The organism is Tumebacillus sp. BK434 (genome assembly GCF_004340785.1).
GTDB lineage: Bacteria > Bacillota > Bacilli > Tumebacillales > Tumebacillaceae > Tumebacillus_A.
The window spans coordinates 57,672-113,325 of the sequence record NZ_SLXS01000009.1; the positions used below are offsets into that span (position 1 = coordinate 57,672).

General features: G+C 54.9%; 59 protein-coding genes, 1 pseudogene and 1 riboswitch (2 of these 61 only partly in view). Of the genes and pseudogenes, 41 read left to right on the forward strand and 19 right to left on the reverse strand.

Annotated elements, in window-relative coordinates:
- Positions 1-358, reverse strand: partial view of a TrmB family transcriptional regulator gene (locus EV586_RS17930; protein ID WP_132946463.1) — the start only. It extends 452 nt beyond the left edge of the window; 358 of the gene's 810 nt are visible here — the first part of the coding sequence; its start codon is at positions 356-358; its stop codon lies beyond the left edge, outside the window.
- A gap of 148 nt (positions 359-506) precedes the next feature.
- Between EV586_RS17930 and EV586_RS17935 the strand changes: the two genes are divergently transcribed.
- The 3 genes from EV586_RS17935 (at position 507) to EV586_RS17945 (ending at position 2,170) form a co-directional block, all read left to right on the forward strand.
- Positions 507-1,022, forward strand: coding sequence for a GrpB family protein (locus EV586_RS17935; RefSeq protein ID WP_132946464.1), 516 nt, complete (start codon positions 507-509; stop codon positions 1,020-1,022).
- 302 nt (positions 1,023-1,324) lie between these two features.
- Positions 1,325-1,654 carry an ArsR/SmtB family transcription factor gene (locus EV586_RS17940; RefSeq protein ID WP_132946465.1) on the forward strand — a complete coding sequence of 110 codons (330 nt, stop codon included), beginning with the start codon at positions 1,325-1,327 and terminating at the stop codon, positions 1,652-1,654.
- A gap of 54 nt (positions 1,655-1,708) precedes the next feature.
- Positions 1,709-2,170 (forward strand): phage tail protein, encoded by a 462-nt coding sequence (locus EV586_RS17945; RefSeq protein ID WP_132946514.1) that lies wholly within the window; start codon positions 1,709-1,711, stop codon positions 2,168-2,170.
- A 71-nt stretch (positions 2,171-2,241) separates the two neighbouring features.
- Here the strand turns inward: EV586_RS17945 and EV586_RS17950 are convergent, their stop codons facing one another.
- Entirely contained in the window at positions 2,242-2,706 is a 465-nt protein-coding gene (locus tag EV586_RS17950) for an exosporium protein C (protein ID WP_132946466.1), read from the reverse strand.
- A gap of 134 nt (positions 2,707-2,840) precedes the next feature.
- Between EV586_RS17950 and EV586_RS17955 the strand changes: the two genes are divergently transcribed.
- The 3 genes from EV586_RS17955 to EV586_RS17965 all read left to right on the forward strand — a co-directional run bounded on the left by EV586_RS17955 (position 2,841) and on the right by EV586_RS17965 (position 4,895).
- Positions 2,841-3,443 carry a class I SAM-dependent methyltransferase gene (locus tag EV586_RS17955; RefSeq protein WP_132946467.1) on the forward strand — a complete coding sequence of 201 codons (603 nt, stop codon included), beginning with the start codon at positions 2,841-2,843 and terminating at the stop codon, positions 3,441-3,443.
- Positions 3,444-3,483: 40 nt separating this feature from the next.
- A complete protein-coding gene (locus EV586_RS17960; RefSeq protein ID WP_481937771.1) occupies positions 3,484-3,885 on the forward strand; it encodes a DUF6157 family protein in 402 nt (133 codons plus the stop codon).
- A gap of 155 nt (positions 3,886-4,040) precedes the next feature.
- Positions 4,041-4,895, forward strand: coding sequence for an AraC family transcriptional regulator (locus EV586_RS17965; protein ID WP_132946469.1), 855 nt, complete (start codon positions 4,041-4,043; stop codon positions 4,893-4,895).
- A gap of 149 nt (positions 4,896-5,044) precedes the next feature.
- Here EV586_RS17965 and EV586_RS17970 read toward each other — a convergent pair whose 3' ends face one another.
- Positions 5,045-5,767 carry a LytR/AlgR family response regulator transcription factor gene (locus EV586_RS17970; RefSeq protein WP_132946470.1) on the reverse strand — a complete coding sequence of 241 codons (723 nt, stop codon included), beginning with the start codon at positions 5,765-5,767 and terminating at the stop codon, positions 5,045-5,047.
- Positions 5,768-5,779: 12 nt separating this feature from the next.
- Positions 5,780-7,090: a sensor histidine kinase gene (locus tag EV586_RS17975; protein ID WP_132946471.1), complete on the reverse strand. Its 1,311-nt coding sequence runs from the start codon at positions 7,088-7,090 to the stop codon at positions 5,780-5,782.
- A gap of 387 nt (positions 7,091-7,477) precedes the next feature.
- Between EV586_RS17975 and EV586_RS17980 the strand changes: the two genes are divergently transcribed.
- The 6 genes from EV586_RS17980 (at position 7,478) to EV586_RS18000 (ending at position 12,651) form a co-directional block, all read left to right on the forward strand.
- Positions 7,478-7,963 carry a hypothetical protein gene (locus EV586_RS17980; protein WP_132946472.1) on the forward strand — a complete coding sequence of 162 codons (486 nt, stop codon included), beginning with the start codon at positions 7,478-7,480 and terminating at the stop codon, positions 7,961-7,963.
- Positions 7,964-8,159: 196 nt separating this feature from the next.
- The gene (locus EV586_RS17985; RefSeq protein WP_207893938.1) at positions 8,160-8,825 is read left to right on the forward strand and encodes a GNAT family N-acetyltransferase; all 666 of its coding nucleotides are present in this window, start codon (positions 8,160-8,162) and stop codon (positions 8,823-8,825) included.
- Positions 8,826-9,082: 257 nt separating this feature from the next.
- The gene (locus EV586_RS21670; RefSeq protein WP_279388308.1) at positions 9,083-9,214 is read left to right on the forward strand and encodes a hypothetical protein; all 132 of its coding nucleotides are present in this window, start codon (positions 9,083-9,085) and stop codon (positions 9,212-9,214) included.
- 680 nt (positions 9,215-9,894) lie between these two features.
- Positions 9,895-11,097 carry a macrolide family glycosyltransferase gene (locus EV586_RS17990; RefSeq protein ID WP_132946473.1) on the forward strand — a complete coding sequence of 401 codons (1,203 nt, stop codon included), beginning with the start codon at positions 9,895-9,897 and terminating at the stop codon, positions 11,095-11,097.
- A gap of 317 nt (positions 11,098-11,414) precedes the next feature.
- Positions 11,415-12,149, forward strand: coding sequence for an SDR family NAD(P)-dependent oxidoreductase (locus EV586_RS17995; RefSeq protein WP_132946474.1), 735 nt, complete (start codon positions 11,415-11,417; stop codon positions 12,147-12,149).
- 67 nt (positions 12,150-12,216) lie between these two features.
- On the forward strand, positions 12,217-12,651 hold the full coding sequence (locus EV586_RS18000) for a MarR family winged helix-turn-helix transcriptional regulator (RefSeq protein ID WP_132946475.1): 435 nt from the start codon (positions 12,217-12,219) through the stop codon (positions 12,649-12,651).
- A gap of 45 nt (positions 12,652-12,696) precedes the next feature.
- Here EV586_RS18000 and EV586_RS18005 read toward each other — a convergent pair whose 3' ends face one another.
- Complete coding sequence (locus EV586_RS18005) at positions 12,697-13,578, reverse strand: LysR family transcriptional regulator (RefSeq protein WP_132946476.1); 882 nt, start codon at positions 13,576-13,578, stop codon at positions 12,697-12,699.
- A gap of 172 nt (positions 13,579-13,750) precedes the next feature.
- Between EV586_RS18005 and EV586_RS18010 the strand changes: the two genes are divergently transcribed.
- The 4 genes from EV586_RS18010 (at position 13,751) to EV586_RS18025 (ending at position 20,180) form a co-directional block, all read left to right on the forward strand.
- Complete coding sequence (locus tag EV586_RS18010) at positions 13,751-14,071, forward strand: ankyrin repeat domain-containing protein (RefSeq protein WP_132946477.1); 321 nt, start codon at positions 13,751-13,753, stop codon at positions 14,069-14,071.
- Positions 14,068-15,363, forward strand: coding sequence for a purine/pyrimidine permease (locus tag EV586_RS18015; protein ID WP_132946478.1), 1,296 nt, complete (start codon positions 14,068-14,070; stop codon positions 15,361-15,363). The genes EV586_RS18010 and EV586_RS18015 overlap by 4 nt, the downstream gene beginning before the upstream one ends.
- A 184-nt stretch (positions 15,364-15,547) precedes the next feature.
- Positions 15,548-16,153, forward strand: a complete 606-nt coding sequence (locus tag EV586_RS18020) for an SRPBCC family protein (RefSeq protein ID WP_243653078.1) — start codon at positions 15,548-15,550, stop codon at positions 16,151-16,153.
- Positions 16,154-16,220: 67 nt separating this feature from the next.
- Complete coding sequence (locus tag EV586_RS18025) at positions 16,221-20,180, forward strand: hypothetical protein (RefSeq protein ID WP_132946479.1); 3,960 nt, start codon at positions 16,221-16,223, stop codon at positions 20,178-20,180.
- A 70-nt stretch (positions 20,181-20,250) separates the two neighbouring features.
- On the opposite strand, the gene EV586_RS18030 is transcribed toward EV586_RS18025, so the two are convergent.
- Complete coding sequence (locus EV586_RS18030; RefSeq protein ID WP_132946480.1) at positions 20,251-20,679, reverse strand: MarR family winged helix-turn-helix transcriptional regulator; 429 nt, start codon at positions 20,677-20,679, stop codon at positions 20,251-20,253.
- Between the two features lie 121 nt (positions 20,680-20,800).
- On the opposite strand from EV586_RS18030, the gene EV586_RS18035 reads away from it, so the two are divergent.
- Positions 20,801-21,388, forward strand: a complete 588-nt coding sequence (locus EV586_RS18035; protein WP_132946481.1) for an NAD(P)H-dependent oxidoreductase — start codon at positions 20,801-20,803, stop codon at positions 21,386-21,388.
- Positions 21,389-21,420: 32 nt separating this feature from the next.
- Here EV586_RS18035 and EV586_RS18040 read toward each other — a convergent pair whose 3' ends face one another.
- On the reverse strand, positions 21,421-21,858 hold the full coding sequence (locus tag EV586_RS18040) for a YybH family protein (protein ID WP_165898690.1): 438 nt from the start codon (positions 21,856-21,858) through the stop codon (positions 21,421-21,423).
- 106 nt (positions 21,859-21,964) lie between these two features.
- On the opposite strand from EV586_RS18040, the gene EV586_RS21905 reads away from it, so the two are divergent.
- The 6 genes from EV586_RS21905 (at position 21,965) to EV586_RS18070 (ending at position 30,921) form a co-directional block, all read left to right on the forward strand.
- A complete protein-coding gene (locus EV586_RS21905; RefSeq protein ID WP_243653079.1) occupies positions 21,965-23,077 on the forward strand; it encodes an ATP-binding response regulator in 1,113 nt (370 codons plus the stop codon).
- Between the two features lie 30 nt (positions 23,078-23,107).
- Complete coding sequence (locus tag EV586_RS18050) at positions 23,108-24,559, forward strand: serine hydrolase domain-containing protein (RefSeq protein ID WP_243653080.1); 1,452 nt, start codon at positions 23,108-23,110, stop codon at positions 24,557-24,559.
- A 223-nt stretch (positions 24,560-24,782) separates the two neighbouring features.
- Positions 24,783-26,309: a malate:quinone oxidoreductase gene (locus tag EV586_RS18055; RefSeq protein ID WP_347812681.1), complete on the forward strand. Its 1,527-nt coding sequence runs from the start codon at positions 24,783-24,785 to the stop codon at positions 26,307-26,309.
- A 330-nt stretch (positions 26,310-26,639) separates the two neighbouring features.
- Positions 26,640-27,971 carry an enhanced serine sensitivity protein SseB C-terminal domain-containing protein gene (locus EV586_RS18060; protein ID WP_243653081.1) on the forward strand — a complete coding sequence of 444 codons (1,332 nt, stop codon included), beginning with the start codon at positions 26,640-26,642 and terminating at the stop codon, positions 27,969-27,971.
- Between the two features lie 87 nt (positions 27,972-28,058).
- Positions 28,059-30,299, forward strand: a complete 2,241-nt coding sequence (locus tag EV586_RS18065; protein ID WP_132946484.1) for an ATP-binding cassette domain-containing protein — start codon at positions 28,059-28,061, stop codon at positions 30,297-30,299.
- 247 nt (positions 30,300-30,546) lie between these two features.
- Positions 30,547-30,921: a YciI family protein gene (locus EV586_RS18070; RefSeq protein WP_132946485.1), complete on the forward strand. Its 375-nt coding sequence runs from the start codon at positions 30,547-30,549 to the stop codon at positions 30,919-30,921.
- 104 nt (positions 30,922-31,025) lie between these two features.
- Here EV586_RS18070 and EV586_RS18075 read toward each other — a convergent pair whose 3' ends face one another.
- Complete coding sequence (locus EV586_RS18075; RefSeq protein ID WP_132946486.1) at positions 31,026-31,898, reverse strand: AraC family transcriptional regulator; 873 nt, start codon at positions 31,896-31,898, stop codon at positions 31,026-31,028.
- Positions 31,899-32,123: 225 nt separating this feature from the next.
- On the opposite strand from EV586_RS18075, the gene EV586_RS18080 reads away from it, so the two are divergent.
- The 9 genes from EV586_RS18080 to EV586_RS18120 all read left to right on the forward strand — a co-directional run bounded on the left by EV586_RS18080 (position 32,124) and on the right by EV586_RS18120 (position 39,693).
- A complete protein-coding gene (locus EV586_RS18080; RefSeq protein ID WP_132946487.1) occupies positions 32,124-32,657 on the forward strand; it encodes a hypothetical protein in 534 nt (177 codons plus the stop codon).
- Positions 32,658-32,680: 23 nt separating this feature from the next.
- The gene (locus EV586_RS18085; protein WP_132946488.1) at positions 32,681-33,028 is read left to right on the forward strand and encodes a DUF4064 domain-containing protein; all 348 of its coding nucleotides are present in this window, start codon (positions 32,681-32,683) and stop codon (positions 33,026-33,028) included.
- Positions 33,029-33,151: 123 nt separating this feature from the next.
- Positions 33,152-33,493 carry a zinc ribbon domain-containing protein YjdM gene (locus EV586_RS18090; RefSeq protein ID WP_132946489.1) on the forward strand — a complete coding sequence of 114 codons (342 nt, stop codon included), beginning with the start codon at positions 33,152-33,154 and terminating at the stop codon, positions 33,491-33,493.
- 85 nt (positions 33,494-33,578) lie between these two features.
- Positions 33,579-33,956 (forward strand): DUF4180 domain-containing protein, encoded by a 378-nt coding sequence (locus tag EV586_RS18095; RefSeq protein WP_132946490.1) that lies wholly within the window; start codon positions 33,579-33,581, stop codon positions 33,954-33,956.
- A 167-nt stretch (positions 33,957-34,123) separates the two neighbouring features.
- The gene (locus EV586_RS18100; protein WP_132946491.1) at positions 34,124-35,980 is read left to right on the forward strand and encodes a PAS domain-containing sensor histidine kinase; all 1,857 of its coding nucleotides are present in this window, start codon (positions 34,124-34,126) and stop codon (positions 35,978-35,980) included.
- Between the two features lie 126 nt (positions 35,981-36,106).
- Complete coding sequence (locus tag EV586_RS18105; RefSeq protein ID WP_132946518.1) at positions 36,107-36,424, forward strand: metal-sensitive transcriptional regulator; 318 nt, start codon at positions 36,107-36,109, stop codon at positions 36,422-36,424.
- A 113-nt stretch (positions 36,425-36,537) separates the two neighbouring features.
- Positions 36,538-37,902: a DJ-1/PfpI family protein gene (locus EV586_RS18110; protein ID WP_132946492.1), complete on the forward strand. Its 1,365-nt coding sequence runs from the start codon at positions 36,538-36,540 to the stop codon at positions 37,900-37,902.
- Between the two features lie 36 nt (positions 37,903-37,938).
- Positions 37,939-39,030 (forward strand): threonine aldolase family protein, encoded by a 1,092-nt coding sequence (locus EV586_RS18115; protein WP_243653082.1) that lies wholly within the window; start codon positions 37,939-37,941, stop codon positions 39,028-39,030.
- Positions 39,031-39,096: 66 nt separating this feature from the next.
- A complete protein-coding gene (locus EV586_RS18120; protein ID WP_132946494.1) occupies positions 39,097-39,693 on the forward strand; it encodes an HD domain-containing protein in 597 nt (198 codons plus the stop codon).
- Between the two features lie 55 nt (positions 39,694-39,748).
- On the opposite strand, the gene EV586_RS18125 is transcribed toward EV586_RS18120, so the two are convergent.
- Positions 39,749-40,543, reverse strand: coding sequence for a helix-turn-helix domain-containing protein (locus tag EV586_RS18125; protein ID WP_132946495.1), 795 nt, complete (start codon positions 40,541-40,543; stop codon positions 39,749-39,751).
- A gap of 93 nt (positions 40,544-40,636) precedes the next feature.
- Between EV586_RS18125 and EV586_RS18130 the strand changes: the two genes are divergently transcribed.
- The 7 genes and pseudogenes from EV586_RS18130 to EV586_RS21530 form a co-directional block, all read left to right on the forward strand.
- Positions 40,637-41,086 carry an SRPBCC family protein gene (locus EV586_RS18130; protein WP_132946496.1) on the forward strand — a complete coding sequence of 150 codons (450 nt, stop codon included), beginning with the start codon at positions 40,637-40,639 and terminating at the stop codon, positions 41,084-41,086.
- On the forward strand, positions 41,080-42,081 hold the full coding sequence (locus tag EV586_RS18135) for a DNA-3-methyladenine glycosylase family protein (RefSeq protein WP_132946497.1): 1,002 nt from the start codon (positions 41,080-41,082) through the stop codon (positions 42,079-42,081). Before EV586_RS18130 ends, EV586_RS18135 begins: the two co-directional genes overlap by 7 nt.
- A gap of 24 nt (positions 42,082-42,105) precedes the next feature.
- Positions 42,106-43,191: an MBL fold metallo-hydrolase gene (locus tag EV586_RS18140; protein ID WP_132946498.1), complete on the forward strand. Its 1,086-nt coding sequence runs from the start codon at positions 42,106-42,108 to the stop codon at positions 43,189-43,191.
- Positions 43,192-43,302: 111 nt separating this feature from the next.
- Complete coding sequence (locus EV586_RS18145; RefSeq protein ID WP_132946499.1) at positions 43,303-44,307, forward strand: LLM class flavin-dependent oxidoreductase; 1,005 nt, start codon at positions 43,303-43,305, stop codon at positions 44,305-44,307.
- Positions 44,308-44,373: 66 nt separating this feature from the next.
- The gene (locus EV586_RS18150) at positions 44,374-45,834 is read left to right on the forward strand and encodes a nicotinate phosphoribosyltransferase (protein WP_132946500.1); all 1,461 of its coding nucleotides are present in this window, start codon (positions 44,374-44,376) and stop codon (positions 45,832-45,834) included.
- Positions 45,835-45,893: 59 nt separating this feature from the next.
- On the forward strand, positions 45,894-46,358 hold the full coding sequence (locus EV586_RS18155) for an SRPBCC family protein (RefSeq protein WP_132946501.1): 465 nt from the start codon (positions 45,894-45,896) through the stop codon (positions 46,356-46,358).
- Between the two features lie 373 nt (positions 46,359-46,731).
- A pseudogene (locus tag EV586_RS21530) lies at positions 46,732-46,995 on the forward strand (ABC transporter substrate-binding protein); the annotation flags it as partial.
- 41 nt (positions 46,996-47,036) lie between these two features.
- Here EV586_RS21530 and EV586_RS18165 read toward each other — a convergent pair.
- The 6 genes from EV586_RS18165 to EV586_RS18190 all read right to left on the reverse strand — a co-directional run bounded on the left by EV586_RS18165 (position 47,037) and on the right by EV586_RS18190 (position 51,639).
- Positions 47,037-47,867, reverse strand: coding sequence for an energy-coupling factor ABC transporter ATP-binding protein (locus EV586_RS18165; protein WP_132946503.1), 831 nt, complete (start codon positions 47,865-47,867; stop codon positions 47,037-47,039).
- A complete protein-coding gene (gene cbiQ, locus EV586_RS18170) occupies positions 47,864-48,661 on the reverse strand; it encodes a cobalt ECF transporter T component CbiQ (RefSeq protein ID WP_132946504.1) in 798 nt (265 codons plus the stop codon). The genes EV586_RS18165 and cbiQ overlap by 4 nt, the downstream gene beginning before the upstream one ends.
- Entirely contained in the window at positions 48,658-48,942 is a 285-nt protein-coding gene (locus tag EV586_RS18175; RefSeq protein WP_132946505.1) for an energy-coupling factor ABC transporter substrate-binding protein, read from the reverse strand. The genes cbiQ and EV586_RS18175 overlap by 4 nt, the downstream gene beginning before the upstream one ends.
- Entirely contained in the window at positions 48,942-49,703 is a 762-nt protein-coding gene (locus EV586_RS18180) for an energy-coupling factor ABC transporter permease (RefSeq protein ID WP_132946506.1), read from the reverse strand. Before EV586_RS18180 ends, EV586_RS18175 begins: the two co-directional genes overlap by 1 nt.
- Before the next feature lie 144 nt (positions 49,704-49,847).
- Positions 49,848-50,035, reverse strand: a riboswitch (cobalamin riboswitch).
- A gap of 45 nt (positions 50,036-50,080) precedes the next feature.
- Complete coding sequence (locus tag EV586_RS18185; protein WP_132946507.1) at positions 50,081-50,869, reverse strand: lipase family protein; 789 nt, start codon at positions 50,867-50,869, stop codon at positions 50,081-50,083.
- 38 nt (positions 50,870-50,907) lie between these two features.
- Positions 50,908-51,639: an MBL fold metallo-hydrolase gene (locus EV586_RS18190; protein WP_243653084.1), complete on the reverse strand. Its 732-nt coding sequence runs from the start codon at positions 51,637-51,639 to the stop codon at positions 50,908-50,910.
- Positions 51,640-51,757: 118 nt separating this feature from the next.
- Between EV586_RS18190 and EV586_RS18195 the strand changes: the two genes are divergently transcribed.
- Complete coding sequence (locus EV586_RS18195; RefSeq protein WP_132946508.1) at positions 51,758-52,858, forward strand: hypothetical protein; 1,101 nt, start codon at positions 51,758-51,760, stop codon at positions 52,856-52,858.
- A gap of 76 nt (positions 52,859-52,934) precedes the next feature.
- On the opposite strand, the gene EV586_RS18200 is transcribed toward EV586_RS18195, so the two are convergent.
- The 4 genes from EV586_RS18200 to EV586_RS18215 are packed head-to-tail and all read right to left on the reverse strand — an operon-like array spanning position 52,935 to position 55,039.
- Positions 52,935-53,471, reverse strand: coding sequence for a phage tail protein (locus EV586_RS18200; RefSeq protein ID WP_132946509.1), 537 nt, complete (start codon positions 53,469-53,471; stop codon positions 52,935-52,937).
- Positions 53,472-53,488: 17 nt separating this feature from the next.
- Positions 53,489-53,986 carry a phage tail protein gene (locus tag EV586_RS18205; RefSeq protein WP_132946510.1) on the reverse strand — a complete coding sequence of 166 codons (498 nt, stop codon included), beginning with the start codon at positions 53,984-53,986 and terminating at the stop codon, positions 53,489-53,491.
- A 35-nt stretch (positions 53,987-54,021) separates the two neighbouring features.
- A complete protein-coding gene (locus EV586_RS18210) occupies positions 54,022-54,528 on the reverse strand; it encodes a phage tail protein (protein ID WP_132946511.1) in 507 nt (168 codons plus the stop codon).
- A gap of 13 nt (positions 54,529-54,541) precedes the next feature.
- A complete protein-coding gene (locus tag EV586_RS18215; RefSeq protein ID WP_243653085.1) occupies positions 54,542-55,039 on the reverse strand; it encodes a GNAT family N-acetyltransferase in 498 nt (165 codons plus the stop codon).
- A gap of 225 nt (positions 55,040-55,264) precedes the next feature.
- Here EV586_RS18215 and EV586_RS18220 point away from each other — a divergent pair.
- Positions 55,265-55,654, forward strand: part of the annotated coding region (locus EV586_RS18220; RefSeq protein WP_207893940.1) for a cadherin-like beta sandwich domain-containing protein (this coding region is incomplete at its 3' end). Its footprint extends 1,622 nt past the window's final position; 390 of its 2,012 annotated nt are in view.

Below are 55,654 nucleotides of genomic sequence, written 5' to 3' on the forward strand. Positions count from 1 at the left end.
CCATGAGGACGTGCTCGTCGCTGCTGATTCGTCTGATGAGGTCTACTTCTTGTTCGCTTTCCAGTGCGGAGAGGTTTTTTTCCAAGTAATCAAAGGATTGTTCAAAGTTGTTGCGCAGTCTCCCGATCAAGTCCTTGGCTGGCAGCGGTGCGTACGTGACCGGCTCTGAAGGTACGGTATAGATCGCCCCTTTGTCGAGCAGCTTGCCGATCACTTCATAAATCATGGAGCGCGGTACGCCTGAGCGCTTGCTGATTTCGTAGCCTGTGATTGGAGAGATCTTCAACAAACTGATGTAGGCTTTGCATTCGTATTGGGAAAAGCCAAGCTTTTGCAACTCTTTAAAGATTTCTTCCATAAGAACCCACCTAGTAGTTGTTATACTTACTACGCTCACTATATAGTGCTGTGATCTTGATGTCAATCGGGTGTCGATAAAAGCATGACGGGAACAATATGGTTGTTTAGAATGTATATAATAGTTCATGTTTGAGGAGGCTGGTCAGATGAATGTTGTGGTGAAGGAATACAACGATCATTGGAGACAAATGTTCAGCGAGGAAGCTCAAAAAATTAAAGATGTTTTTGGCGATGAGTTACTTGAGATTCATCATATTGGAAGCACCTCTGTTCCAGGATTACACGCCAAGCCCATTATCGATATCATGCCCGTCGTAACAGATATTGAAAGGGTCGATTTGTATAACGAACAAATGAATGGCCTTGGTTACGAGTGTATGGGCGAGTTGGGCATGAAGGGCAGAAGGTACTTCAGAAAAGGCGGAGATGATCGAACACATCATGTCCATATCTTTCAGATCGATAACAAGGAAGATATTTATCGCCATTTGGCTGTAAGAGACTACCTCCGTGCGCATGTCGAAGAGGCAGTGAAGTACGGGAATTTGAAAGCAAATCTTGCAATAAAATTCCCTAAGAATATCGAAGCTTATATGGATGGTAAAGACGAATTTGTCAAAGAGTTAGAAAGAAAAGCGCTGGATTGGTATATGAATCGTTAAGCAACTAACACTCTGGCGCTGTTAGATGGCAAGACTCAGGCATGCCAGGCTTGTCCTTGATACGGCATAGGTGAACCGTACCGCAAGTAGGGAAACCGTTTCATGAGCCGCGAATAAACAAGTGGAGAAGTCCGATCCCCTCGGTGAGATTTTACTCTAGACAAGACACCAAATGGTGTCATATAATCAAAGCGTCACCAAATGGTGTCCAATCAGTTTGGTACCATGATGTGAAGGAACACAGCCCCGAGGAAAAATAATTGCTGAGTGGCCGCAGACTTTTGGGGTGGTGAGTGGGTGTTGTGAGTGAGAACAAACAATTGCGGGATGTGTTTGATGCGATTGCAGATCCAACGAGGCGCCAACTGATCCGTCTGTTGGCAGAGTCGGAGGAGGTACCGCTGCATGAATTAACGGCACAGTTTGCAATGGGCCGTACAGCGGTATCTAAGCATTTGACGATCCTGAAAGAGGCCGGACTGGTACTTGACCGAAAAGTCGGCAGAGAAACCCGATATCGGCTCAACGCCTCTCCGCTCAGAGAAATTCAAGATTGGGTGGCTTTCTACAACCAGTTCTGGACTACGAATATGTTGCGCTTGCACAGACTGTTGGAGGACGAGGAAGAATGATTGCAAGCGAACCGTTTGCAGCTTAGGAAAAAAGAGATAAGAGGAGCGATACAAATGTCCTATATCGTTGATTTCAAAAACGTGTCTACGGTTGGCTTAGAATCATCACCTGTAGCAGAAGCGCTGGCTGGTTTGCGTGCGAATGAAGCCCGGTACCACATGAACAAATACAAGCATGAATTTACGGTTGTACCGGCTAGCGAAAGTCAGGAAGCACTGGATTATGTGAACCGAATTTTGAAAGAACGTGACATTGAGTTTTCGGCCAAACCTTTAGAAACATCGAGTTTTCAAGTGGAAAATATCAAAATGACCTACGTCTTTTATGAGGATGGCCTTGGGCTCAACGTCATGTATACGGTTGATGACGGTAAGAAGCGGGCCGTTGGTTTTAAGCTTTCTGAGGGGATGGAAGTACCCAAGGAGTTAGAAGGAAAGTTTAAGTTTGCCAGACAGAAGTCGAAACTTGCTGGAACCATTCGGGGCTCGTTCTTTGTGATCAAAGGAGAATATTGAAGGATCATCTTGCTCCTTATTTGTACAAGGAAGAAAGACAAGCTATGAATAGCTTGTCTTTCCCTGCATAGTTATGCAGTTGTTGTTGTTGTTGTTGTGCTGCGCTCGATGACTTTGCCACTGAGGTTGATCGGCCCGACAACTTGTGCTGTCGAATTCGCAGTCGCGTTTTCGACGGTCAAGGTGTAGGAATGAGTGCCGGCGCGCGGGTTCAAGTCGATTGCTTGGAGAGCAACCGTGTAGAACTGTTCGGACCCGGTCGACTCCACGCCTTGTTGCGTGCGGAAGATCTCCACATTGTCCCGCAATACGCGAAACACCAGTTGCGCGATGTTACGAACGCCTTTTACGCCGACGGTTGCCAACAGCTCCACCGTGTTACGGCGTCCGGTCGTCGTTCCGCTTGGTACGGTCAGACGAATCGTGGCCAGACGCAGCCGACGCGGAGCACGCGGAATCGCAGTTGCAGTTCCGGTATTCGTACGGCTCCGCGGCTGGACAGCTTGGTAATCGCGAATTTGAACTTTTCTTGCCATGGTAAACTTCACCTCCTGCAAACAGGGTATGAGGAGGGGCGAGTTTCGGTGTGGACAAGTATCGAACGTGATTCGTCTATTTTATTGGTTTGATGGTTTTTGATTTCGATTCCGACAGCTGGGGAGTGGCACGAATGGGAAACACCGACATCTTTGAAATGATGGCGAAGCGGTATGACACTTCTGAACGAGTCCACATTGCGAAGGTAGCATCAGATGCCATTCGTGAATATGTAGTGGATGCAAAAGACAAGAACGCGATAGATTTTGGGTGCGGAACGGGTCTTGTTGGAGTGAACTTATTAGATGACTTCAACTCGATTCTTTTTCTGGATACCTCACAAAATATGATCAATGAAATGAACCAAAAAATCACCGAATTTGAGATCCGGAATGCAGAGACGTTATGCTTTGATTTCGAAAAAGAGGGTCGATCTGATTTACATGCTGACTACATTTTCATGGCTCAGGTTCTCCTCCATATTGATCATATTGAAGTCGTGCTGTCGAGGCTGTATGAGGTTCTAAACGCAGGAGGGCATTTGCTGATCGTAGATTTTAATAAAAACGAAAACGTAGCCTCCGACAAGGTCCATAACGGATTTGATCAAGAAAACCTGATCGAACTGATGAGTAAGATCGGTTATCGAGAAATACAATCCAAAACGATCTATTCGGGAAGTAAAATATTCATGAACCACGACGCATCTTTGTTTGTCCTTGATGCTCGAAAATAGAGCAAGAGGGTGTAAGGAGGATACTTCTAGCGTGAAAGACATGAACAACTACAACACTTTTATCGAAGTGGCTGCAGACTGCCCGGTTGGAGTGGCTCAGATCCCAGTGACAAAGGGTGAGACGAAGACCATTCCCGTATTACAATACGAGTTGATTGCGAACCATCCTTACAAATACACACAAGAGGATGTACTATTTGAAGTATATGCTCTGCGCAATCAGATACCAGATGAACAAAGGCAAGCAGCGCGCGAGAAGTTTTTCTCCAAAGGGCAGCCTTGTCTTCGTACCTCGTCTTTATGTAAGCGCTACGGGTGGGGGATTCATCATGATGCACAGGGCAAAGTGGCCCTGTACGCTGTCGAGTCTGATGAGTACAAGGAGTTCGTGAACGACAACGGGATAAAAAACGTCAAAGCAATGCGCTCTAGCCGCGCATAACGAGATCTCCTTCGGCCATGTGCAAAGGAGGTCTTTTTCAATTTGAAAGGGTTTCGTAGAAGGAAGGCCGCACCAACCTGACAGTTTGGTGCAGGAGATGCACGGCTCACTTCTGAAGAATGCAATATAGTGAAGACGAGAGGGTGATCGTGAGGATGGATTGGGTAGCGCGAATGAATGAGGCGATTCGTTATATCGAAGAGCGGATCACGGAGGAAATCGAGTACGCCGAAGCAGCCAAAATCGCATGCTGCTCCACGTATCATTTCCAACGGATGTTTTCCTTTCTTACAGAAGTTTCGCTGTCCGAGTACATTCGCAGACGGCGGCTCACGTTAGCGGCTTTTGAACTGCAGAGCAGCGATGTCAAGGTGATCGATCTGGCGCTCAAGTATGGCTATGACTCCCCCGAGGCCTTTACCCGTGCGTTTCAAAAAGTACATGGCACCACGCCGACGGCCGCCCGCAGCGCGGGGACGAAACTCAAAGCCTACCCGCGAATGTCCTTTCAACTCTCAATCAAAGGAGTTGCGGAAATGGATTACAGAATCGAAGCATGCGGTCCGTTCTCAATTGTCGGCATCAAGAATCGTGTCAACACGGAACAGGCTTTTGACGAGGTCCCCAAGATCTGGGCAAGTGCAGGGGAGAGGGGGATTTTCGGGCAGCTCTGGGAGGTCCGCAATGCTGACCACATGATGCGGGGCATTTTGGGTGTCTGTGCGAATGGGGAATTTGGAAAGAATGAAGAATTTGACTACATCATGGCGATCGCTTCTGAACAAGCACCACCGGAAGGGATGGTCAGAATGGAGTTTCCGGAAGCGACTTGGGCGGTTTTTGAAGCGCCTGGATCTCCAGATCAACTTCAAGACATCTGGAAACGTCTGTACACGGAGTGGGTGCCCGTCTCCGCCTATGAGCTTGCTTACTTGCCGGCCATCGAATGCTACCTGCCCATCGAGGAAAATAAGAACGAGTTATGGGTGCCGGTCGTAAAAAAACGGTGAGCGTCGAAGCTCTGACATTCATGAGGTGTGAAGATTGTCACAAGCAACGCACACGCTAAATTACCCGGCAAGGGTGTCGGCTCATAACTGTTGCGAAATAGATCGCCGGAGTTAGCAACTCGTAGGGCGATCTATTTCATTTCAGTTGATTAGAAATTGATTCGCTTATAGAATTGCGTAATCATGTTGCGGCTCACATAGGCAACTTCCGGCAAGCCGTCAAATGTCACCATGTAGGTTTGACCTGATGGCGAGATCGTTTTGACATGATTTAAGTTGATCAAAAAACTTCGATGAGAGCGGAAGAAGATCGAGCGATTCACGCGTTCTTCCAACGTTTTCAACGTTTCAAATACTTGAATCTGTTTCCTTGGACCCTCTTTCAGATAAATCGTCGACGCTTTGGAGTCTGCCGCAATGAACCCGATCTGATTTTGATCGATTAACTCGATTCCCCGGTTGGTCTTGATCCCCAATCGGCTTGTCTCCGCTTGTTGCATGGAATCTTTCATCCGTGTCTGTTCGATTTTCCGTAGACATTTATAAAGCCTTTCCTCACGAAAGGGTTTGATCAGATAGTCTGTCGCATCCACATCATACGCTTGTGAGCCATAGTCTGTAGAAACGGTGATAAATACGATGCAAAGTTCGGGGAATACATGGCGCAACTGTTTGGAAGCGGTAAGGCCGTCCCCGTCGGGCATGTCAATGTCGAGAAACAATACATCTGGTCGAAGCGATTGAACACGTTCTTTTGCTTGCTTGCCGGTTGCTGCTTCAGCTACGACATCCATCAGATTTTCGTTCAAAAATGCTGCCAGTTCGCTGCGGACTTTTGGATCGTCATCGGCTACTACCACTTTTAGAGACATCAGGCACCTCCATTACGTGATGATCGGCAAGAACAGGTAAATCGTTGTGCCTTCGTTTCGCGCACTTTCTACTTCGATCTGACCTTCATATTTTACTGACAGCCGCTTTACGATCGATAAGCCAATTCCAGTATGATCTTCTTTCGAGGTATGTCCCTCAAGAAATATCGCATCTCTGTCCTGCTCAGAGAGAAACGAATTTGCGTTATAGACCTTAAAAACCACCATGCTCTGTAACAGACGCTCCACAGAAAGTTTTATATATCGCTTCTCCACCTCCGCTTTTCTCTCTTCCTCGATCGCATTGTCCACTAAGTTCCCAATGACCTGAATTAACTCATACGATCTCATCTGCATCTGAGGGATTGTCGTCTGCACATCGAATTCGAGCTGAATCCGGGATTGATTGGCAAGCTCAGCTTTTGCTAACAACAAGCAAGCTAAGGGTAGGTGGCCAATATTTACTAGATTTTGTGCAAGGCGAACTTCTACGGAATATTCTCTCAGGTACTCAATCGCTTCTTCAAACTTTTGCTCTTGCAAGAGATTGGAGACGACATAGATCTGATTGACATGATCATGTCGATGGGAACGGATGATATCCATCAGGTTTTTCATATTCTCTACATAGACGTTTTCCACCGATGATACGCTCTGTTTCTCAATCATCTTTGCAAAGGAGACGAGCATGAAGATGCCGATAAACAAAATGATAAAAACAACGTAGGTAACCGTTTTATACAAACCCAAGTTCAAAAAAGTGCCTAAAAACTCTGTGCTTGTCGATAAGATGAGTAAAAACAATACCAGAAACAGGATACAGATATTCTCCGATAATCTTCTAAATTCGTCGTTTTGATGATAGATCCACCGCGAAAGGGAGATCTCGAAATAGGAAAGGAAAAGGCCGGTAAGTAAGGAGAGAACGTTTAGTACGAAACTCAAGATCACGAATTGATCTTCGTGGTCCAATCGATTCAAAACGCTCTCGATCGGAAAGATCGAGACAGAGTCCAAGAGGTATAAAAAAAGCGTTTCCTTTGCCAAGCTCAAGACGAGATAGAATAAGGCAATGATCAGGCTTACTCGATTGGAATACCGGAAGCAGGCTTTGATCATGAGAAAAAATAAGAAAATATTTGCACATGACCGAAGTGGCAAGGTAGGCAGGAAAGCATAAGTCGCATAGGCGGCCAGGCTAAACAAAAGACAGACAACAAGATGTCTTGCTGCACGCGTACGCCAGCTCAATCCAACAATCGTTAAGAAGAGGTACCAGTTCACAATCGCTTCTGGTAAGGAACCCAGAATGTAGATGTACATAGTGACCCCCTAAAATTTATATTTTTACGAAATTATTTCCTGAGATCAATAATATCAAGTAAAAGGAAATATGTACATGTAAAAAATCATTCCATTCATTCCTTTTATGATTCATTCGCGCGAGAATTCCACCCTCTCGTTTCGAATTTCTTTAACTCGCGCTCGTTCCGATCTATATTTTAATCAACCAAAAGGTGTCAGATTTCCAGCGGCCACGCAACCGAAACGACAGGTTCATACCTGGACTGCTCAAAGGGAAGAGCGGGAAAACGGATCTGGAAATGGCAGCCTTCTTGCTGGAAGGTGAACACGTTTGGTGGACAGTCGGGGGATAGGGAAGCCAGGAATCGCACTCGTTTTCAATTCAAAACCAAAGGAGATGTTGACATGAAAAAATCTTTGCTCTGCGCAACCGCTCTTGCAGCAGCCATGACCCTGATCACCGCCCCGGCCTCGGCGGCTACTTCCTACTGGGAGTATGAAGATAACTCCGTATACGGCTCGAACACCAACAACACCTTTACCTCCCCGCAGGTGATCTACATGAACCTTGGCGACACCGGCAGCGGTTATATCAAGCGCAGCGGCGACGTTGACGTATGGAAGTTCCAACCGAAGATGGGCAGTACTACCTACGTTGGTCGCAACGCGAAAATCAACCTGTCCGTTCCGCCGAATCTGAACGGAGTGCTCGAGATCTGGAGCCCGGATGGTTTGACCCTGATCCAAAAAGTGGATGCCAATGGCGCGGGCGGCGCTGAATCATACACCATGACGATGAGCCAGAACGTTTGGTACAACATCAAGGTGTACGGCAATGGCACCTCGTATGACCCGAATTTCAACTACACCTTATCGGTGACCCTCCTATAATTACGAAAAAAGGGACACTTTTTCACAAGCGTCCTTTCAGTTCGCAGACAAACGCCCTCGTTGTTCAAACAACACGAGGGCGTTTGTTATTTGTATATGCCAGATGGAGAGAATGCCCCTCAGAAAAGGGGTCTTTGTACTTGGTCACGAATAGGAACTTGGAATTTTAAAACATGACGTGTGGAGGAAGCGGCAGATGTCCACGAAAGAATCCGAAAGGCAATTTCCGAAGTCAAAAGGGGTCGTTATGACGACGACAGGCGGCAGCATCTCTGTTGTGCCCGCGAACGAGGCGTCATGGGAAGACCTTGAGGCTGTACTAGGCGCTGCCAGGTGCCACTCAGGCCGGTGCTATTGTCAGCGGTACAAGATCCCGGTCTCGAAGTGGAACCAGATTGACGACGACGAACGCGCCTTCCTGCTGCGCGCCGAGACCAACTGCGGGAACCCGGAGGCGGGCACAACCAGCGGACTTCTCGCATATCTCGACGATGAGCCAGTCGGGTGGTGCGCGATTGAGCCCCGGATTGCCTACAAAAAGCTGTCCAGCAGCCGAGTCCCGTGGGCGGGACGGAACGAGGATAAGCAAGATGAAGGCGTTTGGGCCATCACCTGTTTCTTGATTCGCAACGGGTATCGCCGGCGCGGGATCACCTATGAGCTCACGCGCGCTGCCGTCGAATTCGCTCGGAAGCGGGGCGCTCGCGCTGTTGAGGGCTACCCGATGATCACCGTACCTGATAAGGAAATCACTTGGGGGGAACTCCACGTTGGTAGTCGCAACGCGTTCGCCGCAGCCGGATTCCGTGAGGTGACCAGACCCACTGAGCGTCGAGTTGTGATGCGCCTCGATCTGGAGTAGATCGCCGCGTTGGAAATCTGGCGCTTACAGTCAGCGCGGTGTGCCGTGTCAGAATCACACCTTTTTTGTGCGGTTTCGAAAATAAGGAGCCCGTAGATCGAGAGAAGTCGGTCTACGGGCTCGTTTTGTTTTCCACGTGAACTTGACCGATACCCATGACACGAGAACATTTTCATGCTGATAAGGACAAATACCGTTGCTCGTATTGCTTGTTGCACATATGTTGCAGTGTAAGTTAATCGAGGGGAGTGAAACAAATGGACGGTTATGGTGGTGTTTTCGGCGGTTATACCCGCTGGGCTGTTGTGTTCCTGATCATCTTCGTTCTGTTTATCCTTGTTGTTCCTACTTGCTATCCGGTTCAAACGACGACCATGCAATGCCATTAATCAGGCAAGGATTCCCCTGAAAAGGGGAATGAGATGTCCGGAAGTTTGAGAACACCAGCAAGACGATGAATGGGTCAACCAGTCGTAGTGCGCCAAAACGACGGGAAGCAACACCGAGGAATTTTGCGGTCAATCAATGATCGAGGCATTTACTTGAGCCCTATGGGCGGGGCGAGATTGCTTCCGTTATGAAGGAGAAAGCTGGCATAGAAATTGCGGAACAGGCGGCAGCTACTGCAGAGGTACTGGATGCGGAACCTGTATTTGGGGCTCGGTTTCTGCTTCTCTTCGCTTTGATCGCGGGTCTTTGGTGCTGGGGCTATGGTCGTGGTGGTTTCAGGCTTTGACGAACTCCTTGTTTGTCACTGGATGTTGAGAAAGTCGAATAAGGTCTGAAAGGGGGTGGAATTATGTACGGTACTTTCGGCGGTTACACTCGTTGGGCAGTTGTATTCCTGATCATCTTCGTTCTGTTCTTCCTGCTCGTTCCGGGTTACGGCGGTGGCGCAGGCTACTAATTCAAATTTGCTACCTCTGAGTTCTTAAGAGGTCAAAGGCGGAATGCGATGAGCATTCCGCCTTTTACGTTTGGATCGGTTTCGAGATGCGGTATGATGGAGGGGAAAGAAGGCGAAAGACGTCTGCAAGACGAGATCACAAACTCATGAAGGGTGATGAAGATGTCACGCGTTTTATGCATCAATGGAGGTTCGGAAGGACATATCAATCCAACGCTCGGCGTGGTACAAGAACTGATCCGTCGTGGCGAAGAGGTGGTTTACGTTGCTGCGGAACAATATCGTGACCGCATCGAACCAACGGGAGCAAAGGTGATCACCTTCGATGGCGGCAAATTTGTGGAGGCGTTCCTTGCAGGTGGAAGAAATCCTTGGGGGCGAGTGGGTGGCCTGCTGCGCACGGCCGACATCGTCATCCCGAGCGTCCTGGAGCAAACACAAGGAGAACGGTTTGACTACATCCTGCATGACTCGATGTTCGGATGTGGGCGGTTGCTTGCACAAATACTCGGTCTTCCGGCAATTAACTCGTGCTCGAGTTTTGCGATTCGACAAGACAGCTTTGAGCAGCAGCAAGTACAAGCTTTGCGCCAGTTTCCCGCAGATGTGCATGAACGTGGGCAACAGGAGTTTCATCAGCTGGTCGGTCAGATCCAAGCGAAATATGATGTGCAAATTAACTCTGCATACGAAGTTTTCTGCAATCCCGCGCCTTTGAACATCGTGTATACATCGAAACGCTTCCAGCCTGATGGAGAAAGCTTTGACGAGTCGTACAAATTTGTCGGGCCGTCTGTCGTGCCCCGCGCACAGGGCCAATTTGATTGCTCGAATGTGGACACGGACAACCTGATCTACATATCACTCGGCACCGTTCTCAATCAGGCGGTGGATTTTTATAAGCTCTGTATGGCGGCTTTCGCAGAGACGAAGTTCACGGTGCTGCTATCTGTCGGCACGCAAACTCAGATTGCGGACTTGGGAGATATTCCGGCGAATTTTATCGTTCGCAACTACGTACCGCAACTTGAAGTGCTGCAACACGCCAAATTGTTTATCACACACGGCGGAATGAACAGCGCCAGTGAAGGTCTGTATTACGGTGTGCCGCTGCTCGTATTTCCTCAGAGCGCCGATCAACCGATGGTGGCACGTCAAGTGGAGGAGATCGGGGCCGGCATTCGCTTGACTCAAGAAGGATTAACCGCGGAAGTTTTAAGAGCGACGGCAGCAAGCGTGATCCAGAATGAGTCGATCCGCAAGGCATGCGTTGAGATTGGCGATTCCTTCCGAGCTGCCGGTGGGTATCGTCAAGCCGTCGAGGAGATCTTCGCGTATAAACGAAGTCTGAGCCTGACCGAGTAGCAGGGAAGCGACCACCGCCTGAAGGGGGAGCACCCGCGCAGGCTTGAGCAATTGGGCGACCCGATGGGTTGCCTTTTTCTTTACATTTTAGCTGGGAGGTATGAGCTCTATGTCAAAAAAGCAGCGCATGGAGTATCCAAGTTCATCCGTTGTACTGGAATCAAGATTGTGCTAATATCTAGATGTCTAATAGTTAGATGTCTAATGATTAGATGGAAAAGTAATTTGCGAGTAATTTTTTCTGGACTGCAGATGCTGTTCGGGTGGCCTACGGTTCATACTAGCGGTGCAACCTCATGACGTAAGGAGTGTTTAGAATGGGAAGATTAGATCATAAAGTAGCGATCATTACCGGCGGGGCTTCGGGTATCGGCGAGAGCATGGGTGAGCTGTTTGCACAAGAAGGTGCGATCGTTATTGCTGCCGACATTAACGAGGCAGCGCTTGAGCAAGTCAGTCAGAAGCAGAATATGCACGGCATGAAATTGAATGTTGCTTCCGATGAGGATTGGCAGGCGCTGGCAAAGGAAGTCAATGATCGTTTCGGGAAGATCGATATTCTGGTCAACAACGCAGGCATCTCTTCTGAAAAACCATTCGAACAGATCAATCTTGAGGATTGGCAGAAAATGCTCTCCATTAATGGTTTTGGCCCCTTCGCCGGAATCAAGCATGTCGCACCCTATATGGCGGCCCAAAAGAAAGGCTCGATCATCAACATCTCTTCGTACACCGCGATGATCGGCCAAGGCTTTAATCACTACTCCGCATCGAAAGGCGCGGTGCGCGCCTTGTCGAAAGCGGCTGCTACAGCTTTTGGCCGTCAAGGCATCCGGGTAAATGCGCTCTTCCCGGGGATCATTGAGACGCCAATGACGCAAGCTTTAAGCGCCTCGAAGGACCTGCTGGGGCACTTGATCCAGGCAACACCTTTGCAGCGTTTAGGCCAACCGATCGATATCGCCCAAGCGGCGCTCTTCCTGGCTTCTGATGAATCTTCGTACATCACAGGTTCAGAAATCGTCATCGATGGTGGCTTCTCAGCCCAATAACGGATAAGATGATGACAGCTCTTTTTGTGAAGAAAGAGCTGTCGTTACTTTTACCTAGGAGGCGTTTATGGAAGAGCAGAACCTTTTCGAACTCGTACATAATATGGATAAGTTTACGAAACAATTGATTATGCAGTGGAATCGAACTTTCAATGAGGATCTCGGGATCTCTCATGTGCTTGTGCTCAGCCATCTTGAGCAAAACGGAAACAGCCGGCCTTCGGACCTTGCGAAAGTTTTAGGATTTACGCCTCCTACGCTCAGTTATCTGTCAGAAAAACTTGTCGAGAAGGAATTGGCCGTCAGAAGAGTGGATGAGTCTGATCGTCGCATTAGTTATTTAGACATTACCGACAAAGGGATTCAGGTGCTCAAGCAAGCCACTCTGGTGGGGCAGAAGCTGCGCGCCAATTTATTCGAAAAGTTAACGGAAGAGGAGCGGACGCAGCTGGCAAGCCTCTATAAAAAGTTGAATCGCATGCAAAACCCCGAGGTCGAGTGAAGTCGGCCTCGGGGCTTGTTCGATTCGAAGGTCGGCACCACTTTCTCACTCCTGCTCCGAACAAAGCGCGATGAAGTTGCGGGCAGCTTTGGACAAAAAGTGATCGTTCAGCCAGATCAGCGCCGAAGAGGTTGCAAGTTGGGCGTCGGCGATCTCGTACGCTCGCACGGGGTGGCCTTTGTGGAGTTTCAGGACGGATTCCGGAACGATCGTGGCGCCGAATCCTGCGGCGACAAGCTCGAAAAGCGTGGGGATATCTGAGCATTCACCGACCAGCTGCGGAGTATGGCCGATGCGCGAAAAAGCATCCAAGATCATCCGGTACACCCCCAGCCCCTCGGTGCTGGGCAAGAGGAGCGGCAATTCGCGAAGGTCGTCAACTGTGACGCTTGTCCGCCCTATGAACGAGGTATCGGTTCGGGAGGTGACGAAACAGTACGGCTCGCTCTGCAACGGAAGGACATCATATCCAAGGGTGTCGATCGGCAGGCGGACGATCGCCAGTTCGATCGCACGTTCCCGGATCAGTTTGCACAACTGGGCAGATTCGTTTTGGCGAATCACATAGGTGATGTTCGGGAAGCGCTGGCGAAACAGATTCAACAACTGCGGAAGCCGGTCATCCGATAGCGTGTTCACACCGACTGTCAGCTTGCCCATTTGCCCGTGGCCCGTTTCTTTCACTTCGTCAAGCGTCTCCTCCAACAACTTTACGATGGCGGTCGCCCGATGATACAGCACGTGACCGGCCTCGGTCAGCTCCAGATATTTTCCGGTGCGCCAGACGAGGGGGATGCCAAGCTCTTGCTCCATCAGCTTGAGCTGCTGACTGAGCGGCGGCTGCGCCATGTGCAGTCTTCGGGCCGCCGCGGTGATCTTCTTTTCTTCTGCGATGGCGATGAAATAACGAAGCTGTCGGATATCCATTTCCTCATCCTTCCCTTCTATATGATCTTCATATGAATATCCTATGAAATAGATATTTTTCATATACAACTCTGCATGATAGCATGAACGTGACCTTCTAGGGAAGGGAACGGTGTTCCAGACGTACGGCAGCCTTGACAGGGTCAAGTCTGGGAGAAAGGATGCAGGTACTATGCAGATCAATGCGAATGAACAATTGCTCTTGGCGGCTGCGAAAGGCGATACGGCAGCCGTAATGGGTTGGCTTGAACAAGGAGCTGACATCAATACAACAGACAGTTTCGGGAGAACCCCGATCTTGTCCGCTACTCATCACAACGAGGTGGAAACGGTGCAGGCGCTCATCGCAGCGGGCGCCGATCTCAATCTGCGCGATCACGGCGCGGACGTGAATCTTCCGGATCGGGACGACGTCTCTCCGCTGCAGAACGCGCGAGTCCGGGGCTTCGACGAGATCGCAGAGATTCTCGTGGTAGCCGGAGCGATCAGATGAAGCTGAAACAGTACTTGAGCACCGTCCAGTGGTTCATGTTTCTGGTCGCCAATTCGATTGCGATTCCAGTTGTGGTCGGCACGTTGTTTCATCTGCCGGTGGACGACATCGCCTCGCTGATTCAGCGCACGTGCCTGGTCGTCGGGTTGAGCTCGTTCCTGCAAGGCTGGCTCGGCCACCGCCTGCCGATCGCGGACGGACCGGCCGGCTCGTGGGTCAGCGTGTTCGTCGTTCTCGCCGACCTCGCCAGCCGGCAAGGGCAAAGCGTGCAGGAAACTCTGCAGCTGCTGTCTGGCGCTGTGCTGCTGGCCGGCGTGTTGCTGGCCGTGCTTGGCCTTTGCAAAGCCATTCACCGGCTGGCGTTTTTGTTCACGCCGCTGGTGACGGGGACGTTTTTGCTGATGCTGGCGCTGCAACTCTGCGGTGTTTTTATGAAAGGAATGTTCGGTCTCACCGGAGGAGCGGCAGAGCCCGATTACGCCGTGACCGCTTTAGCCATGGGCATTTTTCTCCTCGTCCTCGTGCTTTCGCTGCTGGCCAAAGGGTGGGTCAAACAATATGCGGTCTTGATCGGCCTGCTCGCCGGATGGCTGCTGTATGAAGTGCTGGGCATGCGACCCGGCGGGATCGCCAGCGCGACAGGCGGCGCTTGGCTGCAGCCGCCCGACGTGTTTGCGTGGGGGCTGCCCCTGGTGAACGTCAGCATCGTCATCACGGTCGTGCTGTTTACGTTCCTGTTGATCTCGAATACGGTCGCGGCGATCTCTGCCGTGGAGGATGCGACCGGAGCTTCCCCGGACGGGCGGTCACAGCGGCTGAACCGGGCCGGGATCATGGGCGGTGTGTCGCACATGCTCGCCTCCGTATTCTCGACGATCGGCGTCGTTCCGCTGCCCGTGTCTGCCGGTTTCATCCGCATGACGGAGCAGCGCAGCGTCAGACCGTTCCTTGCGGCCGGCCTGCTGTTCACGGCGGTCTCGTTCCTGCCCGCCGCCGTGCATGGGCTGGCGCTGCTGCCAGGACCGATCGCCAGCGCCGCGCTGTTGACGACGTTCGTGCAGATGATCGGCATCGCGATGCGCAGCATCACAAGTGTTCCGCTCGATGAGCGCCGGATGAGCATCCTCGGCATCTCGCTGGCCTGCGGGATGGGGCTCATGGCCTTGCCGGGCGTTGCCATCCAAGGGTTGCCCGTGCCGCTCCAATACATCTTGGGCAACGGACTGCTGTTCGGCACGATGACCGTCATCGTCTTGGAGCGAGTGTGGAAGCCTCGTTCGATACGTCTGTAACAAGCAGCAACCCTGAATAAGACCTCCCGGCTCAGCGAGCTGCGGAGGTCTTTGTTTTGGGGAGGCACTCGCAGTTCCGTCTCGGTCATAAAAAGTGTTCGACTTGTTGTTCGCTGCAGGTTACATTACTTGTAAAACATCCGATTTTTGACAACTACCCCAACGCGACGGGAGGACGAACAAGTTGGCACATTCAGAGCTGAAGCAAGCGCTGCAAGCAGAAACCGGGAAGAGCCACGAGGAATGGATCATGCTGTTGGATCAGGAAGCGGAGACGTCGTGGTCCCATGAGGAGATTGTCGGCCACCTGCAAGAAGTCTGTGCGGTACATCCGAAGTGGAGTGAGCTGATCGCAAGTTCGTTTGAACAAAAAATCGGGCGAAAACCGGTCGGCCAAACGGCAGAAGTAGGGTTTCAGATCGGCGTCAGACGCAGCCTGCCGATCTCCCAAGAGCAGGCGTGGCGCATGCTCACGTCGCCCGACATCCTCAAATTGTGGCTGGGCAGCGTATCCGATCTCACGCTGGAGAAGGGGCACGTCTTCCGCACGGAGGAAGGGGTATCCGGTGAACTGCGCGTGGTGAAGCCGATGGAGCAGCTCAGGCTGACTTGGCAAAAACCAGACTGGAGCCAATCCTCCACGCTGCAGATTCGCTTGCTGTCCAAGCAGCAAAATCGGACAACGGTGAGCTTCCATCAGGAAAAACTGGCGGACCTGTTCGTACGGGAAGAGATGAAAGAAAAATGGGAAGACGTATTGGCGAAAATGAAGGAAAAGTCACTCGATTAGATTCCTGATTTTCGTTGTTGCACTTATTAAACCGTGTTAACATGGCTGTATGAGGGGGTTTTCCATCATGCAGCTTTTTCGTTCTGCACCGTCGAATCAAAAGCAAGACCCGCAAGCCTCGACTTCCAAACAGACGCCGCTGCAGCAGCCTGCGACGCTCTCTTCGCGAATCATGCAGATGCAACGCAATCTGGGCAACCAAGCTGTTCAGCGCTGGATCGCCAAGCAGCAGACGGCGAGTCAGGCGGTGCTGCAAGGCAAGTTTCCGGCTAACATTGACAATCACGAACGGGACCTCGACACCATCGATATAGAAACGCTGCTCACTTGGGAACAAGAAAAGAAATTGCCAGAGAATCAGGATACGAAAGACTACCTCTTCTACCGCATCCGAAAAGACTACTACCAAGGCCTGCACCTCGTCTATGACCTTGACGAAACGCTGATCGCACGGGTCAGAGGCACCTACACACCGGATGAACACGAGTCTGACGTTCCCAGCCGGTTGGGCGGCACGGTCAGAGCCGAATCCGACCCCTTTCACGAACATCTGGACGTGCATGGAGTGGTCGAGTCGGAGAAACGTTCCGACGACTACCGGGCCGTGTACACGCCTTCCACCTCGACTACACAACAGCCTCCAAAGATGAAAGACTACCGCTCAGGAGAAGGCGGCGGCGTCGGTTGGCGCCTGAACTTCCAAGAGCAATCGGAACGGGAGAAGCAAGAGACGACCGGCGAGCATGACAGCCTCGGCAACAAGCTCGAAAGCGTTGTTGATTCTCTTCCTTCCAGCTCCCAAGAGAGCGAAGCATACCGACCATTGCCTTCCAACCAAGACAAGCAAAAAGTCAAAATCCTCTCCGTCCGCCCCGGTGCGGTCGAAGCGTTGCACCGCTACCGCCAATACGGGATCAAGCAATCGGTCTGGACGGCAAACAATGACCACCACGCCCACCGCTTGCTGGAAACGCTGGGTCAGCAGGGCTTCACAGAGGACAACTTCAGCAAAGTCCTCTCCGGGGGCAAAGAGCACGGCCAGCAAGGGGAAGGCCCCAACAAGCCGTTGCATGAGCGCTTCGCTGATGAATCCGGCCACGTCGTCCTGATCGACGACATGCCACAAAAAAACAACGCGCTTGGCGGGCTGACCTCTTTGCAAGACGAGCAGTTCGGATCTTCCGTTCTCAAGTACGACCAGCCGCAATATGATCAAAAATTTGCCGAGGTCAGGATCCCCAGCTATGGCCGGCCGAACACGCCGGAAGACCCCAAGAACCACAACTTGCAAGATCTGCTCGGGGAGCCGCTGCTGATCAAACTGGCGCTGGTCCAGCAAAGTCAATCCAAACAAGCGGAGCGTTATTTGCTGGCACTCCGGACGTACTTTAAGGTGGAGAGTGTGAACCCTGAAGACTTGCTGGCAGCAGTCAAAGAGCAGATGCTCAATCAGGAAGCACAGAAAAAACTGGACGCGAGCTTTCAAAAGTTCGCCGTTGCCGATCCCAAGCCATCGTCGCCCGCCGCAGAAGACAAGAGCGGCCTGTACGCGTTCGCTCCGTCGCTCGGAGCCAGCGGCTTTAATGATAAAAACACATTTTTCGAGCACTACTTGCTCAATCGCGGCCTGATCGAAACGGAGAAATCGGAGGAAGGGGAGCTGTTTGTCCGGGTCTATCAAGTCGAAGTCGAGCCGATCATTCCGGACAACTCGGATGACGAGTATACGAAAAAACATCGGGCTAAAAACAAAGATGTGCACCAAGCGCCCGACGGCACCATCATGATCATCAAAAACGACAAAGCGATCTGCTTTAGCATCGGGACCCCGCTGCGCGCCTTGAAATGGGTCGAAAAGTACCAGGCCGAACACGATGGCAAATTCAATTCTACCGTCCGGTCGTTCCGGATGACGCTGGACAAATACAAGGAATTCACGGAGCAAACGGCCGTGCAGAACCAGAAGAGCTCCAGCCGCTATCAAGACGGGCAGCAAAAAAACAAGCTGCTCGCCACCAACGTCGACTCGCGGGGGGAAACGGACCAATACGAATTGATCAGCGGCGACAAAGCGAACGAAAACGACTACGGTCTGAAATTCTTCCGCGAAAACGCCGTCAAAGGGTCGCTGAAGACGTGGGCGCTGGACACAGGCAAATTGCCCCTCGGCGATCACCACGGCGAGGTACAACCTGTGCACGAGCTGTACGGCCGGTTGGGCATCCCGCGCTTTACCGATGCCATGCTGCCGGCGTATGATCCCTGGATCGATAAAAAGCAGCATCGCGACGCCAACCTCGGCGAGATCGCCAGCAAGTTAGGGCAGCACTACGCCGCCTATCTGGAACAGCAAGAGGGAATATCCAAGACTGCGCTCATGACCCCCTCCTTAGACCCGAAGAAAAAAGGGCAGCCGAACAGCACGCCGGAGCAGCGGCAACTCGACCTGCAAGCCTTTCGCGACGAGCACTTCAAGAAGCCGCAAGACCCCGTGGCAGAAAAGGCCTACGAGAAACGAATGAAACGCATTCAAGAAGAACACGAGCATTACAAACAACTGCAGGAAAAGCAGGGGAAGACCGTGCCGAATTGGTCGGATGAGGAATTTTTCATGCGCGTCCTCGTCCCGAACGCCGCCACGCAAGCGATGGTCACCCAGTCAATCCAAGACAATTTTGAAGAAGACCAGCAGCTGCTCAGTGAAAAATATCCCAACTACAGCCGAACGGAACAGGAACTGGGGGAACCGGGTCTGGAGTCCGTTTCGGAGACGCCGCTGCGCATGTGGGATTATCAGGCGCTGAAGGAGAAAAATGAAAAGGTGAAAGCGGTCGGGAACACGATCAGCGAGCTCGTCGCTAAAAATGCCAGTGCGGCCGAGATCATCGACACGTTCTGTGAGCAGCTCCCGGAACTGGGGGAGAAGTTTGACGATGTCTCCAACCCGACGGAAGGCTACAAGTTCTATCACCATGCGCAGATGGTCATCGGGCAGTACTTGCGCTACTTCGGCCAGAAAGAGCATCCCTTGTTCTCAAAAGCTGCGATGGTCAAGATGATCCTCTTCCACGATATGGACAAGCGCCGGGGCCGGGAGTACTTCGACACGCTCAAAAAATACAAAGCTGTGCGCGGCACAGCTGACAGCAAGCGCACCCGCCAAGAAGAGCTGGCCGTCTATACGGGCGATAACCAGCAGTTCATGCAGGAAAGCGATGCAAAACTGGCAAAAGCTGAAGCGGAAATCCGCAAGCACTTGCCGCATCTCACACCGGCAGACATCCAGACGATGCTCTCCGAATCAACCGGGAAGAGCGGAAAAGGGACGAAGGAAAAAGACGCGGAGCACGTCTTGCCGTACCACATGATGAAGAAATACGCCCACCTCTGGGAGAGTCCGCGCGAGGCGAAGATCGCGATCGAAATGATGAACGGTGACCCGATCGGGAACTTGATGAAGAAAGCAGGAAACGAGCAGACATCCAACCCCGAAGCGGAGTGGAAAGCGACAACGTGGGAGTCGGAGCGCAAAAAAGCGTTTGACGAAATCGTGGAGATGGCACTGCGCGCCGGGTTTCAGCCGGTGGACCAGGCGGGCATTCGGGCGTTCTTCTTCGAACTGCTGCAGTTCTACCAAGCGGACTCATCCTCGTATTCCACAGACAGCACCTACCTCGACCGGCCCAACGGCGATCAGAAACACGGAAAAGGCGGCAAAGGGGTCGGCAGCATCTATGAGCAAGTACAAGAGCCGCAGTCGCGACTTGTCACCGATGCGAACGGTCTGCTGAAACCGCGCCATCCGCACGCGCAGCATGAAATCCAAGAGCTGATCAAGATGTTCAAGAATCTGAAAGCCCACCTGCGCGAAGACCCGTCCAAACAGCCGCGCAAACCGAAAGAGAAAAACAACGATGTCGAAGTCTTGCTGTCAGACTATCTGGACGGGCTTTGGGGCAAAAATCAAGACGACGACGCGGAGCCGGAGGCCCAAGGGGAAGAGCAAGAGCGGGACGAGGAGCAGTGAAGCCCTGACGAAACAGAGCAAAAGACCTCGCGAACCGAAATTTCCCGGTTGGCAGAGGTCTTTTTCGTCCCTAATAAAAAACTTTCTTCTGCAGCACATCCAGTGCACGTTCAATCTCGTCCAATTCGTCATCGGAAGCGGAGGCAAGCCGCTGCCAGAATTGAGATTGAATCTGTTGAAACGCGGCCTGCATCATCACTTGCCCGCGCGCGGTGAGCCGGATATATTGTTTGCGGCGGTCTTCGGGATCGGGAGCTTTTTCGCAGAGCTGCTTTTCGATTAGTTTTCTCAGTTCACGGCTGGTGTTCGGCAGCGACATATGCAAACAGTCGCTGATCGAGCTGATCGTCACGGGTTCGCAGACGGCCAGATATTCCAAGATCTTATATTGAAGCGGAGTGACATCTTCCGCTTGCACGTCTTTGGTCATGTCATTGGTGATCTGGTGCACCGATGACGTGAACGTCACGAATTTTTGGAACAGCGCTTGTTTGTCCATAGAACCACCTCTGCTCACAAGGTATCAAATTGGTTATCGGAAAACAATTATCATTTGACAACTAAAAAAGAAGTGTGCTACCGTTATAGTTATCAAAAGATAACTAAATGGGGTGTTGCACATGAAAACGCTGGTGATCTACACGCATCCGAACCATAACAGCTTGAGCTATGCCTTTCTGCAAGAAGTCTTGCGCGGGTGCGAACAGAATCCGCACATCGAAGACGTGCAGGTGCTGGACTTGTATCAAGAGCAATTCAACCCGGTCCTCCTATTCAATGAAAACAAGCGACGCCGAGACATGCATACCGACCCGGCGCTTGCGGCGTACCGGGAGCAGCTTCGCTGGGCCGATCAGCTCGTATTCGTCTATCCGATCTGGTGGGGACGTCCCCCGGCGATGCTGATGGGGTATATTGATCAGATGTTCGCAGCGGGATTCGCCTATCAAGACGAGGGCGGACTGTTTCCGGAAGGGCTGCTCAAAGGGAAATCGGTCGTCTGCATCTCCAGTATGAAGGGGCCGGCGTTCTATCCATTCTTCTGGTTGAACAACGCTCACAAAATCCTGATGCGCAAGGCGCTCTTCCAATATGTCGGCATCAAGCGAACGAAATTCTTCGAATTCGGCAGCATGGAGAGCCCGCGGGGCAGGCATCGGGAGAAGCTGCAGAAAGTGTATCGGTACTTCAGTCAAGTAGAACGCTAAAAACACCCGTCTCTAGAGACGGGTGTTTGCCATTACTTTCGGGTAAAGATCCCTTGCCCGGTATCGGTACTGATTGGCAGGGAGGAGTGTTGGTGGACGATGGCCCAGGAATCATGTTCCTTTCGCAGGCCGAACGTGAAGCGATTGGATATCTGGCGGAGCTTCTCATTAGATTCGTTGTACGCGGCGAACGTCACCGTGCAGCGTACGAATGCAAGGTTGGCATTCTCTTCGACGACCAGATCATCATACTCCACGTGGAGCAAGACGCCTTCTTGGGTGAGCTCATCAAACCATTCCTTCGTACCGGACCGCCATTGGGAGGAGTCGGTGCATGCCCAGTCGTTCCAGCAATCGTAAATATGGAAGTCGGAAGCGTAGGCAGCGAGGAACTGCTCCAGATCTTTCTCATAGACGGCAGTTTTGTAGTGATCCAGCACATCTTGCACGGTACGCAACGCAATACTCATCATCCGCAGCTCCTTTGATTAAACTTGTGATCTATCATACGATGTTAAAATAGTTCCGTCAATTTGCATGATGAGAAGAAAGGGTATGGGCATGAGGAAGAAACTATTGATCGCAGATGATGAGGCAGGTCTTCGGCATCTGCTCCAAGATTATTTTGAACTCAACGGTTATCTGGTGCTGACCGCCAAGGACGGGAAGGAAGCGTTGCAGCAGGCGGCGGAGCAGCCGGATCTGATCCTGCTGGACATCAACATGCCGGAGCGGGACGGGCTGGAGGTGTGCAGGCAGATCCGCAACTTTGTGTCCTGCCCGATCCTGTTTCTGACGGCGCGCATCGAGGATGCAGATAAAATCGCCGGGTTTCAAGCGGGGGGCGATGATTATATTCAAAAGCCGTTCAGCATTCTGGAACTCGGGGCGCGGGTCGAGGCGCACTTGCGGCGGGAACTGCGCAGCCAAAAGAAATCGCAGGTCAGATTTGGCGAGGCGCTTGTGATCGATTATCTGGCCCGGGAGCTGATCTGCAACGACAAGCCCGTCGCGCTGTCCAAAACGGAATTTAACATCATCGAACTGTTATCCGCTCATCCCGACATGGTGTTTGATCGCGAGCGCATCTATGAAAAAGTACGGGGTATGGAAGCGGAAGGGGACAGCAAGGTGATCGCCGAGCATATCAGGCGCATCCGTGCCAAGCTGAAGGTGCAAACGATGAACCTGCACATCGAACGGCTGGAAGGCTATGTGGAGACGATGAGCTCCATTCAGAAGCTGGAAGAGATGCCCGTGCGGCCTCGGGAGACCGACTTCGACAGTTTGATTGCACCGTTGGAGCACAGCGCACGATCGTTCGCCGGGCAGAGAGGAAAGACTTGCGCATCGAGCACGGCGGCCGATGCGCAGACGCTGGCTGTCGATCGCGATCTGGTGATGCAGGTGTTTGAAAACATGCTGGCCAACGGTGTCCGCCATGCTGAGAGCGGCGTGTCTGTGCAGTATCGGCTGGAGCAGGGCCTGTTCTCGATCACCATCGAAGACGACGGCGCCGGCTTTCCAGAGGAAGCCGGGCAGGGCAAGGGCGGCCATCGCGGGCTCGGGCTGACGATCTGCAGGGCGCTGTGTGAAAAGCATCATGGCCGCCTCGTGATCGAAAACAGCCCGCACTGCGGCGGCGCCAAGGTGACGGCAAGCTTTTTGTGCAAAGTTGATCATTTGTAGAGAATTAGGCGGTAGCATCTCCTTATCGAAATGACGAGGAGGGTGCTTGCGATGAACGTACCGAACAGACTGGTCGGTTGCCTGATGAGCTTGCTGCTGCTGCTGGCCTTGCTCAGTCAGCCTGCTGGGGCCGCCGCGCCGAGCAGCAAGGCGGAGACCTTGGCGGCCATCGACGAATACGTCACGAAACAGATGAAACGCAATCGGATCAACGGGGTGGCGCTGGCGATCACGTCCGGTGACGAGGTGTTTTACACGCAGGGCTACGGCACTACTACGAAGGGAAAGGCGATCACCGGCAAGACGCCGTTTCCCATCGCCTCGCTCAGCAAATCGATGACCGCTTTGGCGGTATTGCAGCTCGCTGAACAAGGAAGGCTCGACCTCGACGCGCCGTATCTTTCTTATTTTCCCGCTCGTACGCCGATCGATCCCCGCGTCCGGCAGATCACCGTTCGGCATTTGCTGAACCAGACCAGCGGATTGACCGACCGGGTGAATCCCGACATGACGAGACCGGTACCCATCCGGTCGCTGCAGGACCTGCCCGCTTCTCTAGAGCAGATCACGCTAGCCAGCGATCCGGGAGCAGCCTACAGCTATCACAATCCCAATTATCAGTACTTGGCTTTGCTCGTTGAGCAGCTCAGCGGACAGCGCTTTTCCGACTACTTGCAAGCACACCTCTTTGCCCCTTTGGGTATGAGCGACACTTTCGCGGTCAGTACGACACAACAGATCAATGACTACCCGGCCGTTCCACGCGGACATTACTTGCTGTTGGGCAATGCGGTTGAAAGCGCAGAGCCGGACTGGTTTGTCGACGGCCCGGCCGGTGTGATCGCGACGGCCGAAGATATGGCGATCTGGATGCAAGCGCAACAAAATGGGCAGCTGCTCGCTCCCGGCCTGATGGCGCAGTATCATGCCCCAGGGCCAGACGGCAGGTACGGAATGGGCTGGATGGTACGGAAAGAGGAAAGCGGGAAACGAACGCTTTCCCATAGCGGTATACTTTGGACATACAAGTCTGAAGAGCAGATCGATTTGGATCGGCAGGTTGGGATTACCGTGCTCTTTGACACAGGATTGAACGCATTCGTCGATACTTCCTCCTTGGTAAGAGGAGTGGAGCAGATCATGCAGGGCGGACCGGCAGCAGGGAGTTTGATCACGAACCGGAATGCGGAGACCGTGATGCTGCTGTTGATCATCGGAACGGTCTGGTGGCACAAGAAGCGGCGCCGCAGTTGGCTGCTTCCGGCGCTCGGGGTGGCGGTGCCGGTGTTGCTGCTGCTGCTGCTCTTTCTGGCACCTCTTCTCACGATAGTCGGCGGCGGGCGGGTGGTGCCTTGGCAGGGGATCTGGATGATGATGCCGTCTCTCATCATCTGGCTTGCTGTCATCGCGCTTGCGAATGCACTGCAGTTCGTACGAAAAGTGGTACTGAAACATGGAGGGCGTATGGAACAAGTAATTTAGACTGTTTGGTCAAAAAAGCTAGAGATCGCCGAGTCATCAAACTCAAGAAGCGATCTCTATCTTTTTTGTCGAAAAACCAAACTTTACCCTATCGACAAGGTAGTCTAATATTGATCATAAATAGAGTTGGTTATGGTATACTTGAGTCAGAAAAGGTGTGCTCTTAGGTGGCGCCTTACTTTTTTGTGACGCCTAAGCAGAAGTGTCTACTCTTTTTGCAATCATAGGGAGAAGGAAGGCTATCATGAGAAACGTACAGAACACAACAGACGTTATCTTAATTGGTGCTGGAGTCATGAGCGCGACTTTGGGGTCATTACTGAAAGAGTTAGCACCTGACTGGAATATCAAAGTCTTTGAGAAACTTGCAAGTGCAGGCGAAGAAAGCTCGAACGAATGGAACAATGCCGGTACGGGCCATGCTGCGCTGTGTGAGCTTAACTATACTTCTGAGAAATCTGATGGATCTATCGATATTAGCAAGGCTATTAAAATCAATGAACAATTTCAGCTGTCCAGACAGTTCTGGTCCTATCTTGTCAACAGCAAGCTGATCACCAATCCGAAAGACTTCATCATGCCGATTCCCCACATGAGCTTCGTGGAGGGGGAGAAGAACGTATCGTTCTTGAAGAAGCGTTTTGAAGCATTGTCCAAGAATCCGCTGTTCCAGGGCATGGAGTATTCCGATGACCCGGTGAAACTGCAGGAATGGATCCCGCTGATCATGGAAGGCCGCACTTCGGCAGAACCGATCGCAGCGACCAAGATCGACTCGGGCACGGACGTCAACTTTGGCGCTTTGACCCGCATGATGTTTGATCACCTGCAGGCCCAAAACGTCGAGATCCACTACAAGCACAGCGTGGAGAACATCAAGCGCAACAGCGGCGGCGAGTGGGAACTGAAAGTGCGCGATCTAAGCAGCGGCACCGTTCAGCACCACACGGCGAAGTTTGTCTTCATCGGCGGCGGCGGCGGCAGTCTGCCTTTGCTGCAGAAAACCGGCATCCCGGAGTCCAAACATATTGGCGGCTTCCCGGTGAGCGGGCTCTTCATGGTCTGCAACAACCCGGAAGTGGTCGAACAGCATCATGCGAAAGTGTACGGCAAGGCAAAAGTCGGCGCTCCGCCGATGTCCGTTCCGCATCTCGATACCCGATACATCAACAACAAGAAGACTCTGCTGTTCGGCCCGTTTGCCGGCTTCTCTCCGAAGTTCCTGAAAACGGGCTCTAACCTTGACCTCATCGGTTCGGTCAAGCCGAACAACGTGATGACGATGATGGCAGCGGGCGTCAAAGAGATGGCGTTAACCAAATACCTGATCCAGCAGGTGATGCTGTCCACCGACAAGCGCATGGAAGAACTGCGCGAGTTTATTCCGCATGCCAAAAAAGAAGACTGGGAGATCGTCGTCGCCGGCCAGCGCGTGCAGGTGATCAAAGACACGGCGGCAGGCAAAGGCACGCTGCAGTTCGGCACGGAAGTGATCAGCGCTGCGGACGGCTCGATCGCGGCCCTGCTCGGCGCATCGCCGGGCGCTTCGACCGCTGTCCACGTCATGCTGGAGGTCTTGGAAAAATGCTTCCCGCAACACATGATGGAGTGGGAAGAGAAGATCAAAGCGATGATTCCGTCGTACGGCGTATCGCTCGTGCAGAACCCGGAACTGTTCCATGAACTGCACACTTCGACCGCCCAGGCGCTCGGTCTGAACGAGCAGCAGGAAGAGCTGGTATATAACTAATTCTAGATCAAAGCAACCCTCCTCCCATCATTGGGAGGAGGGTATTTGTTTTGATCTGCTGCTCATGTTTCACATCGCGTTACTGCCAAGCGGGGAGGGGCTTTCATACCCGATGCCGAATCTGGCATTTGCTGCATCGGGCCCTAGTGAGTTGCAAGCGAATAGTGATCGGCTTTTGGTATTGCAGAAGTTTTATCGAGGTGACTAACTAAATGCTTGAATAGAGACGAAGGGCAAGTGACTCAATGATGAGCTGTATTTAAAGTCATAAGGTTAGGAACGAGTGTTCTTCCTGTATAATGGATATATGGAATGATGGGGGGATCTCGGATGAATGAGGAGAGAAAAGACGAAATCATCAGGCAGTACTTGCTACGAGCAGAGGTATCGATAGACGCTTATCAGGAGTTGGAACTGCAAGAGCTTATATTTCTCATCCATATGGCCAAAAAGTTTCAATCGGAAGGTGCGGATGAGCAGGGGGATTTCCTTGAGAAGATCAAAGCGGGCTTGTCCGAGGTGCATGAAAAGCTAAAACATGCTGATGCCCTGTACCTGGCGTTTGACAAGATCACGAACTGTCCGTATCTCGATCCGGAGGAGCGCATCTGGCTGTTTTCGAAAGAGGAGTATGCGCTGCTCGCACAGGACTACTTTTTGCAGCGGATGATCCAGCTGGACATGAGAAAGATCGGCCCGGCTGAAAACATGATTGCCTTTGCGGAGCTGCATCGGCTGGGGATTCGCAAGATCCTCATCGACAACGGCCAATATCATATCGAAGTGGAGCGCGATGCGATCTTGCCGCCGCCAGACTGGAGCGGGACGCCGGAGATCAACATTCCGGTCACCAATCCGGAGCTGCAGCATGCGATGATCCGCTTTTTCCAGACCATGTCGTCGCGAAGCCAGTACGAAGGCAAACAGCAGCATCTGTATCAGCTGGAAGGGATCATGATCGAGGAAATCCTCAACGGGAACTACCTCATTCCCATGAAAGTGATCGAAGACGAGCCTTCCGCACCCGACGAGGATGGGGTGAAGACGCTGCAGCAAGGCGCCACCCTGCAGTTTGCCTGCTTGGATGGTCAGGATCAAACCACCTGGCTCCCGGTGTTTACCGATTGGGTGGAATTTGAAAAGGCGTACGACAAGACGCAGTGGAGCGGCAATGTCGCAACCTATGCGGACATGGTGGCTTTGTCGGAACGGATGGACGGAGCGGTCATCAATAGCAGAGGTATTTCTTTCCAGATCAATGCCAACAATAAACAGCGGATTGAAGAGTTCAGACGTCAACAGGAAGCACCCCGCGCGGCGTCCGTTCAAGAGCATGTCGTTCCTCAAAGCACGAAGATCGTGCTGGGCGAACCGGCGCAAGTGCCGGCGGAGCTGATCCGCGACGTGACCCGCTACATGAAGCAGCAGAAGCGGATCAAAAAAGCCTACCTGCTACAGATGTCCAAAGACGCGGAGACCGGCTATCTGATCGCCGTGGAAGCGGAAGGCAGACCCGAGGAGCTGTTCAACGGCATTGCGGAGACCGCCGAGCCGCATTTGCAGGGCGTGCCGCTCGATCTGACCGGAATGACCGATTGGGTCTTGGATGCGGTGAAGGAGATTCAGCCCTTTTATCGAAAAAAACTACTGGGCATGTTTTAAATCACAAGCAGAGCATCAAAAGAGAGTTCCACTTCTTTGATGCTCTTTTCGTTTACGCTGTAAAAGAGAGGCAAAGGAGGCACTGCGATGACCCAGGCCTACATCGAAATCGTCAACGCACGCGAAAACAATTTGAAAAATGTCAGCCTGCAGATTCCCAAAGGCAAGATCACGATCTTTACCGGGGTGTCCGGTTCCGGCAAATCCTCGATCGTTTTTGATACGATCGCTCAGGAAGCGGGGCGGCAACTCAACGAAACGTATAACAGCTTTGTCCGGAGCTTCCTGCCGCGCTACGGCCGCCCGGAAGCGGATGAACTCCGCAATTTATCGACCGCCATCGTGGTGGATCAAAAACGGCTGGGCGGCAATGCCCGTTCCACGCTGGGCACGGTGACAGATCTTCATGCGCTGTTCCGGCTGCTGTTTTCCCGTTTTGGCGAACCGCAGGTCGGTCTGAGCAACGCCTTTTCGTTTAATGATCCGATCGGCATGTGCGCCAAATGCGAAGGGATTGGCCGGATCATCACGCTGTCGGTCGAAGCGGCGGTGGATCGGGAGAAGTCTTTGAACGAAGGCGCCATCTTGCTGCCCGGTTTCGCGCCAGGCTCGTGGCAGTGGAAGCTGTACGGCGAGTCGGGGTTCTTCGACGCGGAGAAAAAGATCAAAGACTATACAGCGGAAGAACTCGAACAGCTGCTGTACGCGGAGCCGCAACGAGTGGTAGTCAATTACCAAATGAACGAGCTGAATACGATCTACGAAGGTCTTGCCGTGCGCTTCATGCGCTTGAACGTGAACACGCAAAAAGACACAACGAAAGCGGCCGCCAAGAAACTGGATCAGTTTACCACGACTTGCGACTGCCCGGACTGTGGCGGCAAGCGCTACAGCAAGAAAGCACTGTCTTCGAAAGTCATGGGCTACTCGATTTTTGACCTGACCGATCTGCAGTTGGATCGACTGATCGAAGTCGTGTCGCAGATCGATAATCCTGCCGCCCAGCCGATTGTGGACGGCATTGTGGAACGGGTCAGCAATCTCTGCGAGATCGGGCTGGGGTATATGAGCCTGACCCGGGAAACGTCGACGTTATCAGGCGGCGAGTCGCAGCGGGTCAAGATGGTCAAGCATCTGACCAGCAGTTTGACCGGGCTGCTCTACATCTTTGATGAACCCAGCACCGGCTTGCATCCGCGGGATGTGTACCGTTTGAATGAACTGCTGGTCAAACTGCGCGACAAAGGCAACACCGTGCTGGTGGTGGAGCACGACCCGGACGTGATCAAAGTGGCCGACCATATCATCGACGTGGGACCGAAAGCAGGCTCCGGCGGCGGGGAGATCATGTACAGCGGCGATTATCAGGGGCTGCTGGCATCCGATACGCTGACGGGGCGCTACCTGACCCGCCACGCGGAGATCAACACCACGCCGCGGGCGGTGGACGAGTTCTTCGAGAGCAGCACAAGCAGCCTGCACAATCTGAAAAACGTCTCGCTCCGCGTTCCGCAAGGCGTCTTCACCGTGATCACCGGCGTGGCCGGCTCCGGGAAGAGCACGCTGGTCAACGAAGTGTTCGCCAAGGATTATCCGGAGGCGGTGCGCATCGACCAAAACGCGGTGCACGCGAACATTCGCTCCAATCCGGCGACCTACTCCGACATCATGAATGCGATCCGCAAAGCGTTTGCGGCGGCGAATCAAGTCGAGGGCGGGCTGTTCAGCTCGAACTCGGAGGGCGGTTGCCCGGGGTGTGGCGGAACTGGCATCGTCGAGCTGAACATGTCGTTTATGGACAAGATGGAGGTCGTCTGCAGTGAATGCAACGGCAGCCGTTTTAGACAGGATGTGCTGGGTTACCTGTACAAAGGGAAAAACATTGTCGACGTGATGGAAATGACGATCGCAGAAGCGCTGGAGTTTTTTGAGACCAAAGATATTTTGAGCAAGTTGAAGAGCCTGGAGACGGTCGGACTGGGCTATCTGACCCTGGGCCAGCCGTTGAGCACGCTTTCCGGCGGCGAATGCCAGCGCTTGAAGCTGGGGAAGGAACTCAATAAGAAAGGCAACATCTACATTCTCGACGAACCGACCACGGGGCTGCACATGTCGGACGTTTCCAACATCCTGCGCATCATCGATCAACTGGTCGGGAAAGGCAACACCGTGATCGTCATCGAACACAACCTGGATGTGATCCGGCGCAGCGACTGGATCATCGACATGGGACCGGACGGCGGCACCGGCGGCGGGGAGATCCTGTACGAAGGACCGCCGGCCGGCATCGTCTCGTGTGAGCGGTCGGTCACAGCAAAGTATTTGTAGCCGATCCGGAAGGCAGGGACACTTTAGTCCGGCATGGCGTACAGTGTCCACTACATGGCGACCCATCTGACCCATCTGACCCATCTGACCCGCCTTACGCAGGACCCGGATGGGAACCCGATTCAGATCGTCTGCAAACGAAGCTAGTGATTGTGCGCCGGTGACGAATCGCAGTGAAAATTTTTTATACAGGTTGTCGTCTGCGCCGTCGCTCGTTCGTCGTTCTAGATAGAAGGGAGAGATGATCATGAAATATTTGTGCCTGGGCTATTTCAATCCGGAAAAAATGAGTGTGCTGCCAGAAGCGGAACTGGATGCGGTGATGAGCGAATGCTCGCCGCACCTGAGAGAATTTTATCAAAGCGGTCGGGTGCTCTTCGATGCCGGCCTCGAAGAGACGGTCAAGAGCATGAAGCGGACAGGCGGCAACGTGACGGTGACCGACGGCCCCTTTGCCGAGAGCAAAGAAATGATCGGCAGCGCGTTCGTCATCGAAGCGGATACATTTGAGGAAGCGCTTCACATCGCGTCCTTGCACCCGACGACTCGTGTACCTGCAGGTGAGGAGTTCGGCTGGCGCTTGGAGATCCGCCCGATTCACCATTTTCATCAGCCGGAGTAAGCGTTTGTTCACTTGTCCCGCATCGCGCCAACTACAGCGCTCTCTATAGTTCGATCGAATAGGAAACGCCCTCGTGCTGGCTGGCAACGAGGGCGTTCTTGTGTTTATCGCTTGGCAACGGGAATCCAGATCTCGCTTCGAAAAGCAGGGTTGGTCGTATCAGAGTCTGCATTCCAGAGGATCTCCGGGCCTGCGACCTGCTGGTAGTGCGAGGAAGGGAACCACTCCGCGTAGATGCGGCCCCAGATTTCCTGCAAGGTGCCGGGGAATGGGCCGACCGCTTCGAAGACCGCCCAGGTGGAGGCGGGGACTTCGAGTGCGGCGAGGGTGTCGGGCGCGTCTTGCGTAGTCGCCGCTCCGATGTAATGGTCCAGCTCGCCTCTTTCCTCCATCCGCCCTTCGGAAAAATTCACCGAGGCGCTGAGGATGCCGTGCGGTTCGATGTTCGACAGCGACTTGATCTGCCGAATCTGCTCCGGTGTCAAGCTCTCCCACATCGCGGCGATCTCAGGATTGACCCCGTGAAAGATGATCGGGACCCGCTTCTGGATGCCGACGATGCGAAAAGCAGCTTTGTCTACAAGGCGATAGTTCATCTCGTTTCCCCCTTGGATTGTCAGCTGGAAAGTCATGCGCGGAAACGCCTTCAGCGAGGCACCGCCCGTTCTGGCTTCCGTCGGGGTGATGCCGTGCAGGGCCTGAAACGCCCGGGCGAACGAGTCGGGCGAGCTGTACCCGTACTTCATGGCCAGATCGATCACCTTCACAGCGCCTGCCTGCAGCTCAAACGCGGCCAAGGTCAACCGGCGGCGGCGGATGTACTCCGACAGCGGGATGCCGGCCAGAAAGGAAAACATCCGCTTGAAATGATACTCCGAGCAAAACGCCCGCCGTGCAGCCTCCCGATAGTCGATCTCCTCCGCCAAATGCGCCTCCAAGTACTCCATCGCCCGATTCATGTGTTTCAGCATTTCCATGCGCTGACCTCCTTTTGAACAGCATAGCAGGGATCGGATGCTCCGCCCCGACATTTCATGCAAAATGATGCAGTGTTAGGACGCTGTAAATCTGAATTGTTGATTATTATAATTATTGAACTCTATATAATTAAAAGTGATGATGTTGTACAATGTTCACTATGACAAAATAACCAATATGTTCCTTATCCAAATTTTTATCATGCAAAGGGGAAGGTACTCGTTATGAAAACATTCGTGAAACTCGGTATTGCGGTCGTCGTGTCTGCAGGATTGCTGGTGGGGTGCGCACCTTCTGACGTACAAACTGGCGGCAGCAACGATGTGGCCGCGAAAAACGATCAGACGGCCGACAAGAAGAAAGAGGACGGCTCGAAGAAATTCAATGCGGATGTCTCGGCAGAAGGTCTGGGCATGAAAGTGAATATCGCAGAGGTCAAAGTCAGCCCTACCAAAATCGAAGTCGGAATCAACTTCCAAAACAACAATCAACATGCCATGAGCTGGTATCCGGATCAGGAAGCGAAGATTGTCGTGGGCGACATGCAACTGGATTCCAACATGTTTATGAGCTCGGGGAAACTTGGCGGCGATATTGAAGGCGGCGTGAAAAAAGACGGTGTGCTGGTGTTTCCAGTCGCGGACGGTAAGAAGCTGGATGTCGCCAAAGTCACCAGCCTGAAGTTGAAAGTAGGCAAATTGCACTCGCCGGACTTCATGCAGAAGCAAGAGATCGCTTTTGACATTCCTGTCAAATAAATTGCCGATAAAAGAGGGGTATCATGAAACGTACTACTGAGTTTGTATTGGGATTGATTGGCGGTATTATCGGGTTTGGCGGTGCTTTCTTTGCACTGTTTTTTGGTGCCATCGATGAAGCGGTAAACGGTTCGACGCAGCTCAGCGGCCTTGCCGTCGGAGCATTTGCCTTTTCGATTCTGGCCATCGTCGGTTCGATTGTCGTCAAGTTCAAGCCGAAGCTGGGTGGAACCTTCATGTTGATCGCGGCCATCGGCGGGCTGATCAGCATCTCGCTGTTCTTCCTGCTGCCGTTCATTCTGCTCTTGATCGCCGGTCTTATGGGCTTGATTCGCAAGAACAAGCCGCAAGCGTCGAACGTTTCAGCCTAACTCGCATCTTTAGAAAGCCTCCCGGATCATCTGGGAGGCTTTTTGCAAATCGCTGATTTTTGCCAATTGCGGCAGTCTGTGTTAGTATGTAGCCGATAAATACCGGATGGGGGAAATGGAAGCATGGCCGATTTGCCAAATTGCCCAAATTGCAACTCCGCTTATACGTATGAGGACGGGAATCTGCTGATCTGCCCGGAATGCGGGAACGAATGGACGCCCGGCCAGGCAGCGGCGGCAGGGGAAGAGATCCGCACGATCCGCGACGCCAACGGCAACGTGCTGCAGGACGGCGATACCGTCTTGGTGATCAAAGACCTGAAAGTCAAAGGCAGCTCCTCCGTGCTGAAGATGGGCACGAAGGTTAAAAATATCCGCCTCGTCGACGGCGATCATGACATCGACTGCAAGATCGACGGATTTGGCGCGATGAAATTGAAGTCTGAGTTTGTGAAAAAAGTATAGCACATACGCTGACACACACCATGCATCGGCCTCCTTGTGAACGAAAGCTCGCAGGGGGCCGATTTTGCTGAAAGGGGCTACGCAGATGAAGATCACGGTTGACCAGACGGGAAGTTCGAAAGTGGCGCTCATCGAAAGCGGCGATCTCGTCATCAGCACCGTCCAGGACGCCTTGGACCTGATGGCGACCGTCCACTATGAGGCGGAGACCGACAAGATATTGATCCCGAAAGCGAACATCGCCGAGTCGTTTTTCGACCTGTCGACGAAACTGGCCGGCGAAATCTTGCAGAAGTACACCAACTATCGAGTAAAAATCGCGATTGTTGGCGATTTTGCAGGATATGAGAGCAAGAGCTTGAAAAGTTTTATCTATGAATGCAATCAAGGCAAACAGGTGTTTTTCGTGCCGGACCGCGAGACTGCGCTCCGGGCGCTGCACACCGGGTCGCTGAGTCAGTGACGAAATAATTAAAATTCGCGTTTCAGCCCGTAGATATCGAAAGATCAGTCTACGGGCTTGCTGTTTCGAGACAAAGACATTGTGTGCCGTACTTGATAGTAGATGGGTGAAATCGTCAGAGTTATGCATATCATGTAAGAAATTCGAATCTTGGGAGTGTACGCACGATGACAGAGGAGTGGGACAAGGTACGCGGCTTCAATCCGCATCCTGCGGAAAAGTCTTTCGGGCCTGACAAGAAGCTGCGCATGGAATCGTTCCTTCAAGATAGCGCCGATGCGATATGGATGGTCGATTTGGAAGAGCGTGTCCTGCGAATCAACCCGGCCTTTGAATCTTTGTTTGGCTGGTCGGAATCAGAAGTGGTCGGACGGCGGTTGCCGACGACACCGTATTTCCTGAAACGGGAAATGAGTCTACTGATGCAGCAGGTGAAGCAAGGCCTGCCCACGGCTGGCTTGGAAACGAAATGCATCTGCAAAGACGGGCGGCTGCTGCACATCAGCGCCACGTTGTCGCCGGTGCGCAACCCAAGCGGCGACGTGATCGCCGTCAGCGGCACCTGCCGGGATATCAGCCACAGCAAGCGCTCCGAACAAGAGCTGCGCAAAACGAAAGAGCTGCTCGAGGCGTTTATTCTGAACAGCCAGGACGCGATCTGGATGATCGATGTTGAGGAGCGCGTGCTGCAGGTCAACCCGGCATTTGAAGCGCTGTTCGGCTGGTCGGAAGAAGAGGTGCTTGGCAAACGCCTGCCGATCATCCCAGACTTTTTGGAGGCAGACATGCATCAGCTACATCAGGAGATCAAAGCGGGCCGGTCCCTGCGCGGCTTTGAGACGCAGCGCCAATGCTTTGACGGCCGCCTGATCTATGTCAGCGCTACGTTGTCTCCGGTGCGCGACAACCGGGGCGAAGTGATCGGGATCAGCGGCACCTGCCGCGACATCACGCATCTCAAACGCTCGGAAGAAGAGCTGCGCAAGACGAAAGAACGGCTGGAAGCGATCGTGCAGAACAGCGCCGATGCGATCTGGCTGGTCGATCTGGAAGGGCGCGTGCTGCAGATCAATCCGGCGTTCGAAGCGATGTTCGGCTGGTCGGAAGCGGAGATCGCAGGCAAACATCTGCCGATCATTCCCGACTTTCTGGCGGCCGAGATTCACGAGCTGCATCAACAGATCAAAACGGGGCGTTCCCTGCGCGGCTACGAGACGCAGCGCCGCTGCAAAAACGGGCAGCTGATCTACGTCAGCGCCACCTTGTCGCCGGTGCGCAACAACCGGGGCGAGGTGATCGGGATCAGCGGCACCTGCCGCGACATCAGCCAAAACAAGCAGTCGGAAGAGATGTTGATCCAAACGGAGAAACTCAGCATCGCCGGACAGCTGGCTGCCGGCCTCGCGCACGAGATCCGCAATCCGCTGACGGCGCTGAAAGGGTTCGTCCAACTGATGCAGTTCGGGCAGGAGACGCATCACAAGTACCTCGAAGTGATGGAATCGGAGCTGAGCCGCATCGAGATGATCGTCAGCGAGCTGCTCGTGCTGGCCAAACCGCAGGCCAACTCGTTTAAAAGGCTCGATCTCGTCTCGATCCTCCAAGATGTCTTGACGCTCAGCGAGACGCAGGCGATCTTGCACAACGTGCAGATCGAAGCGGAGTTTCCGGACGCGCTCCCGGCGATCGACTGCGATCTCAACCAGATGAAACAGGTCTTCATCAATTTTATTAAAAACGCGATCGAGGCGATGCCAAACGGTGGCCGGCTCCGCCTCTTTGCACATCTTCCGCAGGAGGAACCGGGACAGATTCGCATCCGCGTGGCGGACGAAGGCACAGGCATTCCCCAAGAGCACCTCGCGCGCCTTGGCGAACCTTTTTATACAACCAAGACCAAAGGCACCGGACTGGGCCTGATGGTCAGCAAAAAAATCATCGATGGCCATCGCGGCCGCCTGGAGATCACCAGCGAAGTGGGGACGGGCACGACGGTGGATGTCTATCTGCCGCTCCCGGTGTGAGGAGGACGACCCATGATCGGGTGGCGGGCAGGACGTTTAAAAAATCCTAGCTTGACATACCCTACGTAGGTATCTCATATTTATAGCAAGGAGGGATGCCCTGTGGAAACGGAAGAGCTGAACAATATGGCGCCGGAAGAGCAAAGCTGCCATGGTGACGGCGAACGCAAAAGCCATCATTCGGACAAGATGAAGTCCAATCTGGTGGCGCGCCTGAACCGCATCGAAGGGCAGATCCGCGGCGTCAAAGGCCTGATCGAGAAGGACGCCTACTGTGATGACGTGCTCAATCAGATCGCAGCCTGCCAATCGGCGCTGAACAGCGTCGGCAAGCTGCTCTTGGAAGGACATATGCGCAGCTGCGTGGTGGAGCGGCTCCAGGAAGGCGATCATGAAGTGATCGACGAGCTCTTGGTCACCATCACCAAGCTGATCAAAAAGTAAGACCCTGACAAATGTGCTCTTGAGCACATTTGTTTTTTTGTGCTTTACATACTATAGGGGGGTATGGTAAATTAGTGTCAACCACAGGAAAACATTGGAGGAGGAGAAAGGAAATGAAAAGGATTTTACTGCGTGTTGCGGTCTATCTGCTGACGTTCGTGCTGGTGGTCGGCGGGGCCGGGTTGCTGGGGTATAGCAATACGCACGGCGATTTCTACGGTTCGGTGTACAAAGGTACGTTCCCGGAGTGGCAGGATGTAGCCGTGCCGGAGCATGATGCGAAGAAGCCGACCGTCGCGGTGTTGATGAGCGATGCGTCGACGACGACAGAAGTGTTCGATTTTCTGATTCCTTATGATCTGTTTGCGATGACCAAAGCGTACAATGTCTACGCGGTGGCGCCCGATAAAAAAGTGAAATCGCTGTCCGGCGGGCTGGAAGTGGTGCCGCACTACACGTTTGCGGAGCTCGATGCCCTGCTCGCGAAAAGCCCGGACATCATCGTCGTCCCGTATATGCCGGTCGTCGATGAGGAGCTGTACCGCCCGGTGCGGGAATACATCCAAAAGCACAAAGACACAACGCTGGTCAGCATCTGCGGCGGCGCGACGAGCCTGGCCGACGCCGGCCTGCTCGACGGCAAAGATGCCACGTCGCACTGGCAGGCGATCGGCACACTGCGCATGGGTTATCCGAACGTGAACTGGAAGCCGGATCAGCGCTATGTGGCGGCGGGCAACCTCGTCACCTCCGGCGGGCAGACGGGCGGCTTTGACGCCGTGCTGTACACGATCAAGGAAAAGCTCGGCGAGCCGATGGCGAAGAAAGTGGCTGAAGAGGCGAAATACCCGATGTACCAGTACGTTCAGAACCCGACGGTCGACCCGTATGCGATCGACGCGCGCTTCTTCGGCATCTACGTGTTCAACAACGCGTTCCAATGGAACAAGGTCCAGACCGGCGTGCTGCTCTATGACGGCATGGAAGAGATGGCGCTGTCCTCGGTGTTCGACACCTATGCGGACACGGGGACGACGCAGGTGCGGACGATCTCGGAAGCGAACCGTCCGATCGTGACGAAACACGGCTTGAACATCGTCGCCCGCTATCAAACGTCCGACCTGCCTGCGCTCGAGCGGGTGTTTGTGACCGGCCCGGACGGTATGCAGCTGGCAGCGAAGGAAGTCAAGAACTGGAACGGTCTGCAGGATGTGCCGAAGATCGAGTATCTGCACCGGAACTCGGCCGACAGCTTCGTTTTTGAAGAACCGCTCGAAGACCTGGCGCGGCAGGAAGACGTCTCGACGGCGGAACATGCTGTGAAGCGTTTCGAATACCGCGCCGACGGGGTCCAGTTGGAGGGCAGAGCGTTTGCCTATGAGACCTATGGCAACCTGCTCATCCTGATCGTGGCCGCCCTGCTGCTTGCCTACGGAATCGACCGCCGCTTCCTCAGGAAGTCTGATGTGGTAAGATAAGGGTACGAGATGAGAGGGAAAGGGGTTTACCGGCAAGTGAGCGCACATAACGTAGTAGCGGAGGCTTTTGCACAGACCCGATATCCGCTCGGGGGACATGGCAAGCGCGTCGTGCAAGTGCTGAAAGACGTGCTGGACGAAGTGGAGGGCACCGTCGAAGGTGATCTGTACGGATCTGGCCAGCTGATCGAAGAGTTTGAAGCGAAACTGGCAGCGTATTTGGGCAAGCAGAGCGCCGTCTTCTTTCCGAGCGGCACGATGGCCCAACAGGTCGCCATGCGCATCTGGTGTGACGAGAAGGGGCTGAAAAAAGTCGCCTATCATCCGCTCGCCCACCTTGAGATCCATGAGCAGGAAGGCATGCACAAGCTGCACGGCATCGAAGCGGTGCTGCTGGGCGAGAAAGACCGCCTGATCCGGCTGGAGGAGATCCTGCACCTGCAAGAGGAGATCGCCTGCCTGCTGATCGAACTGCCGCAGCGCGAGATCGGCGGCCAGCTGCCGTCCTTTGCAGACCTGCAGGCGATCTCTGCGCACTGCCGGGAAAAAGGCATCCGGCTGCATCTGGACGGGGCGCGCCTGTTTGAAATCCTGCCCTATTACCAGAAGACGGCAGAGGAAGTCTGCGCCTTGTTCGACAGCGTCTATGTCTCCTTTTACAAAGGGATCGGCGGAATCGCCGGCGCGATTCTGGCCGGGGACACCGCGTTTACAGAGCAGGCGGGCGTCTGGAAAAGCCGCTACGGCGGCAACTTGATCTCGCTGTATCCGTACATCCTGACCGCAAACGCATATTTCGATCAGCGGATTCCCAAGATGGGGCTGTATCATGAGCAGGCCAAAGAGCTGGCCGCTCTGTACAACGAGTGCCACGGCGTGACGACCAAGCCGGAAGTGCCGGTGTCGAACATGTTCCACGTGCATGTCGCACTGCCCAAGGAGCGGCTGGAGCCGATCCTAGCGGCAGTGTATCAGGAGTCTGGCGTCGGCTTGACGCATTATGTGCGCGAAACGGAGTCTGGCACCTGCTATTTTGAGATCAGCATCGGCGACCGTTACGCACAGGTGCCGAAAGCAGCGCTGCACACGGCGTTCCGTCTGCTGAACGAACATATCCAAAAACTGTAGCTTGTGCTTCCCGTCGCTCTTTGATATAGTCTTTCGAAATACCTGCGAGCGAGAGGAGCGATCGACATGGGAATCCATAACTACTTTAAGAGCTTGTCCGACTTGGAAGGCATCAACCGCTGCCCGGGAAAGTTCAAATACCAGGAGCATTCGGTGGCCAGCCACTCGTTTAAAGTGACGAAAATCGCTCAGTTCCTCGGCACGGTGGAAGACCACCACGGCACGGCGATCGACTGGCGTTTGCTGTATGAAAAAGCGATCAACCACGACTATGCCGAGCTGTTCACCGGCGATATCAAGACGCCGGTCAAATACGCGATGCCGGAGCTCAAGGAACTCTTTTCGCAAGTGGAAGAGTCGATGACGCGGAAGTTTATCGATGCGGAGATTCCGGAGGAGTTTCGCGAGGTCTATGCGCGGCGCTTCAGCGAGGGCAAGGACGAGACGATCGAAGGGAAGATCCTCGCTGTCGCCGACAAGATCGATCTCTTGTACGAATCGTTTGGCGAGATTTTGAAAGGCAACCCGGAGCCCTTGTTCCATGAGATCTACGAGGAGGCTTTGTCGACGATCCACTCGTACCGGGAGTTGCATGCGGTGCAATACTTCTTGGACAACGTGCTTCCGGAGATGCTGGAGGAACGGGACAACGTGGCGAAATGAAGGAAGAGCAGACGGTGACGTCTGCTCTTTTTTCATATCTTTTTTCAACTCGTTTTCAACCTGTAGCCGGCTTGGTGGAAGCGTACTCGAGCGGCGTCTCGCCGATGATCGCCTTGAAGTCTTTGATAAAATGCGACTGGTCGTAGTAGCCGAGCTCGGCGGCGAGCAGCGCCAAGTCGCCGTGCTGTCCGCGCTCCAGCCTTTCGGCGGCGTTGTGCAGGCGGTACAGCTTGATCACCCATTTCGGGCTGACTCCGACGTATTGGTCGAAGAGGCGTTGGAGTTTGCGCTTGTTGATGGGCAGGCGCTCGCAGACTTGGTCGACTTTGGTGATCGCGGGGTCGGTGATGATCAGGTCGATGATCCGGTTGATCTCGGCGACCGCCGGATCAGGCTCGGGGAGCTTGGCGAGGAGGAATTGATCGGCGAGGGCGATCCTTCTTTCGTCGGTGTCAAGGCTTTGGAACTGCTGTTCGAGCAGGGCGCTGTCTACGTCGAAAACTTCATGCGGCGGGAGCGGGCGTTCGGACAGCTCGGCGACAGACCGTTTGTAGAACGGGTAGAAGCCGCCGGGGTGGAATTTGACGCCGAAGACGAGGCCGCGGCCGGAGAGATATTTGGTGAACTTCCGGGTGGAAGCGCCGTAGATCGCCGTCTGGCCCGGTTCGATGACGAGGTTGACGCAGGGGTTCGGCACGACGTCTTGGCAGAACGGCTCCCGGCCGCGCAGATCCCAGCGGACGATCCAGTAGTGTTTGACGAACGGGCGGAGCGGCTCGGCAGGGAGATGGCGGGTCAGGCTGAATTGGGACTGGCTGTCTGCCAGTTTGAGAACGCCCATCGGCTTCATCAGTTTCACTCCTGTGCGTGTCGCGTTTTTACGATACATTTACCAAATAAACGGTTATACTTTATAGTAACGCAGATCGTGAGGAGGAGAAACATGGAACTGAAATACGTGTTTTATATCGACGGCACTCGGGAGCAGGTCTGGGACGCTTTCGTGTCGCCGGAAGGAACGCGCAAGACGTTTTTCAACTGTGTGATTCGCTCGACGTTTGAGGTGGGTGCTCCCTATGAATACGTGGGGCCGGGCGCGGACGGCGATGAGACGGTGCACGTGTTCGGGAAGATCTTGCAGCATGAGCCGCATCACGTGTTCAGCTACACGGAGAATGCCGGCCCCTCCTACCGGGAGTACGATGCTGAGCTGGATACGCGCGTCACGTTTACGCTGGAGACGGTCGGCACCTGCACCAAGCTGACCCTCGTCAACGACCAGATCAAGGACGATCATCCCTCCCTGCAAAACGCCGAGTCGAGCTGGTGGATGATCTTGAGCAACATCAAGACGCTGGTCGAGACCGGCAAGACGCTCGATTTCGGATGGTAAACAAACAAACGCAGCAGGCACCTGAGAAGGTGTCTTTTGCTGTTTCCGGGGCAGGGCAAGGCGCGGCGGAGTTGGAAGATTTGGCAAGTCTGGTTGAAGTTGCAGGAGTTGCAGGCGATGTATGTGTTGTGACGATTGACACTCCGGAGACTTTTCGGTTTCAAGAGGCGCTGGTGTATCTGGCGCGGTCGGCGAATGAGTGTATGTTTCAGGTGGCAGAAGGACGGGTGCGGAAGCTGCTGCAGGTTGACGGAATGCCCGTGTTGTTTGAAGTCGGCGCCGGGGACGGGCAGACGCTTCACCTGCGTTTTATGAACGGGAAGCCAAACGCTGCACAGCAGAAGGCGGCCGTGACGTATGTGCGGGAGTGGCTGGATCTGGACCGGGACCTCGCGCCGTTTTACGCGCTCGCGGGGGAGGATGCGGTGCTGCAGGGGCTTGTGGAGCGCTATGACGGGCTGCGCGTGGTGCGCATCCCGGAGTTGTTTGAGGCGCTGTGCTGGGCGGTCATCGGCCAGCAGATCAATCTGACGTTCGCCTACACGCTGAAACGCCGCTTCGTCGAATCGTTTGGCGAGGCGGTGCTGGGCCACTGGCTGTTCCCGCGCCCGGAACGAATCGCCGCGCTGTCTGCAGACGAACTCCGCGTCCTGCAGTTCACCGGGAATAAGGCGGAGTATCTCCTCGAAATCGCCCGGCAACTGAGCGCGGGAAAGCTCTGCAAATCAGCTCTGCTCACCCTCCCGCCCGACGAAGCTGAAAAACAGCTGGTCAGCATCCGCGGCATCGGCCCCTGGACGGCCCAGTATGTACGGCTGCGCTGCCTGGGTGACGCGTCCGCCTTTCCGATCGCCGATGTCGGGCTGCACAACGCGATCAAGGCCCGGCTCGGGATGGAGCGCAAACCGTCCTTGGCAGAGCTTCGCGAACTGGCCCGCCCGTGGAAAAATTGGGAGGGCTATGCTACTTTTTATCTGTGGCGAAGTCTAACTTGAACGAAAGCAGAGAGGGTACCGCACATGATTCTGACACTTAGCATCTTGCTTGCCTTAGTCCTTGCCGTTTTTCTGGTGCTCACCTTCTATCCGCATCTCGGCGGCAAACTGAGCACGGAGCAAAAAGAGCGCCACGCGCGCTCGAAACAGTTCCGGCAGGGGAAGTTTGTCAACCAGACTCCGACCCGCATGGACAGCAGCTTGAAAACGTCGCTCGGCATCCTGCGCGAATTTATGAAAGGCAATCCCCGCCGCAAACCGAGCACGCAGCTGCCGATGGAACCGTTGCGCCTGCAGGAGGGCGGGGAGGCGCATGTCACGTGGTTCGGCCATTCGGCGCTCTTGATCGAGCTGGACGGCAAGAAGCTGCTGCTCGACCCGATGTTCGGCCGCACGCCGTCGCCGTTTCCGCAGGTTGGCGGCCGGCGCTATAGCGGCGAACTGCCTTTTGAAATCGAAGAGCTGCCGGAGATCGACGCTGTGATCCTCTCGCACGATCACTACGACCATCTCGACTATGGCTCGATCAAGCGGCTGCATCACAAAGTCGGCCAGTTCATCGTGCCGCTCGGCGTCGGTGCGCATCTCAAGCGTTGGGGCGTGGCGCCGGAGAAGATTCAGGAACATGACTGGTGGAGCGAATTTGAATATGCGGGCCTGACTCTTGCCTGCACGCCCGCCCGGCATTTTTCCGGACGGAGCCTGACCGACCGCGACAAGACGCTCTGGTGCTCCTGGGTGATCATCGGGCGGCAGGCGAAGCTGTATTTCAGCGGCGACGGCGGCTATGGCCCGCATTTTCAGGAGATCGGGCGCGCCTACGGACCGTTCGACCTGACGATGATGGAGTGCGGCCAGTACGACCCGCGCTGGGCGGCGATCCACATGATGCCGGAAGAGACGGTGCAGGCGCATCTCGATGTGCAAGGCCGGGTGTTGCTGCCGATTCACTGGGCGGCGTTTACGCTGGCTCTGCACGACTGGACCGACCCGGTCGAGCGCGCGCTGCAGGCGGCACAGCACAACCGCGTGACGGTCGCCACGCCGCGGATCGGCGAAAAAGTGCCGGTTCAGGCAGCCGAATACCCTGCTTCCACTTGGTGGAGGTAGGGTTTTTTGCTGTCTTGTTGCTCGCTTTTTGCTGTAAGCCATCGTACAGATTCATGCCAGACGCAAATGAGATCATACTATAGATGGCGTTTCCAAGAGGAGGAACACAACATGCAACTGCGTGAGTTACCCTATTCCGTCTTAGACCTCGCGCCGATCGTCGCGGGCAGCAACGCGACGCAGGCGTTTTCCAACAGTTTAGATCTCGCACAGCACACCGAGCGGTGGGGCTACACCCGCTATTGGCTGGCTGAGCATCACAATATGACGGGCATCGCTTCGTCGGCCACTTCGGTGCTGATCGGGCACATCGCCGGCGGCACCTCGACGATCCGCGTCGGTTCCGGCGGGATCATGCTGCCGAACCATGCGCCGCTGATGATCGCCGAGCAATTCGGCACCTTGGAATCGCTCTATCCGGGGCGCATCGACCTCGGCCTCGGCCGTGCGCCCGGCTCCGACCAGCCGGCGATGCGCGCGATCCGCCGCGGGCTGAACAGCAACGGGGAGGACTTCCCGGAGCTGGTCGAGGAGCTGCGGGCGTATCTCCATCCGCCTGTGCCGCCGGAGCAGATGCCGGTGCGCGCCGTTCCCGGCGAAGGGCTGAACATTCCGATCTGGCTGCTCGGCTCCAGCGCCTTCAGCGCGCAGCTGGCCGGGATGCTCGGTTTGCCGTTCGCTTTTGCCAGCCATTTCTCGCCGCGCTTCACCTTGCCTGCGCTCGACCTGTACCGCCGCAGCTTCCAGCCGTCGGAGGTGCTCGATGAACCGTACGCGATGGTCGGTCTGAACGTGGTCGCCGCCGACAGCGATGCGGAAGCGCGCCGCCTGGCGACCTCGATGTACCAGCAGTTCCTGAACCTCGTCCGCAACCGTCCCGGCCAGCTGCAGCCGCCGGTCGACAACATGGACGACCTCTGGACCGACTACGAAAAGGATATGGTCAAGCAGCAGCTCGGCTCCTCGATCGTCGGCGGGCCGGAGCGGGTCAAAGAGAAGCTGCAGGCGTTCCTCGACAAGACCCAGGCAAATGAGTTCATGATCAACGCCCAGATCTACGACCACGGCGCCCGCCTGCGCTCGTTCGAGATCGTATCGGAAGTGTTCAAAGCATAAGCGGAGGAGCCCGGCAAGGGCTCCTTTTTGGCATCGATGGGAACGATAGGTAGGGAGGCAGAACGAATGGACAATCTGACGCTGAACACAGACAACTATCAGTTGGCGATGGCGTACGCGCATTTTTGCAACGGCACGCACAACCAGAAGACGGTCTTTGAACTGTATTTTCGCAACTTGCCGTTTGGCAGCGGCTACGCGGTGTTTGCCGGGCTGGAGCGGGTGGTGCACTATCTGCGCAACCTGCGTTTTTCTGATGAGATGATCGCATTTTTGCAACAGCAGCCGGAGGGCTACTCGGCCGAATTTTTGGCGGAACTGCGCCGCTTTCGCTTCACCGGGACGCTGCGGGCGGTGCGCGAAGGGTCGGTCGTGTTCGCCAACGAGCCGCTGCTGCAGGTCGAAGCGCGGGTGATGGAGGCGCAGATCATCGAGACGGCGCTGCTGAACGCGGTGAATTTTCAGACGCTGATCGCCACGAAAGCCGCCCGCATCCGCAAGGAGGCCGGTCCGGAGAGCTACCTGATCGAGATGGGCACCCGCCGCGCCCATGAAGCGGATGCGGCGGTGTGGGGGACGCGGGCGGCGTACATCGCCGGGTTTGATTCCACGTCAAACTTGCAGGCCGGCATGCAGTTTGGCATCCCGACCAAAGGCACGCACGCGCACTCTTGGGTGCAGACGCATGAGACGGAGCTGGAAGCGTTTCAGAAGTTTGCCGACGTGTTTCCGGAGAGCACGACGCTGCTCGTCGACACGTACAACACGCTGGAGTCGGGCCTGCCGAACACGATCCGCGTCGCCAAGGAGCTGGAGCGGCGCGGCAAGAAGCTGTTCGCGATCCGCCTCGATTCTGGCGACATCGCCTTTCAGTCGAAAGTGGCGCGGAGGATGCTCGACGAGGCCGGGCTGCCGTATGTGAAGATCGCGGCGTCGAACGACCTCGACGAGCACACGATTCTGCACCTGAAAGTCCAAGGCGCGCAAGTCGACATCTGGGGTGTCGGCACCAAACTGATCACCGGGTACGACCAGCCTGCGCTCGGCGGCGTGTACAAGCTGGTCGAGCGCGAACTGCACGGCGCGATGGAGCCGTCGATCAAGATCAGCTCCAACCCGGAGAAGATCACCACGCCGTATCGGAAGAGCTTGTACCGCATTCTGAACCAAAGCGGGAAAGCGGAAGGGGACTATCTCGCGCTGCCCGGCGAAACGGATGTGCTCCGGGGGGAGCGGATCAAACTGTTCGACCCGGTGCACACGCATGTCCAAAAGTTTGTGGCGGACTACACGGCGCTGCCGATGCTGCAAACGATCTTTGCCGACGGCGAGCTGGTGGATCAACTGCCGGAGATCGGAGATGTCAAAGCGCACCATCAGGCGCAGCTGCAGCAGTTCGACGAGGAGGTGCTGCGCAACCTGAACCCGGCGATCTACGGGGTCCATCTCAGCCGCCAACTTTGGCAGCGCAAACGGGAATTGATCGAGGCGTATGGAGCTGGCGCACACGAAGCAGACTGGAAGTAGGAGCAGGCGAAGCGCTTGACAGGAAACCAAACGGTTACGTATAATCAATACGAAACCAAATGGTTTCCAATACATCATTTTTGGAGGTTGTACCCGTGTCTGATACCAATCAAGGAACGCTTCCTGTTATTCGCCAGACGATAGAATTGAACGCCCCGATTCAGAAAGTATGGGAGGCGGTCGCCTCGTCGGAAGGCATCGCGACTTGGTTTATGCCCAACGATTTTCAGCCGGCGCTCGGCAATGAATTTGTGCTGGAGACGCCGTTTGGCAAGCAGCCGTGCAAAGTGACGGAGTTCGATCCGCCGAACAAGCTCGTTTTCACATGGGGCCGGACGTGGATCATCACGTTCGCGCTGCAGGAAATGGAAGCGGGCAAGACCGAATTCACATTGCTTCATGACGGCTGGGAAGCAGGCAAGATCCCGGAAAGCGGTATGGATTCTGCTGAAGTTCGCGCAACGATGGCGCATGGCTGGGAAGCGGCTGTGCTGCCGCGCCTGGCCGAATACGTGCAAAAATAAGCAGGAAGCCTGTCAAAATGTCATCATGGTCTCAGCCGAGACCATGATTTTTTTATGTCCAAACCTCTCTACTTGACAATGGGAATCACTTTAAAATGGTGTAGTTTGTATATCGACTATTGTCTAGGAAAGGTGTTTGGGAGCATGAGATCCTTTGTTGCAGGTCAAGATCGGTCCCTTGCACGTCTTCCCGTGGAAAGGGCGGCCGTGGAAGCACAATCTGCGCGAGGTCGCCGCTCTGTTTGGCGTCCCCGGTGTGGCTGAACGCTGGCTGGACTGGTTTGAACAGAAAGCCGCCCACGTTCGCACGCTGCTGCAGGCCCAATATGGCGATGCTCAGCGTGGGCACGATCCCGTTTCTCGGCCTGATCATTCCGAACACGGCCAGAGCATCTCGTTTGAGTACATCGCAGAGAAGAACCTGGAGTACCTCTTCGTCATCGACCGCGGTTCGGTCGTCGAAGGCCAAACGAAGACCACCGCTCAGCAGCTGGCGGAAAACGAGTTGGTCAAGAAGACGAAAGCGTTTACGAACAACCACATCGTCTACCTCGACTCGAACTACTGGTACCTCTCCGGCGGCGGTCTGGAGTCGGTCGGCGCGATGATCGACCAAATCTACAAAGCGTACAACTAAAGCCAAAGCATAGCAAAAGGCACCCGGTATCGGGTGCCTTTTTACATGTTTTGCAGCAGTTTTTTAAAAGCGGCCGTGTCGCGCGGCGGCGGGTGCTGCTGCCGGACCGCAGTGGGCAGCGAGCTCCAGAGGTCATAGAGGATCGGCAGGTCCATGCCGTACTCGGCGATCCGCGCGGCTTGCGCAAACACTTCCTCCGGCGTCCCTGCCATGACACAGGCGCCTTGATCAAAGACGAGCACCCAGTCGGCGAACGAGAAGGCGAGGTTCATGTCGTGGGTCGCCATCACGGTGGTGATGCCGCGACGATGGATGCGATGAAGTTCGGCGAGCAGCTGCTCCTCCGAGCGGCGATCCAGATAGGCGGTCGGTTCGTCGAGCAGCACAAGCCGGGGTTCCAGCGCCAGGACGCCGGCCAGCGCCACGCGTTTTTTTTGCCCTAAGCTCAGGTGGTGCAGCGGCGTGTCGGCCAGCGGCAGGAGCTGCAGCTGCTGCAGGATGGCTTCTGTGCGCGCCGCGATCTCCCGTTCGGGGAGCTTGGCGTTGCGCAGTCCGTAGGAGATGTCTTCATACGGCGTGTTCAGGATCAGCTGCTGCTCCGGATCTTGGAACACCAGTCCGATCTCCTGCCGCAGCTGTTGCAGGTCTTTGGAGCGGTAGGACAGCGGCGCACCGTTCCAGCGCACCTCTCCGGACTGCGGGCGGGCGATGCCGATCGCTTGCAGAAAAAACGATGATTTGCCGGAGCCGTTTTGGCCGCAGATCACCGTTTTTTTTCCGGCCGGGATCGAGATGCTCAAGTCCCGCAGCGCCGGTTGACGGGTTCCGGGGTAGGTATAGCGGAGATCTTTCGTCTCCAAAAGTGTGCTCACAACAAGTCCCTCCAGCGAATCAAGAATTCCAGCCCGGCCAGCACCAGCAGCCCGCCCGCACTCTCCGCCAGATAGCGCCTGGGGACGGGCTGGGCACGGGGCGGGGCGAACGGGATTTCGTCGGCAAACCCCCGCGCGACGAGGCCGTGCGACAGTTTGGCCGATTGCTGCATCGCTTTTTGAAACAGCCGCACGACCAGCCGGGCGGTGTCCCGCAACGCGCCGCCCGCTCCGGCATACCCGCCGCGCGCCCGCTGCGCGGTGGTCATGTCCTCGGCGATGTCGGCGAGCAGGAACAGAAAGCGGTAGGTGATCAGCATCAGCTCCAGCACCAGCTGCGGCATGCGCAGGCGTTTGAGCACCTGCAGCAGCTCCGGGAGCGGAGTGGTCAGGATCAGGAACAACATGGTGGACAAGCAGGCGAGCACCCGGGTCAAAATCGTTCCGGCGCGTTCGAGGGCTGCTGACGGCACAAACATTTCGTATCCGCCGAACAGCTCCGCGTCGAACAGGCGCGGCGTCGCACTGCCGACCGGGCCGAACTCCAGCAGGAGCGCAGGCAGGCTGAGGATGAAAAACAGCCCGGCCGCGCCGACGAGGAGCAGATAATGCCGAAGCGAGATCCCGGCATAGCGGACGACCCACACCAACAGCCACAGCGCGATCAGGAGCTGCACCGGCGGGTGGGCCAGCGAGGACAAGGCGAACAGCAGAACGGCAAAGCCGCATTTCCAGCCGGGGGAAACGGAGCGGAACGCGTTGGTGTACGACAGGGTGTCGATCCGTTTGATCATTGGGAATTCGTTTTGGCAGACTTGCTTCGTAACACGCCCGCCGCATAGCCGATAAATCCGGCGCCGAGCGCGGCTTGCAGTGCGAACAGCATGCTCTCCGTCTCGCCGGGCAGTTCGACGAGCGCGTTGAACCACGGCTCATAGGACGGGTCGATGGTGAGGATCATCTCTTCTGCCGCGCCGTCCGCGCCGCCAAACTCCGCTTCGATCAGCACGAGCGGAAGCAGGGCGAGCAAGACGACCGCGGCGAGCATCAGGATGTTTTTCGTACGGTTTTGCATCAGCGGGCAACTCCTTTCATGGTGCGTTTCAGCAGGGACAGCTCCTCCGAGTTGAACGATTGCAGCCAGTTCCAGACCAGCACGGTGAGCAGGCCTTCGCTGATCGCCAGCGGGATCTGCGTCACCGCAAAGATGCCGGCGAATTTGGCCAGAGAAGCTGCGAATCCGCCAGCTTCCGACGGGAAGGCGAGCGCCAGTTGGATCGACGTCATCACATAGGTCGAGAGGTCGGCCAGCATCGCAGCCGCGAAGATGGCGAGCTTGAGCTTCCCGGTCGCTTTCAGCACCAGCTTGAAGAAGAAATAGCCGACAAACGGGCCGACGACCGCCATCGAAAAGGCGTTGGCGCCAAGCGTGGTCAAGCCGCCGTGCGCGAGGAGCACCGCTTGGAACAGCAGGACGATCGACCCGATCACGCTCATCGGGAGCGGACCGAACATCACCGTGCCAAGCCCGACGCCGGTCGGGTGGGAGGAACTGCCCGTCACGGACGGCAGCTTCAGCGCGGACAGGACAAATGTAAACGCGCCGGCCAGCCCGAGCATCAGTTTCAACTGGGGCGCTTCTTTGGTGATCTTGACCAGCGCGCGCAGGCCCAGTACGAAGAACGGCAGGAACACCGCCCACCAGAACAGGGACCAGCCCGGCGAGAGGAAGCCTTCCATGATGTGCATGGCATAGGCGGATTCAGCAGAGTTCAGATAGAGGTACAAGGTCAAGGCAAACGTGACCAGCACCGGGATACAAGTGCGCAGTTTCATGTTGATTCATTTAGCCTCCGATCGTGTGAAAACCTAAAAAAGACCAATCCAGCGAACGTGGATTGGTCTCTGCACGCAAAAGAAAACGACAACACATTGTGTTGTGGCTCCGATACGTACACCGCTCCTTTCCGCGAAGGGTTGATGGGTGTAACAAACGAGGTAGGTCTCCTGGCTTAGGATCATCATGCTCATTCGCCTTCCCCGATCTGAGACCGAGTGGCTTCCGGAATGAGAACTCCCCATATACAGTGGCGGGACCGCTCGGGATTTGCACCCGATTCCCTGTTACCCCTTGCTTTCGCAAAGGCACCTGTTTGCTCACGATATTTACTTGTCCGTTTTATACTATTCGCAGTTGCCGACGGGTCTCCTGCCTACTTTTGCAATTCTTGTTGCAGCAGGTACAGATACGTATCCATCGCGTGGTAGCCGAGGATGTTGCGCGGCAGGTTGGGGTAGTCGAGCGAGTTCACTTCGTACCCGCTGTTGACCTGATCGTATCCGAGCTGGTGGAACGGCACGGTAGGCACGATGTCCGGCTTGTTGAAGATGCGGAAGCTGTTGGGCACGAGCAGGTTGAACGTCGCGGCAAACGTCGCATCGCCGGTCATCGGCGCGGCGAACGAGTACAGCTCCAGCGGGAAGCTGGCATGTTTGGCGGCGATCCAGATCGCGGTCAGGTTGGCGATCGCACCGCCGAGGCTGTGCCCGCTGACGGTGATCGTCGTGTCGCCGGGCAGCGTTTTCAAGAACTCGTCCAGCGTTTGCAGCGCCGTATCGCCCGGCTTGACCGCTTTCAATGAGCGGAACATTTCGGTAAACCCGGACTCGGTGCGCCCGCCGTTCGGCACATCGGTGAACTCGACATGGCGCGCCTCAAAGTCGGCCAGCCAGTCCATCACGCCTTCGGTGCCGCGGAAGACGATTCCGTACTGGCCGGCATCGGCGGTGGACTGCACGAGGAAGCCGATGAATTGGATCTCGGAGAAAATGCCCGCAACGGGGTCGCTTTGCAGGTTGGCGACGACTTGCCAGCCGGCGGGAAGGTCGACCGCTGCAGGCGGGTTGGTGTTTTTGGTGTCGAGTTCATAGGTGCTGTACGCGCTTTTGACCAGTTCGCCCCAGAGGATGGCGGTCGATATGGAGTACGTGAGAGTGCTCATCTGGATCGCTCCCTATTTCCAAGTTAAGTACAACTTGATTATACACCAGCCAGTTCAGCAAGACGCTGTTTGGCTTGTTCAGTATAGGCGCCGCCGTGGTAGCAGATCACCGTGTCGATGTCGAAGGGGAGGAATTGCTGCAGGGAGCGTATCGCCGTCTCCATGTCCAGCGTGAAGAGCGGCGACGGCCCATTCAGTTGGCCCGCCTCCACAACCAGAGCGTCGGCTGCGATCAGCGTCTTGCTCGGCGCGTGGTAGAGCGAGAGATGGCCGGGCGTGTGCCCCGGCGTGTCGATGACGGTCAAGCCGCAGGGCAGCGCAGCGCCGTGCGCGATGGCGGTGTCGACCGGTGCGGTGGGCGGATTTTTCAGCAAGGACAGGAAGGCCTGTTTCCACTCGGCCGGCACTTCCGGCGGCAGCGACGCTTCCGCCTGCGCGACCGCTTCGTCGGTCAGCTTGAGCGGGCGCTTGGTGCCGTCCATGTAGGGGATTTCGATCGGGCTGGCGAGGACTTCGATCGGTTGTGCAGCTTCTTGGAGGATCGTGGGCAGAGAGCCGATGTGGTCGAGGTCTTGGTGCGTGATCACGACCCGGGTCAATTTTTCAAACGGCACGCCGGCTTCCTCCATCGCTGCGCGCAGCAGCGACAGTTGGCCGGGGTAGCCTGTGTCGATCAGGATGGCGTTCTCCTCGTCCCAGACCAGTGTGGGGTGGATCGTGTTGACCTCCCCCATCATCGTGGCGCTGATGGACAGCATTTTGATGTGCATGCGGTTCCCTCCACTCTTTTGAATTCCTTATGTTTCCATATTAAGGTGCGAATTCCTGCTCCCGTTCATTCCGTGTTAAAATGGAGCTAATTTTCTAACAGACGGGAGCCGGGCAGCGATGAGATTCGTTTCGCAAGGGAAAGGGAGCGCGGTGCAGCAAGCGGCGGGTGTGAAGCAGGCACGGACGGCGGGGGCGGCGCTGCATCCGATTCTGCAGATGCAACAGCAGTTGGGCAACCGGCGCACGGGGCAATTGCTGCGCGGGCAGATGATGCAGGCGAAAATGCAGACGGCGCAGTTGATGAGGATTCGAAATACGGGCGAAGAGGTCAGCGTTGATGATTACCGCGTCTATGAGCTGACAGCGGCGAGGTGGCTGAAGGCGATCGCAGACGGTGAGGTCGAGGCGACACAGGAGGAGATCGAGGAACTGCAGGCGCTGCATGATTCGCTGCAGGATGACACGGGCAGTGAGTTCGATCCGACCGACATGCTGAACCCGGACCAGCAGGAACTGCTCGATCAGATGCGGCCGGTGTTTGAGGCGCGCGTGGCAGAGCGAAAAGGTAAGAAACTGCCGGGGAAAATGGTGCAGGGTGACCTGCTGGAGCATTACACCTCCACACAGTCGCACGACATGGAGATCGAAGAGGTCAACGCGAACGAGTACCACAAGAACATCCCGGCCATCGACCATCTGCGGGACCATTCGACGCACCTGTTCGTGCAGGACAAACTGCATCTGTCTGCGCATACGGCGAAGATCGAGACGTACCGGGCGCATTACGCAAAGCGCGGCACGATGGGAGCCAACCTCGTCAAAGCGATGGCGGCCGACGGCAAGCGCGGGGATCATATCCGCGCCCTGTTCTCAGATGCGATCAACACCGATTCCTGGGTGCATAAGGACACGTTGCAGACCATTTACAACAAAGTGAGCAAATATCGCAAAGATGACGAGATCTCTGAGATCAAGGACGATGACGATCTGATCGAGTTGGCGGCGAGCAACATCGCTTTCAGCGTGCCGTCCGACATCTGGGAGGCGTTGTATCAGGAGTATCTGAACGGCAACGTGCCGGAGAACGAGATGCGCTCCTACATCCGCCTCGATATGAACACCGACGAGTTCATCCAGGTGATGGCGCTGCTGCAAGACGTCGCCGCGCCGTGGGATGAGCGCAATCCGAAAGAAGACGACGAGGAGTACAAAGCGTAGCAGGTAGGCGCGGTTGTTGACATGCAAAAGCCCGGTTCCGTGAGGAGCCGGGCTTGTGTTGTTGCTGCCTGTGCTATTAGCCGCGGGACGGGAATTCGCCCTGCAGGCAGATGATGAAGTTCTGCGCGATGTACGGCTGCATGTTGTTGTGCGGCTGCGAGCCGCCGGTGACGTTGAGTGCGAGCGGGGACATCAGCACGTTCGGGGTGGGGTCGTAGAGATCCGGTTGTGGAGCCGAGCGATTCGGCTTAGGAGCTTGTGACCAAACATTTCCATTGGGTAAACTATCATTCCCGATAGCATCAACTGCTTGCGGGATATGCGTATGTGCAGGAATCTCTGTAGTGAGCAACGTCACGTTTTGAGAGCCTACTTGTTGACCCATGGTGCGCGGGGTCAATCCTTGTCCTGCGCCTTGGTTCATCACAGCGTTGCCCATCAGGTTCGGAAGCGCGAATGTTGTTTTGCCATCGCCGCCGTATTGAATCCCAAGGATGGCGAAGAGCGCTGTGTTTTGTTGAATCGACATCAATTGGCCGTTGCAGAGTGCCCAGCCTTTCGGTGCGAAATTACCTGCAAAGATTCGAATTTCACCGATATATGCGTCTGCCATGACGTGTACGCCTCCCTCTAATTGCGACTCGGGAAAATCCCCTGAATCGCGATGGCATAGTTCAAGACCAGGTACGGCTGCATGTTGTTGTGCGGCTGCGAGCCGCCGGCGGTGGAGATCGCTTGCGCGTCCATTTGTATCATCGTTGCAGCCGGGTCATAGACGTTGTCTGTGGCAGCCCACGCGTTGTTCAGCGGGGATGTCGAACTGGCCGGATTGGACGATGCAGAGACCTGATGCGTATGTTGCGGCATTTCGTTGATGGTCAATGCATGATTGGCCTCGCCTTGCGCGGTGCCAAGCGGAATGTTGCTGCTGACATGGATCGGCACACGGCCGCGGTAGTCTGGCAAAGCAAACGTGGTCACACCGTTGCCGCCGTAGACGGCGCCAAGCAGCGAATAGAGAGCCTGATTCTGGTTAATCTGCAGGATTTGACCTTCGCAAAACATCCAGCCACGCGGTGCATAGTTGTTGGCGAACAGGCGGATTTCGCCCAAGAACGGTTCAGACATGTCTTAGTCCTCCTTAAAAGTTGATCTTCGGCCTGTTAAGGCTGAGGCGGGAACATTCCGTAGAGCGAGATGATAAACGAAATCGCAGTCGTCGGCATCATGTTGTCGTGCGGCTGGTTGCTGCCTACTGGAGAGAGCGTCTGCGCGTTCATGTTCACCAGAGTATTGCCGCTGGTGGCCGAGAAGTTGTTGATAACCGTCTGACCCCATACCGAGTTGGTCGGTACATCACCTTCTACCAATCCGGAGTTCGCATTGGCGGTGTGCGTATGGATCGGCAACTGATTGGACAGCAACGTCACGGTTTCCGTCCCGGCTTTCGAGCCACGTGTATAGGTGGAGTTCGGATGCACGGCCACGCGGCCCTGCAGATCAGGCAGGGCAAAAGTGGTCTGACCGTCGCCTCCGTAGATTGTACCAAGCAGGGCAAACAATGCTTCGTTTTCCGCGATGCTCAACAGCTGTCCGTTGCACAAGGCCCAGCCTTGCGGTGCGAAGTTGCCTGCGAACATACGAATTTCACCCAAATAAGATTCACTCATTGGTTGTCACCTCTCAAAAGAATTTATCGGAAGGCGTGGCATCGGGTGATACCGCGCGCCATTCCATCAAGACATGATGCCCCGTTTGGTCTGTCGTCCGAAACCCGAGGCGTTCATAGAGCCGCAAAGCAGGATTCTGGGGCAGTACGCTGAGCCGAAGCGTCAGTTTCAACGCTTGAGCTTCCGCCTGCAGCTCCTGAATCAGCCAGGTGCCGATTCCGCGGTTATGAAACGCGGGAAGCAGGGAAATGTCCACCAGCACGATCGCTTCTGTCGTGCGACTGACCAAGACTCTGCCTGCATGAAAATTTTGAAAAGTAAGAATTGAGTGTTCTGCATCTGGGTATTGGACGGCATAGGATTGGCGCTGTGCATTCCATTGCATTTGCAAGAACTGCTCCTGCATCATAGGGTCCCAGCCCCAAGCCTGCAGTTCTGTCATCCTCGTGCTGGCGTACAGCTGATAGAGAAACGTCTCGTCTGAGGGACACACCGGAATTCGTTCGATCATAAGGCCTCCGAAACAAGTTCAAATGGTCAAATGTGGCTTGTAGTGGAGATTATACCATAAGCTTTTTCAGTTATCATCAAAATTTGCATAAAGGTCAATTTAAAACATGAAAATTTAGTGGGTTCTGTTTACCCAGATGCCCAGATATCTTATGATAGAAGTGTTCTTTGTTTTAAAAATGATGGGTGAATTATATAGGGGAGGTGACGGGGGAACGGGGTGTGTATGGCAGTGATTCTACAAGAGTTTGTCTGTTCAAATGGCAGCTCTGTAGGGAGGAACTTTATGCAGTTGAGTTATTTTTTTAAGAGATTTCAAAAGGTGTTAAGTTTATCACTTGTGATTTTGCTGCTCTTCGTTGCCAGCGGGTTCGGCCAATGGGCACCGCAGGTGATGGCGGCTACAGCCACATGGACCACAGGAGATGGGAAGTTAGGAACGAACGCTATCAACAACGTGGCGTATGGCAACTCCATGTGGATGATGCTGGGGGGGTTGGGCGACTATTCCACCTCGAGCGACGGGATCACCTTTACCAAGTCGCCCAGCGCGCTGGGCTGTCAGGGACTGGCTGCGACCTATACGGATAAGTGGGTCGTCGTCTGTGACGCGGGC

What these genes read in the sequence shown, in the direction of transcription:
- EV586_RS21670 (WP_279388308.1), top strand. Translation starts at nt 9,083, where the DNA reads ATGGACGGTTATGGTGGTGTTTTCGGCGGTTATACCCGCTGGGCTGTT.
- EV586_RS18150 (WP_132946500.1), top strand. Translation starts at nt 44,374, where the DNA reads ATGGACAATCTGACGCTGAACACAGACAACTATCAGTTGGCGATGGCG.
- EV586_RS18195 (WP_132946508.1), top strand. Translation starts at nt 51,758, where the DNA reads ATGAGATTCGTTTCGCAAGGGAAAGGGAGCGCGGTGCAGCAAGCGGCG.
- EV586_RS17935 (WP_132946464.1), top strand. Translation starts at nt 507, where the DNA reads ATGAATGTTGTGGTGAAGGAATACAACGATCATTGGAGACAAATGTTC.
- EV586_RS18130 (WP_132946496.1), top strand. Translation starts at nt 40,637, where the DNA reads ATGGAACTGAAATACGTGTTTTATATCGACGGCACTCGGGAGCAGGTC.
- EV586_RS17975 (WP_132946471.1), bottom strand. Translation starts at nt 7,090, where the DNA reads ATGTACATCTACATTCTGGGTTCCTTACCAGAAGCGATTGTGAACTGG.
- EV586_RS18110 (WP_132946492.1), top strand. Translation starts at nt 36,538, where the DNA reads ATGAAAAGGATTTTACTGCGTGTTGCGGTCTATCTGCTGACGTTCGTG.
- EV586_RS18010 (WP_132946477.1), top strand. Translation starts at nt 13,751, where the DNA reads ATGCAGATCAATGCGAATGAACAATTGCTCTTGGCGGCTGCGAAAGGC.
- EV586_RS18095 (WP_132946490.1), top strand. Translation starts at nt 33,579, where the DNA reads ATGAAGATCACGGTTGACCAGACGGGAAGTTCGAAAGTGGCGCTCATC.
- EV586_RS17985 (WP_207893938.1), top strand. Translation starts at nt 8,160, where the DNA reads ATGTCCACGAAAGAATCCGAAAGGCAATTTCCGAAGTCAAAAGGGGTC.
- EV586_RS18015 (WP_132946478.1), top strand. Translation starts at nt 14,068, where the DNA reads ATGAAGCTGAAACAGTACTTGAGCACCGTCCAGTGGTTCATGTTTCTG.
- EV586_RS18075 (WP_132946486.1), bottom strand. Translation starts at nt 31,898, where the DNA reads ATGGAAATGCTGAAACACATGAATCGGGCGATGGAGTACTTGGAGGCG.
- EV586_RS17950 (WP_132946466.1), bottom strand. Translation starts at nt 2,706, where the DNA reads ATGGCAAGAAAAGTTCAAATTCGCGATTACCAAGCTGTCCAGCCGCGG.
- EV586_RS18060 (WP_243653081.1), top strand. Translation starts at nt 26,640, where the DNA reads ATGAATGAGGAGAGAAAAGACGAAATCATCAGGCAGTACTTGCTACGA.
- EV586_RS17970 (WP_132946470.1), bottom strand. Translation starts at nt 5,767, where the DNA reads ATGTCTCTAAAAGTGGTAGTAGCCGATGACGATCCAAAAGTCCGCAGC.
- EV586_RS17955 (WP_132946467.1), top strand. Translation starts at nt 2,841, where the DNA reads ATGGGAAACACCGACATCTTTGAAATGATGGCGAAGCGGTATGACACT.
- EV586_RS18210 (WP_132946511.1), bottom strand. Translation starts at nt 54,528, where the DNA reads ATGAGTGAATCTTATTTGGGTGAAATTCGTATGTTCGCAGGCAACTTC.
- EV586_RS18065 (WP_132946484.1), top strand. Translation starts at nt 28,059, where the DNA reads ATGACCCAGGCCTACATCGAAATCGTCAACGCACGCGAAAACAATTTG.
- EV586_RS18085 (WP_132946488.1), top strand. Translation starts at nt 32,681, where the DNA reads ATGAAACGTACTACTGAGTTTGTATTGGGATTGATTGGCGGTATTATC.
- EV586_RS18040 (WP_165898690.1), bottom strand. Translation starts at nt 21,858, where the DNA reads ATGAGTATTGCGTTGCGTACCGTGCAAGATGTGCTGGATCACTACAAA.
- EV586_RS18125 (WP_132946495.1), bottom strand. Translation starts at nt 40,543, where the DNA reads ATGAAGCCGATGGGCGTTCTCAAACTGGCAGACAGCCAGTCCCAATTC.
- EV586_RS18140 (WP_132946498.1), top strand. Translation starts at nt 42,106, where the DNA reads ATGATTCTGACACTTAGCATCTTGCTTGCCTTAGTCCTTGCCGTTTTT.
- EV586_RS18215 (WP_243653085.1), bottom strand. Translation starts at nt 55,039, where the DNA reads ATGATCGAACGAATTCCGGTGTGTCCCTCAGACGAGACGTTTCTCTAT.
- EV586_RS18180 (WP_132946506.1), bottom strand. Translation starts at nt 49,703, where the DNA reads ATGAAACTGCGCACTTGTATCCCGGTGCTGGTCACGTTTGCCTTGACC.
- EV586_RS18090 (WP_132946489.1), top strand. Translation starts at nt 33,152, where the DNA reads ATGGCCGATTTGCCAAATTGCCCAAATTGCAACTCCGCTTATACGTAT.
- EV586_RS18000 (WP_132946475.1), top strand. Translation starts at nt 12,217, where the DNA reads ATGGAAGAGCAGAACCTTTTCGAACTCGTACATAATATGGATAAGTTT.
- cbiQ (WP_132946504.1), bottom strand. Translation starts at nt 48,661, where the DNA reads ATGATCAAACGGATCGACACCCTGTCGTACACCAACGCGTTCCGCTCC.
- EV586_RS18190 (WP_243653084.1), bottom strand. Translation starts at nt 51,639, where the DNA reads ATGCACATCAAAATGCTGTCCATCAGCGCCACGATGATGGGGGAGGTC.
- EV586_RS17995 (WP_132946474.1), top strand. Translation starts at nt 11,415, where the DNA reads ATGGGAAGATTAGATCATAAAGTAGCGATCATTACCGGCGGGGCTTCG.
- EV586_RS17960 (WP_481937771.1), top strand. Translation starts at nt 3,484, where the DNA reads ATGAACAACTACAACACTTTTATCGAAGTGGCTGCAGACTGCCCGGTT.
- EV586_RS17990 (WP_132946473.1), top strand. Translation starts at nt 9,895, where the DNA reads ATGTCACGCGTTTTATGCATCAATGGAGGTTCGGAAGGACATATCAAT.
- EV586_RS18175 (WP_132946505.1), bottom strand. Translation starts at nt 48,942, where the DNA reads ATGCAAAACCGTACGAAAAACATCCTGATGCTCGCCGCGGTCGTCTTG.
- EV586_RS18205 (WP_132946510.1), bottom strand. Translation starts at nt 53,986, where the DNA reads ATGTCTGAACCGTTCTTGGGCGAAATCCGCCTGTTCGCCAACAACTAT.
- EV586_RS18135 (WP_132946497.1), top strand. Translation starts at nt 41,080, where the DNA reads ATGGTAAACAAACAAACGCAGCAGGCACCTGAGAAGGTGTCTTTTGCT.
- EV586_RS18200 (WP_132946509.1), bottom strand. Translation starts at nt 53,471, where the DNA reads ATGGCAGACGCATATATCGGTGAAATTCGAATCTTTGCAGGTAATTTC.
- EV586_RS18030 (WP_132946480.1), bottom strand. Translation starts at nt 20,679, where the DNA reads ATGGACAAACAAGCGCTGTTCCAAAAATTCGTGACGTTCACGTCATCG.
- EV586_RS17965 (WP_132946469.1), top strand. Translation starts at nt 4,041, where the DNA reads ATGGATTGGGTAGCGCGAATGAATGAGGCGATTCGTTATATCGAAGAG.
- EV586_RS18185 (WP_132946507.1), bottom strand. Translation starts at nt 50,869, where the DNA reads ATGAGCACTCTCACGTACTCCATATCGACCGCCATCCTCTGGGGCGAA.
- EV586_RS18145 (WP_132946499.1), top strand. Translation starts at nt 43,303, where the DNA reads ATGCAACTGCGTGAGTTACCCTATTCCGTCTTAGACCTCGCGCCGATC.
- EV586_RS18155 (WP_132946501.1), top strand. Translation starts at nt 45,894, where the DNA reads ATGGTTTCCAATACATCATTTTTGGAGGTTGTACCCGTGTCTGATACC.
- EV586_RS18025 (WP_132946479.1), top strand. Translation starts at nt 16,221, where the DNA reads ATGCAGCTTTTTCGTTCTGCACCGTCGAATCAAAAGCAAGACCCGCAA.
- EV586_RS17980 (WP_132946472.1), top strand. Translation starts at nt 7,478, where the DNA reads ATGAAAAAATCTTTGCTCTGCGCAACCGCTCTTGCAGCAGCCATGACC.
- EV586_RS18050 (WP_243653080.1), top strand. Translation starts at nt 23,108, where the DNA reads ATGACGAGGAGGGTGCTTGCGATGAACGTACCGAACAGACTGGTCGGT.
- EV586_RS18005 (WP_132946476.1), bottom strand. Translation starts at nt 13,578, where the DNA reads ATGGATATCCGACAGCTTCGTTATTTCATCGCCATCGCAGAAGAAAAG.
- EV586_RS18070 (WP_132946485.1), top strand. Translation starts at nt 30,547, where the DNA reads ATGAAATATTTGTGCCTGGGCTATTTCAATCCGGAAAAAATGAGTGTG.
- EV586_RS18105 (WP_132946518.1), top strand. Translation starts at nt 36,107, where the DNA reads ATGGCGCCGGAAGAGCAAAGCTGCCATGGTGACGGCGAACGCAAAAGC.
- EV586_RS18120 (WP_132946494.1), top strand. Translation starts at nt 39,097, where the DNA reads ATGGGAATCCATAACTACTTTAAGAGCTTGTCCGACTTGGAAGGCATC.
- EV586_RS18100 (WP_132946491.1), top strand. Translation starts at nt 34,124, where the DNA reads ATGACAGAGGAGTGGGACAAGGTACGCGGCTTCAATCCGCATCCTGCG.
- EV586_RS17945 (WP_132946514.1), top strand. Translation starts at nt 1,709, where the DNA reads ATGTCCTATATCGTTGATTTCAAAAACGTGTCTACGGTTGGCTTAGAA.
- EV586_RS18035 (WP_132946481.1), top strand. Translation starts at nt 20,801, where the DNA reads ATGAAAACGCTGGTGATCTACACGCATCCGAACCATAACAGCTTGAGC.
- EV586_RS18080 (WP_132946487.1), top strand. Translation starts at nt 32,124, where the DNA reads ATGAAAACATTCGTGAAACTCGGTATTGCGGTCGTCGTGTCTGCAGGA.